The sequence below is a fragment of the Gardnerella nova genome (assembly GCF_049244055.1).
GTDB lineage: Bacteria > Actinomycetota > Actinomycetes > Actinomycetales > Bifidobacteriaceae > Bifidobacterium > Bifidobacterium vaginale_H.
Map to the genome: position 1 here is coordinate 518,564 of NZ_CP058369.1, position 57,671 is coordinate 576,234.

General features: G+C 44.0%; 38 protein-coding genes, 1 tRNA gene and 1 other RNA gene (2 of these 40 running past the window's edge). 34 read left to right on the forward strand and 6 right to left on the reverse strand.

All coding sequences use genetic code 11. From position 1 onward, the window contains the following. Window positions 1-3,490 carry the 3' portion of a UPF0182 family protein gene (locus tag HXT56_RS02220; RefSeq protein ID WP_421778333.1) on the forward strand. Its footprint begins 119 nt before the window's first position, so 3,490 of the gene's 3,609 nt are visible here — the last part of the coding sequence; its start codon lies beyond the left edge, outside the window; the stop codon is at window positions 3,488-3,490. A 135-nt stretch (window positions 3,491-3,625) separates the two neighbouring features. Here the strand turns inward: HXT56_RS02220 and HXT56_RS02225 are convergent, their stop codons facing one another. After that, a complete protein-coding gene (locus HXT56_RS02225) occupies window positions 3,626-4,417 on the reverse strand; it encodes an ABC transporter permease (RefSeq protein WP_421778334.1) in 792 nt (263 codons plus the stop codon). A gap of 433 nt (window positions 4,418-4,850) precedes the next feature. Here HXT56_RS02225 and HXT56_RS02230 point away from each other — a divergent pair, with 433 nt between their 5' ends. The 12 genes from HXT56_RS02230 (at window position 4,851) to HXT56_RS02285 (ending at window position 22,477) form a co-directional block, all read left to right on the forward strand. Next, window positions 4,851-5,852, forward strand: a complete 1,002-nt coding sequence (locus tag HXT56_RS02230) for an ABC transporter substrate-binding protein (protein WP_421778525.1) — start codon at window positions 4,851-4,853, stop codon at window positions 5,850-5,852. Between the two features lie 138 nt (window positions 5,853-5,990). Then, window positions 5,991-6,590 carry an aminoacyl-tRNA hydrolase gene (gene pth, locus HXT56_RS02235; protein WP_116711642.1) on the forward strand — a complete coding sequence of 200 codons (600 nt, stop codon included), beginning with the start codon at window positions 5,991-5,993 and terminating at the stop codon, window positions 6,588-6,590. Further along, complete coding sequence (gene mfd / locus HXT56_RS02240; protein ID WP_421778335.1) at window positions 6,580-10,197, forward strand: transcription-repair coupling factor; 3,618 nt, start codon at window positions 6,580-6,582, stop codon at window positions 10,195-10,197. Before pth ends, mfd begins: the two co-directional genes overlap by 11 nt. A gap of 179 nt (window positions 10,198-10,376) precedes the next feature. Beyond that, the gene (gene eno / locus HXT56_RS02245) at window positions 10,377-11,672 is read left to right on the forward strand and encodes a phosphopyruvate hydratase (RefSeq protein WP_004106847.1); all 1,296 of its coding nucleotides are present in this window, start codon (window positions 10,377-10,379) and stop codon (window positions 11,670-11,672) included. Between the two features lie 196 nt (window positions 11,673-11,868). Further along, a complete protein-coding gene (locus HXT56_RS02250; RefSeq protein WP_421778336.1) occupies window positions 11,869-12,783 on the forward strand; it encodes an L-lactate dehydrogenase in 915 nt (304 codons plus the stop codon). Between the two features lie 126 nt (window positions 12,784-12,909). Beyond that, window positions 12,910-13,386, forward strand: a complete 477-nt coding sequence (locus HXT56_RS02255) for an FtsB family cell division protein (protein WP_250309370.1) — start codon at window positions 12,910-12,912, stop codon at window positions 13,384-13,386. Window positions 13,387-13,463: 77 nt separating this feature from the next. Continuing rightward, on the forward strand, window positions 13,464-15,215 hold the full coding sequence (locus HXT56_RS02260; RefSeq protein ID WP_421778526.1) for a DUF501 domain-containing protein: 1,752 nt from the start codon (window positions 13,464-13,466) through the stop codon (window positions 15,213-15,215). Between the two features lie 67 nt (window positions 15,216-15,282). Beyond that, window positions 15,283-15,366, forward strand: a tRNA-Leu gene (locus tag HXT56_RS02265). 249 nt (window positions 15,367-15,615) lie between these two features. Further along, the gene (locus HXT56_RS02270) at window positions 15,616-16,203 is read left to right on the forward strand and encodes a hypothetical protein (RefSeq protein WP_250309371.1); all 588 of its coding nucleotides are present in this window, start codon (window positions 15,616-15,618) and stop codon (window positions 16,201-16,203) included. 281 nt (window positions 16,204-16,484) lie between these two features. After that, window positions 16,485-21,563 (forward strand): type ISP restriction/modification enzyme, encoded by a 5,079-nt coding sequence (locus tag HXT56_RS02275; RefSeq protein ID WP_250309372.1) that lies wholly within the window; start codon window positions 16,485-16,487, stop codon window positions 21,561-21,563. A 185-nt stretch (window positions 21,564-21,748) separates the two neighbouring features. Then, window positions 21,749-22,051, forward strand: a complete 303-nt coding sequence (locus tag HXT56_RS02280) for a hypothetical protein (RefSeq protein WP_421778337.1) — start codon at window positions 21,749-21,751, stop codon at window positions 22,049-22,051. Between the two features lie 183 nt (window positions 22,052-22,234). Next, complete coding sequence (locus tag HXT56_RS02285) at window positions 22,235-22,477, forward strand: hypothetical protein (RefSeq protein ID WP_421778338.1); 243 nt, start codon at window positions 22,235-22,237, stop codon at window positions 22,475-22,477. A gap of 320 nt (window positions 22,478-22,797) precedes the next feature. On the opposite strand, the gene HXT56_RS02290 is transcribed toward HXT56_RS02285, so the two are convergent. Then, window positions 22,798-23,724, reverse strand: coding sequence for a hypothetical protein (locus HXT56_RS02290; RefSeq protein WP_421778339.1), 927 nt, complete (start codon window positions 23,722-23,724; stop codon window positions 22,798-22,800). Window positions 23,725-24,121: 397 nt separating this feature from the next. On the opposite strand from HXT56_RS02290, the gene HXT56_RS02295 reads away from it, so the two are divergent. The 14 genes from HXT56_RS02295 to HXT56_RS02360 all read left to right on the forward strand — a co-directional run bounded on the left by HXT56_RS02295 (window position 24,122) and on the right by HXT56_RS02360 (window position 42,713). Beyond that, complete coding sequence (locus tag HXT56_RS02295; protein ID WP_421778527.1) at window positions 24,122-25,114, forward strand: cation diffusion facilitator family transporter; 993 nt, start codon at window positions 24,122-24,124, stop codon at window positions 25,112-25,114. 111 nt (window positions 25,115-25,225) lie between these two features. Continuing rightward, on the forward strand, window positions 25,226-26,128 hold the full coding sequence (locus tag HXT56_RS02300; RefSeq protein WP_421778340.1) for a TrmH family RNA methyltransferase: 903 nt from the start codon (window positions 25,226-25,228) through the stop codon (window positions 26,126-26,128). Window positions 26,129-26,204: 76 nt separating this feature from the next. Continuing rightward, a complete protein-coding gene (pheS, locus tag HXT56_RS02305) occupies window positions 26,205-27,272 on the forward strand; it encodes a phenylalanine--tRNA ligase subunit alpha (RefSeq protein ID WP_165846014.1) in 1,068 nt (355 codons plus the stop codon). Window positions 27,273-27,278: 6 nt separating this feature from the next. Then, window positions 27,279-29,903 (forward strand): phenylalanine--tRNA ligase subunit beta, encoded by a 2,625-nt coding sequence (pheT, locus tag HXT56_RS02310; protein WP_421778342.1) that lies wholly within the window; start codon window positions 27,279-27,281, stop codon window positions 29,901-29,903. Window positions 29,904-30,117: 214 nt separating this feature from the next. Continuing rightward, window positions 30,118-30,663 carry an arginine repressor gene (locus HXT56_RS02315; protein WP_116711663.1) on the forward strand — a complete coding sequence of 182 codons (546 nt, stop codon included), beginning with the start codon at window positions 30,118-30,120 and terminating at the stop codon, window positions 30,661-30,663. 390 nt (window positions 30,664-31,053) lie between these two features. Further along, on the forward strand, window positions 31,054-32,268 hold the full coding sequence (locus tag HXT56_RS02320; protein ID WP_116711664.1) for an argininosuccinate synthase: 1,215 nt from the start codon (window positions 31,054-31,056) through the stop codon (window positions 32,266-32,268). Window positions 32,269-32,286: 18 nt separating this feature from the next. After that, window positions 32,287-33,798, forward strand: a complete 1,512-nt coding sequence (gene argH / locus HXT56_RS02325) for an argininosuccinate lyase (RefSeq protein WP_116711665.1) — start codon at window positions 32,287-32,289, stop codon at window positions 33,796-33,798. A 144-nt stretch (window positions 33,799-33,942) separates the two neighbouring features. Continuing rightward, the gene (gene tyrS / locus HXT56_RS02330; RefSeq protein ID WP_116711666.1) at window positions 33,943-35,262 is read left to right on the forward strand and encodes a tyrosine--tRNA ligase; all 1,320 of its coding nucleotides are present in this window, start codon (window positions 33,943-33,945) and stop codon (window positions 35,260-35,262) included. 117 nt (window positions 35,263-35,379) lie between these two features. Beyond that, window positions 35,380-37,077 (forward strand): hypothetical protein, encoded by a 1,698-nt coding sequence (locus HXT56_RS02335; RefSeq protein ID WP_421778528.1) that lies wholly within the window; start codon window positions 35,380-35,382, stop codon window positions 37,075-37,077. Between the two features lie 132 nt (window positions 37,078-37,209). Next, window positions 37,210-38,310: an HAD-IIA family hydrolase gene (locus HXT56_RS02340; RefSeq protein WP_421778343.1), complete on the forward strand. Its 1,101-nt coding sequence runs from the start codon at window positions 37,210-37,212 to the stop codon at window positions 38,308-38,310. Continuing rightward, entirely contained in the window at window positions 38,307-39,107 is an 801-nt protein-coding gene (locus HXT56_RS02345; RefSeq protein WP_421778344.1) for a TlyA family RNA methyltransferase, read from the forward strand. Before HXT56_RS02340 ends, HXT56_RS02345 begins: the two co-directional genes overlap by 4 nt. 100 nt (window positions 39,108-39,207) lie before the next feature. After that, window positions 39,208-40,149, forward strand: coding sequence for an NAD kinase (locus tag HXT56_RS02350; RefSeq protein WP_116711670.1), 942 nt, complete (start codon window positions 39,208-39,210; stop codon window positions 40,147-40,149). A 112-nt stretch (window positions 40,150-40,261) separates the two neighbouring features. Then, a complete protein-coding gene (recN, locus tag HXT56_RS02355; RefSeq protein WP_421778345.1) occupies window positions 40,262-42,043 on the forward strand; it encodes a DNA repair protein RecN in 1,782 nt (593 codons plus the stop codon). After that, window positions 42,030-42,713 (forward strand): HAD family hydrolase, encoded by a 684-nt coding sequence (locus tag HXT56_RS02360; protein WP_116711672.1) that lies wholly within the window; start codon window positions 42,030-42,032, stop codon window positions 42,711-42,713. Before recN ends, HXT56_RS02360 begins: the two co-directional genes overlap by 14 nt. 38 nt (window positions 42,714-42,751) lie before the next feature. Here HXT56_RS02360 and rnpB read toward each other — a convergent pair. After that, window positions 42,752-43,125: RNase P RNA component class A (rnpB, locus tag HXT56_RS02365), an RNA gene on the reverse strand. Window positions 43,126-43,339: 214 nt separating this feature from the next. Between rnpB and hpf the strand changes: the two genes are divergently transcribed. Both hpf and secA read left to right on the forward strand, forming a co-directional pair. After that, window positions 43,340-44,011, forward strand: a complete 672-nt coding sequence (gene hpf, locus HXT56_RS02370) for a ribosome hibernation-promoting factor, HPF/YfiA family (RefSeq protein WP_116711673.1) — start codon at window positions 43,340-43,342, stop codon at window positions 44,009-44,011. Window positions 44,012-44,195: 184 nt separating this feature from the next. Continuing rightward, window positions 44,196-46,988, forward strand: coding sequence for a preprotein translocase subunit SecA (gene secA / locus HXT56_RS02375; RefSeq protein WP_421778346.1), 2,793 nt, complete (start codon window positions 44,196-44,198; stop codon window positions 46,986-46,988). A gap of 207 nt (window positions 46,989-47,195) precedes the next feature. Here the strand turns inward: secA and HXT56_RS02380 are convergent, their stop codons facing one another. Next, the gene (locus tag HXT56_RS02380; protein WP_421778347.1) at window positions 47,196-47,891 is read right to left on the reverse strand and encodes a hypothetical protein; all 696 of its coding nucleotides are present in this window, start codon (window positions 47,889-47,891) and stop codon (window positions 47,196-47,198) included. A gap of 84 nt (window positions 47,892-47,975) precedes the next feature. Between HXT56_RS02380 and HXT56_RS02385 the strand changes: the two genes are divergently transcribed. Further along, a complete protein-coding gene (locus HXT56_RS02385; protein WP_421778468.1) occupies window positions 47,976-48,683 on the forward strand; it encodes a lysophospholipid acyltransferase family protein in 708 nt (235 codons plus the stop codon). 97 nt (window positions 48,684-48,780) lie between these two features. Here the strand turns inward: HXT56_RS02385 and HXT56_RS02390 are convergent, their stop codons facing one another. Together HXT56_RS02390 and HXT56_RS02395 are read right to left on the reverse strand one after the other, a co-directional pair. Continuing rightward, window positions 48,781-51,153, reverse strand: a complete 2,373-nt coding sequence (locus HXT56_RS02390) for a protein kinase domain-containing protein (RefSeq protein ID WP_421778348.1) — start codon at window positions 51,151-51,153, stop codon at window positions 48,781-48,783. Window positions 51,154-51,256: 103 nt separating this feature from the next. Beyond that, on the reverse strand, window positions 51,257-52,363 hold the full coding sequence (locus tag HXT56_RS02395; RefSeq protein WP_421778349.1) for a polyprenyl synthetase family protein: 1,107 nt from the start codon (window positions 52,361-52,363) through the stop codon (window positions 51,257-51,259). A gap of 197 nt (window positions 52,364-52,560) precedes the next feature. Here HXT56_RS02395 and HXT56_RS02400 point away from each other — a divergent pair, with 197 nt between their 5' ends. The 4 genes from HXT56_RS02400 to HXT56_RS02415 all read left to right on the forward strand — a co-directional run. Next, window positions 52,561-53,448: a hypothetical protein gene (locus HXT56_RS02400; RefSeq protein WP_421778350.1), complete on the forward strand. Its 888-nt coding sequence runs from the start codon at window positions 52,561-52,563 to the stop codon at window positions 53,446-53,448. A gap of 106 nt (window positions 53,449-53,554) precedes the next feature. Further along, window positions 53,555-55,006, forward strand: coding sequence for an RNA polymerase sigma factor (locus tag HXT56_RS02405; RefSeq protein WP_250309389.1), 1,452 nt, complete (start codon window positions 53,555-53,557; stop codon window positions 55,004-55,006). Between the two features lie 124 nt (window positions 55,007-55,130). Then, window positions 55,131-57,542, forward strand: a complete 2,412-nt coding sequence (locus HXT56_RS02410) for a DNA gyrase/topoisomerase IV subunit B (RefSeq protein ID WP_421778351.1) — start codon at window positions 55,131-55,133, stop codon at window positions 57,540-57,542. 105 nt (window positions 57,543-57,647) lie between these two features. Continuing rightward, on the forward strand, window positions 57,648-57,671 hold the start of the coding sequence (locus HXT56_RS02415; RefSeq protein WP_421778352.1) for an MFS transporter. 1,161 nt of this gene lie beyond the right edge of the window; only the first 24 of its 1,185 coding nucleotides appear in the window; the start codon lies at window positions 57,648-57,650; its stop codon lies off the right edge, out of view.

Genomic DNA, 57,671 nt, shown 5'->3' on the forward strand with positions numbered 1-57,671 from the left:
AACGAAAAAGAGCAATCAAAATAATGATTTTGCCGATACTTCTGCCGATACTTCTGCGGATGATTCTATTGATCAAGATGTAGTTATAGAAAGCATTGATGAAGATAATAGCAATACAAATGTTGTTACTAAAGATGCTTCTAAAGATGAGCCTAATAGTGAAAACAAAGATAAGACTTTTTCAAAGTTCTCAAAAAAAATAAAAGATTGGGCAGACTATTATAGTGACGATGATGACCTCGGTGACCTCTTTACTGATCTATTAGAAGCTAAGAAGAAACTAGAAAACGAAGGCGATTCGCCAAAAAATAGCGATACTAGCGAAGATAGCGAAAATAGCGAAAGCAATACTAGCAATATTAGCGATAATAGTAATAGCAATAAAAACGATGATAAAGTTACCAAAAATAAGGAGCATGAGCGTTCTATGAGATTAGAGTTTAATGTAGGTAAATTTATTGGCGGTTCAAGAAAGTGGCGTTGGGTTATTGTTGCAATAGTAGCAGCAATAGCTTTTATATGCGCAATTGTTTTTGGTCTTGCAAAGTTTATAACCGATTGCATGTGGTATGCGCAGCTCGGATTCGAAAGCGTAATTTGGATTCAGCTGGCCGCAAAAGTAGGTGTTTGGGTGCTGTACGCTGTGCTGATGTCTGCTTTCGGTTATTTGTCGGCATCGTTGGCAATTAAAGCGCGACCGAGCAATGCAGACGGATCTTATATTCGCGTGCGCGGAAATATTATAGACTTAAAACACGGAATTAGTTCCAAGGTTGCTCTACACGTTGCAGGTGTTATTTCATTAATTGTCGGCGCAATTTTCGGCTCACAATTCTACAACCACTGGGTGCAAATTTTACTTATGTTTAACGCTCAGCCTTTTGGAATTAAGGATCCACAATTTGGAATTGACAATGGCTTCTACGTATTCGTACTTCCCGGATTAAGGCTATTTATCAGCGCCTTTGTGCTACTGCTAGTAATATCCCTTATTTTCTCTGTTATTACTCATGTGCTTATGGGATCTATACGCTTCACGGTTCCAATCAATGGTAAAGGAATACTAAGTATTACTAAGCGCGCTCGCAGACAGATTGCTGTCTGGTTTATGCTGGTAGTTTTGTCTTTCGCTGTTCAACAAATTGTTGACATGTTTGCTTTTGTAACGCTTGACGGTTCGCGTATTACTGGTGGTTCATATACTGATATGAATGCTAGAGTGCCTGGAAGCATAGTAATGGCAGTTGTAACAGTTTTGGTTGGTGCTGTTCTTGCGTTTTGGCTTATGCAATCTCACGCAATCTCTGGAGAAGCTCCTATTGCTGAGCGTTTCAAGACTACTGTGAAAGCTTGGAAAACTCCAACAATTGCTTTGGCTTCTTTAATTGCTTGCTCAATTGTTATATCTTTTGCTTGGCCTGTGCTGTTGCAACGTTTTAAGGTGGCACCTAATGCTCAGGAAATGGAAGCACCTTACATTCAGCATAATATTGATGCGACGAAGTTTGCGTATGGGTTAAATAATGTAAAGAAAGAATCCTATAACGCAACTTCTCAAGGTAAATCTGGCGCGTTGGCAAAGGAAGCAGAATCTACTGCACAAATTAGGCTTTTGGATCCTCAAGTTACTTCTCCAACTTTCCGTCAGCTTCAGCAATCAAAGCAATACTACACTTTTGCAGACACTCTTTCTGTTGACAAATACGATATTGACGGAGTGAGTCAAGATACTGTTATTGCTGCTCGAGAACTAGATTTGGCTGGTAATGATAATCGCAACTGGGTAAACGATCACACTGTTTACACGCACGGTTACGGAATTGTTGCAGCTTACGGAAACAAAGTTACTGCAGATGGTCAGCCTCAATTTATGGAGTATGGTATTCCTACGCAAGGTAAGCTTACGAAGTTGCAAAAGTATGAGCCTCGTATCTACTTCTCTCCAAACGCTCCTGAGTATTCTATCGTTGGTTCTCCAAAGGGTACTGCTCCTTGGGAATTTGATTACCCAACTGGTTCAAATGGTGCTTTAACAACGTTTAAGGGAAATGGTGGACCAAGCGTTGGCAACTTCTTCTCTAAGCTGCTACATGCTATTCGTTTTGAATCCGATCAAATTCTATTCTCGGATAGAGTTACCGCAAATTCCCAGATTTTGTATGATCGCGACCCTAAGACTCGCGTTTCAAAGGTTGCTCCATATTTGACATTGGATGGGCGCGTTTATCCTGCGGTTGTTGACGGTCGAGTTAAGTGGATTGTTGACGGCTATACTACTTCTGATGCCTACCCTTATTCGCAGATGACTGATTTTGGTAACATAACCCAAGATTCCACAACTACTACATCTCGCTCAATTAAAGGTTTGACTAATCAGCGTGCAAATTACATTCGCAATTCTGTAAAAGCTACGGTTGACGCTTATGATGGTTCGGTTGACTTGTACGTATGGGATACAAAGGATCCTGTGATTAAGGCTTGGAAATCAATATTCCCAGGGCATTATCATGATATTTCTAAAATTTCCGGCGATTTAATGAAGCATTTACGCTACCCAGAAAGCCTGTTTAAGGTTCAGCGTTATTTGCTTGCAAAATATCATGTGGACACTGCAAGTCAATTCTTCTCAGGAGAAGACTTCTGGCAAACTCCAGTAGATCCTACGGAATCGCAAAGTCTTCAGCGTGAAGATATTTTGCAACCTCCATATTATTTGACCTTACAAACTGGAGACGCAAAGAAGCCTGTATTCTCGCTTGTTTCCACCTACATTCCTGCTGGTAGAATTACGCGCGAAATTTTGACTGGATTCCTTTCTGTAGATTCCGACGCGGGAGATACTCCAGGAAAAATTAGTCCAAATTATGGTAAGCTTCGCTTGCAAGAATTGCCGAAAGTTTCTAATGTTCCAGGACCTGGTCAGGCTCAGAATAATTTCAACGCAAACGCAAACGTGTCTAAAGAGTTGAATTTGCTTGAATCTGGTTCTACTAAAGTTAAGCGCGGAAACTTGCTGACTTTGCCGCTTGGAGGCGGATTGGTTTATGTGGAGCCTGTTTATGTGCAATCGAGTGGTTCTACAAGCTATCCGTTGTTGAAGAAAGTGCTGGTTGCATTTGGTGATCAAGTCGGTTTTGCTGACACGTTAGATGAGGCTCTTGACCAGGTATTTGGTGGAAATTCTGGCGCTTCTGCAGGGGATGCCGTCAACAAATCTGGTGGCGAAAAGGTTGACAAATCTGCTGCAGGTGCTGATCAAAAAGATTCAAATACTCATCGTTCAACAAGTGAGCCTTCCCAAAAGCAATCAGCTTCTACGAATACTCAAGCTACGAATCCTCAAGTAAAGGCTGCTCTTAAGCGAGCTGCTCAAGCGTTAAAGGATTCTGACTCTGCAATGCGTCAAGGAAATTGGGAAGCGTATGGCAAAGCTCAAAAAGAGCTAAGCGATGCGATTAACGATGCTATGAAAGAAGAAGCAAGTAAGTAATAGAATTTTGCTACTATTCCGTTACTGTTGAGTTATTATTCCGTTACTATTTCAGTTTTCGTGCTGAGATAGTAACGGATATTTTTTTTATTGATGTGTTGATTTCTCAGTTAATTAGCTGAGTTTTAACGGCGATTAAAGCTGGTTATCAGGATCTTCGTCGTCACTTACCGGACCAAGAAGCATACGCTCACTAATATTGACTATTCCCATAAGCAATGCCGTAAAAGCAATAATTACTAAAGTTGCTGAAAAAATAAGGGGAGTGCGGAACGAATTGTAAGCAGCCTGTAACCAAATGCCTAATCCTTGACGTGCGCCAAGATATTCTGCAGTTGTAGCGGAACCAAACACATAAGCTGCGCTAATGCGAATACCGCCGAAAATTTGTCGCGCTGCAACGCGCAACTTTACATGCCATAAAGTCCAAACGCGACCAGCTCCACAGGTTAACGCAACGTCGCTATAAAAACTTGGTACAGCATCCAAGCCTCTAATCGTTTGAACTGCAATAGGGAACATGCTGAAAATAGTTACGATAACTATTTTTCCAGACATTTCGAAACCGAACCATATAAGAAATAGAGGGGCAATCGAAATAAGTGGTAACGTTTGTGCAGCACAAAGAAGGGGGAACAAAGCTGCGTGAACCAGCTTGCATACGTGAAAAAGTACGCCCAGTAAAATGCCGCTCACAATGGCAAGACTAAAACCAATAATTGTTTCTTTAATAGTTGCAAGAGTTGCAGGCCATAGTTGCGGCCACACTTCACAAGTGGCTTTTGCAATAGTTGTCGGAGTTGGAATAGAATTTTCTGGAATATTATAAAACTCGCAAGAAAGCTGCCAAACAATTAACAATGTGATAATAGAAATTACGGTTGGCAGGTAATTGTGCAGTAGTGTTTTCCAACGCGCGTGCGTCATGGAATATTGTTCCTTTCAATAAGCAAGCCATAATGCTTGGCTGAGTTGCTTGACTGCTGCCCCAATCAAACAACATAAAATTTTATAAACTTTCTTGTATGAAAATATCACATAGCTGGTATGTAGCGGCTATGCTAGCATTTTACGCATATTTACGCATATTTGTCTTTCGATAAGAGCATAATCGAGTCGTTTCGTGAGTCAATGTGTGGCAAACCGAAAGTGTTAATTTTCGGGGGCATTGAACGGCGCGGGCTAGGCCCTTGATACCGTTTTCTGCCAAGTTCGTGTCACATTCCCAGAAAACGGTTATTTCAAGAAAGTTAGGGAACTCATGACATGTCAATTATGGCGTAATATGCGAGCTTTTTGTTTGCAATTTAATAAAAATATTATGCGCGTAATAGCGGTATTTATAAGTTCGTGTTGCATTATGTCTCTGTGTGCGTGCGGTTCGAACGGCGGTCAGCAAAATAATAAGTCTAGTCTTCGCAATGTGTCGTTTATGCTGTCATGGATACCGGATACTAATCATATTGGCGTATACGTGGCAAAGCATATGGGATGGTTTAATCAAGCTGGTTTACACGTAAACATTTTGGCTGTTTCTCAAACCGGTGCTGAACATGCAGTCGATTCTGGTGCTGCCGATTTTGCTTTAAGTAACATTACCAATCTTGCAGATTTCAGCACAAAGGGTGCGAAATTAAAAGAAGTTTTGCAAGTTCAACAAAAGCCTAGTGCAATTTGGTGCGCTCTCGCTAAAAACACTAATATTCATTCCCCGAAAGATTTTGATAACAGAACTTTCGCAACCTTTGGTTCTGCGGAAGGTGACGCGGTAATTCGACGTATGATTCAGTACGATGGTGGAAAAGGCAAGTTTGACAAGGTAACAGTTGGTACTTCCACATTCCGTACGCTCGAATCCGGAAAGGCGGATTTCGGCGGTTTTTATGGCACTTGGGAAGGTGTACAAGCGGAAATGTATGGTCCAAAGTTGCATTGCTTCAAAGAAGCTGATTACGGTGTGCCAGGCCAGCAAGATACCATTGGTATTATTACTCATGCAAACACGGTTAAACGTGATCCGAAACTTGTTCGCGCTTTCGTTAAAGCAGTTAAGCGCGGTTATGAATACGCTTATAATCATCCAGATGAAGCTGCAAGCATTTTGGTAAAAGAAGCTCCGGAAGCTAATCTTGATGTGAAATTCGTTAAGCGAAGCATGAAGATGATTGTTGACGGTCAATACTGGGGCAATCGTGCAGATATTAAGAGCGGAAAGTTTGTGTTTGGCACCAGCGATGTAAAAGGTGCTCAAGCTTACTTCGATTTCTTGAGTAAAGAAGGTGCTTATACGGATGCTCACGGAAAAGTTACGTATAAGACGCCTCAGGCGAAAGAATTAACTACAGACGAATTTTTGAAGTAGTTTACTCAATGACTTGAGTCTTGCTAAAATAGACCGAGGCATATAAGGGCGTATCGAGAGCTGCATACTCATATGAGTGCGGTCGATACGCCCCTTTCGTCGTTTTATTACACATACGAATGGGAAAATGGTGGCATAATGGCGTCAGATTTTTGGCTTGTTGTTGGTTTAGGTAATCCTGGGTCAAAATATGAGGGAACTCGTCACAACATGGGCTTTATGGTTGCGGATGTGCTTGCAGAACGTTGGGCTGTGTCTCTTGCAGACCACAAAGGTTTAGCAAAGCTCGGTAAAGGTGTTATGAATCTCGACGGACGCATGGCCAAGTTTTTCCTAGCTAAGCCGTTAACTTTTATGAACGATTCCGGAGCGGCTGTTGCTTCTATAAGTTCTTATTATCAAATTGAGCCGGATCATATCGTGGTAATCCACGACGATATGGATCTAGACTTTGGCCGTATTAAAGTAAAAGCTGGCGGTTCTGCAGGCGGACACAACGGTATTAAGTCTATTGATCGCTCTCTTGGAACTCCGCAATATGCCCGCATTCGCATGGGTGTAGGTCACGCTCAGCGTGGTGCTCATGCGCACGATAATACGGTAAATTGGGTGCTTGGTGGTTTTGCCGGAGCACAAAAATCTGAACTTCCTAACTTTTTAGCTGACGGTGCTGACGCTGCAGAAAGTGTGATTTTCCAAGGGCTTGCGGCCACGCAGGAGCATTTTAATGGCCGTTAAGAGCGTAAGGAAAACAGTGTCGTCTGATACTGAAAATGAGCCCTCAGTTATTGCGCTGGACGATATTCTTAGCGATGTTTGCACTAACGACTCTCTTTTTCAAGATTTAGTTAGCAATGACTCAGATTTGTATGAGGATAGCAGTGCTAATGAAGGTGAACATGGCGATGGCAAGAATTGCGCTGAGAAAAGTTGCGGTGCGAATGACGAATTAACAGTTACAGCTCCTCTTGGAATTCGTCCAGCGCTTACTGCAGCAGTGGCAAAACATACGCCGGTTGTGGTTATCGTGCCATCAAGTCGCGATGCGGAAGATTTTACTGTATCTGTTCGCGATTGGTATCAGGGCAATCCTCGCGATATTGCGTTATTGGAATCTTGGGAAACACTTCCTCACGAGCGTCTTTCTCCGCGAGCTGACACTGTTGCGAGTAGGATGGCGGTATTTCGTCGTCTTTGTCACCCTGAGAACAACAGTGAGTTATTTGGGCCAATTCAAGTGTTAATTATGCCGGTGAGGTCGCTTATTCAGCCGGTTGTAGAAGGACTTGGGGATGTTGATCCGCTTGTTTTTGCTTGCGGTGAAGAGTTATCTCTGCAAAGTGCTACGAAACGCTTGGTTCAGAATGCTTACACTCGTGTTGATCTCGTTATGGAGCGTGGTGAGTTTGCCGTTCGTGGCGGAATCATTGACGTATTTGCGCCAACGATGACGCATCCTGTGCGCATCGAATTCTTTGGCGATGAAATTGACACTATGAAGCAGTTTCACGCTTCAGATCAACGTACTTACGGATCAAATATCGCAAGTATGTGGGCTACTCCTTGCAGAGAACTTCAACTTACTGACAAGATTTGTCAGCGCGCGCGTTCTCTTATCGGGTCTATTCCTAACGCTGATGACATGTTGCAATCACTCGCTAATTCTATACCTGTTGAGGGTATGGAATCGTTGATTCCTGCTCTTGTCGACCGTATGCAATCAGTGCAAAGTATGTTGCCAAAACATGCCGTTATTATGCTTTCTGATCCAGAAAAATGCCGCCGCGCTGCAGAAGATGTTACGGCTACTGCCAACGAATTCTTAGCAGCCAGCTGGCATGTTGCAGCTTCCGGACATGGGGCGGGAGCTCCTATTACTTTCGATCAAGCCAACTTCTTAGATTTTGACGAAACTCTTTCCGCTTTAGAATTTTCAGATCATGATGTTTGGAAATTAACTTCTTTCGGAGTCGACCAAGCTATTCACGGAAATATTGCTTTGCCGATTTGTGAGCCTCAAGAGTTTCGCGGTGATGAATCAAAAGTTTCTGGCGGAATCAGTGCACTTATTGACGATGGTTTCGACGTAACTATTACTTCGGCAGCATCCGGTACACTCGCTCGCTTAAGACGAGCAATATATTCCACAGGTGTACATAACTTCACAACGTTAAAATCAAGTATTTCAGACGGATTTATTGATAAAGCTGCAAAAATTGCGGTGCTTACCGAACGCGATTTAACCGGTAAATCTTCAACAGCAACGCAATTAAAAACGCCAAAGCGCAGGCGCAAAGCAATCGACTTAATGGAATTGAAGCCAGGCGATTTCGTTGTACACGAGCAGCATGGCATTGGTCGTTTTATTGGCATGAAACAGCGAAATATCGCGGTAACGGGCGGTACTGCAACTCGTGAATATTTAGTAATCGAATATGCACCAAGTAAACGCAACGCTCCTGCAGATAAATTATTTATTCCAACCGATCAGCTCGATTTAGTAAGCAAATATATTGGTGCAGAAATACCAAAACTTAACAAGCTTGGAGGATCGGATTGGGCCGCAACTAAAGCAAAAGCTAAAAAGCATGTTCACGAAATTGCGGAAAATCTTATTAAACTTTACTCTGCGCGACAGCAGTCTCGCGGTTTTGCATTTAGTAAAGACACCCCGTGGCAAAAAGAGTTGGAAGACGCATTTCCTTACCAAGAAACTGCTGATCAGCTTACTACAATTGACGAAGTAAAAGCAGATATGGAAAAACCAATGCCGATGGATCGCTTAATTTGTGGTGACGTTGGTTTTGGTAAAACTGAAATTGCGTTGCGTGCAGCTTTTAAGGCCGTGCAAGATTCTAAACAGGTTGTTGTATTGGTGCCAACTACGCTGTTGGTTCAACAACATTACGAAACTTTTACTACACGTTTTGAAGGCTTCCCGGTAAAAGTTGCGGCAATGAGCAGGTTCCAAACTAAGAAAGAATTAGACGATACGATTGCCGGAATTGCGGACGGTAGTGTTGATGTGGTAATTGGAACACACAAGCTGCTCAATCCCAGCATAAAATTTAAAGATTTAGGTTTAGTTATAATTGACGAAGAGCAGCGTTTTGGCGTGGAGCATAAGGAAACACTCAAAGCTCTGCGCACAAACGTCGACGTATTAAGTCTTTCGGCAACGCCAATTCCAAGAACGCTTGAGATGGCCGTAACCGGTATTCGTGAAATGTCTACTTTGGCTACGCCACCGGAAGACCGTCTTCCTGTGCTTACGTTTGTTGGTGCGTATGAAGATGCGCAGGTTACTGCTTGTATTAAACGCGAATTGTTGCGTGGTGGCCAAGTGTTCTACGTGCATAATCGCGTAGAGGATATTAGTTCCGTAGCAAACAAAATTCACGAGCTTGTGCCGGATGCGCGAGTTGCTATTGCGCACGGAAAAATGGGTGAAAAGCAGCTTGATTCTGTAATTCGTGATTTTTGGCATCGAGATATTGATGTGCTTGTGTGCACAACGATTATTGAAACAGGTCTTGATATTTCTAACGCGAACACGCTTATTGTCGATCACGCTGACCGATTTGGTTTAAGTCAATTGCATCAGTTGCGTGGCCGAGTTGGGCGCGGTCGTGAGCGAGCTTATGCTTACTTTTTGTACGATCCAACTAAACCAATGACGCAGCAATCTCACGATCGTCTTGCAACGATTGCTCAGCATACGGCTTTGGGTTCTGGCTTTGACGTTGCTATGAAAGACTTGGAATTGCGCGGAACCGGTAATTTGCTTGGCGATGAGCAAAGTGGGCATATTGAGGGCGTCGGCTTTGACTTGTATGTGCGCATGGTTTCGGAAGCTGTTGAGAAATATAAGGAGCCGGAACGCGTTGAGGCTGTGGCTGTTACTATTGATCTGCCTGTTGAAGCTTCACTTCCGGTTGATTATATTGCGTCAGACAAGTTGCGTTTGGAAGCCTATCGTAAGATTGCTTCTGCGAATAACGTTGATGATTTGCAAGAGTTGCGTGAGGAGTTGCTTGACCGTTTTGGTCAGCCTCCAGCAGCGTTTGACGCTTTGTGTGATGTTGCAAAGATTCGTTTTGACGCACGCAAGTTAGGTATTACACAAATTAGTTCTCAGGGTAAGTCGGTTCGTGTTATTGGTTTTGATCCTCGGGAATCTTCTCTTATGCGTTTGCAGCGTATTTATCGTGGCGCACAATACCGTCCGCTTACGCATATGCTCATCATTCCAGCTCCTTTTGAATCCTCACTTGGAACTAGCGCAATGGACGAACATGAAATACTTTCCTGGGTGCATCAACTTCTTGAAGATTTAGCTTGGTAGTTAATTAAAACGATTGCAGATTAATTGCATAAATTAGTTGCATAGATTAGTTGTACGATGTACAAACTCGCGATATTGTGAACGTTCACGGCATAAATGCTAGCTAACACAATATAACGTCCATAAAACGCACTAATCTTGGAAGAGTCATCACAACCCATAGGTATAAAGGAGTAGTTGTGGCAGCTATTGAAAGCGTATATGCACGCGAAATTTTGGATTCTCGTGGAAATCCTACTGTTCAGGTTTATTTGGAGACCGAAGATGGCGCTCAGGGTATTGGTTTAGTGCCTTCCGGTGCTTCTACCGGTGAAGCTGAAGCTTGGGAACGCCGCGATGGTGACAAGTCCCGCTATCAGGGCAAGGGCACGTTGGAAGCTGTTAAGGCTGTCAACGAAGTGATCGCACCTAAGGTTATTGGCATGGATGCCACTGATCAGCGCGCTCTTGATGAGACCATGATTGAGCTCGATGGCACGCCAAACAAGGGCAAGCTCGGCGCAAACGCTATTCTTGGTGTTTCTCTTGCTGCTCTCTATGCAGCTGCTGAGTCCGCTCAGCTTCCTCTGTACCGCTACATTGGCGGTACCAATGGCCACATTCTTCCAGTGCCAAACATGAACATCATGAACGGTGGTGCTCACGCTGACTTCGCAACCGATATTCAGGAATACATGATTTCTCCTTACGGTTTTGCAACCTACAGCGATGCTTTGCGCGCTGGCGTTGAGGTTTATCACACCTTGAAGAATGTTTTGAAGAAGGAAGGCTTGGCTACTGGTCTTGGCGACGAAGGCGGCTTCGCTCCAAAGATGAAGTCCAACGAGGATTCCTTGAAGTACATCATGGATGCAATTGAAGCTGCAGGCTACGAGCCAGGCAAGCAGATTGGTATTTCTCTTGACGTTGCTTCCTCTGAGTTCTACAACAAGGAAACTGGTAAGTATCGTTTCGATGGCGAAGAGCGCGAATCTGCTTACATGCTTGACTACTACGAGAAGCTCATCAACGAGTATCCAATCGTTTCCATCGAAGATCCATTCCAGGAAGAAGGCTGGGATGATTGGGCAGAGATTACCAAGCGTCTTGGCGATCGTTTGCAGTTCGTTGGCGATGACTTGCTCGTCACCAATCCAAAGCGTTTGGCTAAGGGTATTGAGCTTGGTGCAGCTAATTCCTTGCTCGTGAAGTTGAACCAGATTGGTTCCGTTACTGAAACGCTCGACGCTATTGAGCTTGCAACCAAGAATGGCTTCACTTCTATGGTTTCCCACCGTTCTGGCGAAACCCCAGATACCACCATTTCTGATCTTGCTGTTGCTAAGAACACCGGCCAGATCAAGACTGGTGCTCCTGCTCGTGGCGAGCGTATTGCTAAGTACAACCGCTTGCTTGAGATTGAGGAAGAGCTTGGTTCTACCGCTCAGTACGCTGGTTACAGCGCATTCAAGGCTTGCAAGAAGTATATGAAGTAACTTTCTAGTAAAGTAACTTTCGTAACTTACTAAGTCTTTAGTATTTAACGGTCAGTCGCGTTTGCGGCTGGCCGTTTTTTTATTAAATATTTTTGAAAAAGTCACAACACGCAAAAAATTTTCTTAAATTTACTTTCATTCTCATCAAAATAGTGCTATTTTTTATGGAAAACTAAAACGGAAGGAGATGTTTCATATGAGAAAAGTCGCTGTTATAGGCATGGGAAACGTTGGTGCCGCTGTAGCGCATCAACTTGTTGTTGGCGGTCATGCTGATGATTTGTATCTTTATGATGCAAACGAGGCAAAGGTGAATGCCGACGCATTGGATTTTGAAGATTCAATGGATAACGTGCCTTTTAACGTTAATATTACAGTTAATGATTATGAAGCATTAAAAGACGTAGAGGTAATCGTAAGTGCCTTAGGTCACATAAAGCTTTTAGATGTTCCTCATCCAGATCGTTTTGCAGAGCTTAAGTATAATCGTAAGGAAGTTGCAGAAGTTGGTGCAAAGATTAAGGCTTCTGGGTTCCACGGTGTTTTGATTGATATAACTAATCCTTGCGATGCTATTTGCCAGCTTTACAAGGAAGCTACTGGTCTTCCTTACGAAAAGATTATTGGAACTGGCACTTTGCTTGATTCTGCGCGCTTGCATCGTGCAGTAGGCAAGTTCTTTGGCGTGCATCCAAAGGCTGTTAAGGGCTATAGTTTGGGAGAGCATGGTGATTCGCAATTTGTTGCGTGGTCTACTGTTAAAGTCTTTGAGCAGCCTATAACAGAGCTTATTAAAGAAAAGAACATGGACTTGGATGCAATTGACGAGGAAACTCGCGAAGGTGGATTCACAGTATTCTATGGAAAGAAATATACCAATTATGGTATTGCTGCCGCTGCAGTTCGTCTTGTTGATGCAGTGCTTTCTGATTCAAAGGAACAGATGCCTGTTTCTAACTATCGTGAAGAATACCATTCTTATCTTTCCTACCCAGCAATCGTTGGTCGTGAAGGTATTGTTAAGCAGTGCCAGCTTGATTTGACTGAGGAAGAATTGCAAAAGTTGCAGCATTCTGCAGATACAATTTTAAGTAAGGCACAAGTAAAGTAAGTTAACTTACTTAATTTACGCTTACTAATTTCAATAGTTATTTCAAATATAATGGTCAGCTACTAGCAGGTAACTGGCCATTATTATTGCGTTTGCACGTCGAATATATCAAGTAATTTAGAGGGTATGGTTATAAGAAAGCATCGTACGAGGGCAGTAGCGGAAGAAGCAAAGCCGACTATGCGTCAACGCAAGCTACTTTCGGGACCTCTTGTTTTCATACTGATGATTTTAATAGTAACTATTGGTTCAATTGAATGTATTGCTACGGTTCGTAATTATGCTTTAAGTTTGGCGGAATTACACGCGTTACAGCGTGAAGAAAGTGCATTGCAAGAGCAAAAACGTACGCTTACCAACAATGTGGAACGTTGGAAAGATAAAGCTTATATTGCAGCGCAAGCTCGTGATCGTCTCGGTTTTGTTTTCCCAGGAGAGCAAGCCGTTCGCGTTGAACATCCAGAAGCTGTTACTGGTTCTCTACCAAACACGTTTGCTCAAGAAAATGGGGGAACTAAGAATCATTCAGTTTTGCCGTGGTACAGCGATTTATTGTATGCTCTGCATAAAGCTGACAAGCCGGACAATGTGCCGACGTTATAAAATGGACTATATAATTACGCAAACATACGCTTCACAGGAGTAAAACAATGGCGAATTGCCAAGAAAGCTCAACTACTATGCAACAAAATATTGATAATACTTATTCTCCAGAAGAAGCTGTGCGAAATATACTCAACACTCCCGCGAACGATGCTGAACGTGCGATTGTTGAAATGCAACTTGGAAGGTTCCCGCGTGGTATGGTGGCAGTTGGTGCGCGTTGTATCTGTGGCAGGCCGCTTGCTGTTATCACGAGGCCATGCTTGGAAGACGGTACGCCATTCCCAACGACCTGTTATTTAACGAGTCCTGAAGCTGTAAAAGCGGTGTCTCATGTAGAAGCGAACGGGCTTATGAGAGAATTCAACGAATTATTGCAGACGGACGAATCAGTGAAAAAGCAATATGAGCAAGCGCACAAGTATTATTTGCAATTTCGTCACGCTCTAGCTGTGACTTTGGGGGATAGCGAAGAGCATATTAGTGAAATGAGCGCAGGCGGTATGCCGGTGCGCGTGAAATGCTTGCACGCCTTGCTTGCGCAAACCTTGGTGATGGGCAAGGGTGTGAATCCTATTGGTGACATGGTGCTGGAACGTATTCGAGATGAGTTTGATCCTTGCGTGTGCCGTTGCACAACTCCATGGAGCGATGATGCTGATGCTGCAGAAATGGAAGTTGTGGTAGAAGAAAAAAGTAGCCGCAAGGATGCGGATTGCACAGATTGCGCAGAAAAGAATGCAAGTGAAAATGCGGATTGTGCGGATTCCGCAGAAAAGAATGCAGGCAAGGATGCGGATTGCGCAGATTGTGCAGAAAAGAATGCTGCAGAAAAATCTGTTACTGTAGCTGCAATTGATTGCGGTACAAATTCTATCCGTTTGAAAATTGCGCAAGTCTCAGAGCATGGCATTAAGGATATTGTGCCGCGCATGCTTCGTGTGGTGCGATTGGGGCAGGGAATTGATGAAACGCATCGTTTTGCAGACGATGCATTAGAACGTGTGCGTGCTGCGGCCCATGAATTTGCGCAAGTGTTGAAGGAACATCCTGTTGATGCGATTCGTTTCGTGGCGACTTCGGCTACTAGAGATGCCGAAAATCGCGAGATTTTTGAGCAGATGATGATTGATGAGCTTGGGGTTCGTCCGGAAGTTATTAGTGGCACGGAGGAAGCGGCTCTTAGCTTCCTTGGAGCAACTAGCGTGGTTTCTCGTGACGAGTTGCAGCCACCGTATCTTGTAGTGGACTTGGGCGGCGGCTCTACTGAGTTGGTGCTTGGTGGGGATGGAGACAGTTTGCCGGCGCATAAAGTTGCCGCAGCATATTCGATGAATGTTGGTTCGGTGCGTATGACTGAGCGGCATTTACACACGGATCCGCCTACAGAAGAAGAAATTCAGGCAGCAATTGACGACGTTGACAAGCATATTGATGAGGCGCTTAAAGTTGTGCCAGCAGGACGCACGCGCACTATAATTGGTGTTTCAGGCACTGTGACAACAATGGCTGCGTTAACGATGGGTTTGAAGCATTACGATCATACAGCTGTTGACGGTGTAAGAATTGGATTGGAGCAGGCGTATGCGGTGAATAACCGATTTTTGCGCATGGCCAGGGATCGTAGACGCACGTACGCAACAATTCACCCAGGGCGTGTGGATGTTGTTGGCGGTGGAGCAGTGGTGTGGAGCCGCGTGCTTGAACGTTTGGCAAAAGCAGCGTATGAAGATCACGGCGGAGTGCTTGATACTTTTGTGGCCAGTGAGCACGGTTTGCTTGACGGCATTACGCTTGATTTGGGGCGTAGGCTGCTTGGGGAGAAGTAAAGCGCGTGATTTCGCCACGCGCTGAGCTTGTTCTTTGCAATGATATATGGCATAATAAGTGATTGCTGCCTCTGTGGCGGAATTGGCATACGCATCAGACTTAAAATCTGACGCCCTTGCGGGCTTGTGGGTCCGAGTCCCACCGGAGGCACAAACAAAGCGCTGCACAGTTTTTGGCTGTGTGGCGCTTTTTGGTTAACACAATTTTTAGCTTAACTACAGCGAGTTTTCCTTGGTATTTCAACGAAAACCGGGTTTTAACACACTTTTTGCCGCTTGCTACCACAAAAATCTTCTATAGTGTTATTGCCAATTTTGGAATAATATATGTAAAAATTGAGTATTTATAATAGAATGCTTCATTAAGAGTAAGAAGAATGTTGTTTTTGGTGGGGGAAAAATGAGTGAAATTGTAGCTTGGGGAGATGAAAGTACAAAATCCAGCAAATCTGGTATACAGGCGTATCACATATGCGCATGCATTTGTAATTTTCCAGAGCTTGTTGTGAGGAATAAACTATTAAATGCAACAAAGAAACATGTTAATAAATTGCATTGGCGCGATATGACAATGCGTGAAAAAGAAAAATCTATACAACTTATAGAAGATTTAGATTTACAACATATTATCATTTCCATGCCACGAAATTACCTAAATTTGAAACCTGAAAGAGCAAGAAGAAAATGCATGGAAACTTTACTACAAACATTGGAATCCCAATATAAGGTAAATTTACTAATTCTTGAGTCAAGAGAAAAACACCAAAATGCGAAAGATCTTGTATTGCAAAAATATTTGATAAAAAATAAAACGATACAGAAATTACAAATTGAATTTAAGAACGGAAAAGATGACGCAAGATTATGGATACCAGATCAAATTCTTGGATTTTATGGGGAGCAATTAAATAAATGTGAAGATCCTATATCGGTAAATCTCATCCAAAAATTCAAAAATGTTCACGTAAAAAATATCTACCATGCTTAAAAGTATGTGACAATATTGTCACATACTGATACAATGAATTTATTGCCTATCTCTTCGGAGGATATGGAAGTTGGAGCCGGAATTGCCTGAGTATCTTGGGCGCCGGCTCCTGCGATATTTATGGCTATAACCCTTGCTTTAATATTCGTGGTTAATATAAAAAATTCAATAACTCAACCAGTTTGCTACTTACAGTATTTCGTAATTTTAATAAATGGAATAAAATCGTAACAGTTTTATGATTATAGTGTTTTAGTGACTATATGTAGCAGGGGAGTACCATGACTGATTATGCCAGCGCTAAGTCTTACAATCTCAATGATGAGATTAATAACGAAAATCTCACAGTAGATGATGTTATAAGTCATATTGTTAAAGTTTCAGTAGACCAGCATCAAAAGGGCACATCTTGGGAACTTGCTGTTCGATACTTCTTGCAAACAAGTCCAGAGTGGAAAAGTAGATTTACAAATGTTTGGATGTGGAACGATTCTCCAACCAATCCAGGAAGCAAAGACATTGGCATAGATCTTGTGGCTCAAGATACGGATGGAGAGTATTGGGCAATTCAAGCAAAATGCTACAAAGAAAAGCTAAGCAATGAAAATTTAAGTACGTTCTTTGCTAACGCTTTAGCAGATAAACAATACAATCACTATATTATTGCAGATACTGCTCCTGGAATTACTAGCGAACTTAGAAAATATATTAATAAAAGTGTTGCTGATGGAATTGATATAGTTCATATTGATAAGGAGACTATAAGCTGTTCAAATATTGACTGGCGTGCTTATCTCAATGGAAAACCTTCGCATGCTAGAAAAGTAAATGAGCCTCGCGATTATCAACGTGAAGCTATTGATGCTATTAGTGCAGAGTTAAAAAATCATGATCGTGCGCTTGCTGTAATGGCTTGTGGTACTGGTAAAACCTTGACTTCTTTGCGTTTTGCAGAAGAATTTTGTGGTTTTGGAACAGTGCTGTTTTTAGCACCATCTATTAGTTTGGTAAGTCAAACAATGAAGTCTTGGGTAAACCAAGTTCGTGAAAAAATCAATGTGTATGTTGTTTGCTCAGATGGCGGAGCATCGAATATCGATAGAGAAGATAATTATGGTCAAATCAGCGATATTCCGTCTCCAGCCACTACTAATGCTTATACTTTAGTTCATCGTTTTAAGCCCAAGCCTGATGCTCTTAATGTGGTGTTTAGTACGTATCAGTCGATTCAAGTTTTACATGACGCTCAAGAGCAAGGCTTACCTGATTTTGATTTAGTTATATGTGATGAAGCTCATCGTACAACTGGCTTGGTTGGTGAAGATGAAGGCTACTTCCAAAAAGTTCATGATAACGATTTTTTGCGATGCTCAAAACGATTGTATATGACTGCAACTCCTCGAATTTATGATACTAGCGCTAAACGTGCAGCTAGTCTTGAAGGTGCTGTGACTATTGCCAGCATGGATGATGAAAAAACATATGGACGCATGTGTTACCACCTTGGTTTTGGTAAGGCTGTTGAAAAAGGTATTCTTACTGATTACAAGATTGTTGTTATGCAAATAAGTCAAGATGCCTTGCCTAAGAGTATGCAGCAACATTTGGCTACAGGCCCGTCAATTGAAGTTGATGATCAGGCTAAATTTGTTGGCATTTGGAAAGCCCTTTTTGATCGTCGTCATGCAAATGAGCTGAAAAATATTGGCAAACATGCTATTCAGAGTTCCGATGATGCTAAACGCGTTTTACATCATGCTATAGCTTTTGCCTCCAGCATCAAGGCTTCGAAGCAGCTTAGTAATGAATTCCAGAGAGTTATTAGAGCTTATACTAAAGCTCTTGGCGAAGAGGATGCTGCTGAACGTGATGCTCTTTTGGATGCTTCTGGAAACACTAAATTTGAAGTGGATCATGTTGATGGAAGTATGGATTCTTCTACTCGCGAGAAAAAGCTTAAAGCTTTAGCTGCAGAAGATGGTTCTTGTCATATTCTTTCTAATGCGCGTTGCTTGGCGGAAGGAATTAATGTTCCTGCTTTAGACGCGATTATTTACTTGAGCTCACGTAAGAGCAGAGTTGAGATTATTCAAAGCGTTGGCAGAGTAATGCGTAAAGCAGATGGTAAAGAATTTGGTTATATTATTTTGCCTATTTTTGTTGCTAGTGGGGTAGACCCTAGCGAGGCTTTAGCAAGTAGTGATGCTTATAAGATTGTGTGGAGAGTTGTTAATGCTCTTCGAGGCCATGATGAGCGTTTGGAAGCCAAGATTAATGCTGCTGCATTAGGAGACACCGATGCGCTTAATCATATTGTTGAAGTCGATGTTCTTGGCGAAGAGAGTGTACGCAATAAACTTGATGCGCTAAATGTTGCTAAAGCTAATAAAAATGGTAACTCGCATCTTATTGGCTCAGATGCACAAGGTGATGATTTATGCCATGCTTGTTATGGAGATGATGGTTCTATTAACGCTACTCAAGGCGTTTTTGAAATTGATTCTTTACGTGATTTGAGTCGCTCAATTAATGCTCAAATTGTGCGCAAATGTGGAACTAAGGTGTATTGGAATGAGTGGACTCAGGATGTTGCCCAAGTTACTACTGCTCGCGCGCAAGCGATTGATGAAATGTTGGAATCTGGTGCCGCTGTTGAAGAATTTAACAGGTTCTTACAAGGTTTGCGCAATAGCCTTAATTCTAATTATTCAAGAGAGCAAGCTGTAAGTGTTTTAGCTCAGCATGAGATTACGCGCCCGATTTTTGAAAGCTTGTTTAATAATCCGAGTGTTATTGAGAATAATCCTATTGTTAAGGGTATGAATCGCGCTTTAGAAAGCCTGTATCTTGCTGGTTTGCCAAGGGATTTAGGTGATTCTAAACTGCAAGATTTGTATGCTTCTGTTAAGATGCAAGCTTCTCAAGTTGTTAAGGATTCGGCTCGTCAGAATCTTGTTAAAGAAATTTATAACGACTTTTTCTCTGTTGCGTTTAATGAGATGGCTAATGAGCTTGGCATTGTGTATACGCCTGTTGAAGTGGTTGATGCTCAGCTTCACATGGTTAATCGTGCTCTTAAGCGCGAGTTTGGCTTAAGCCTTGGAAACCGTGATGTGCACGTGTTGGATGGTTTTGCTGGTACTGGCACGTATATTTGTCGTCTTATTGAAGATGAGTCGCTTATTCCTTTAGATAATTTAACGTACAAATATGAGCATGATTTGCATTCTAATGAGATTGTTCCTTTGGCTTCTATGATTATGGATGTAAATATTGAGCAGTCGTATCACGCGCGTGTTGGTGGAGAGTATAAGTCGTTTGCTGGTGCGCTTCTTGCGGATACTTTCCAAATGTATGAACCGGATGATCCGATTGATACTACTACTTTTTCGGAGAATACTGAGCGCGTTGAACATCAATTACATTTGCCTATTCGTGTTATTGTGGGTAATCCGCCTTACCGTTCTGGGGATAAAGATAATACTGGTAATCAAAATACTAAGTATGAGCATTTAGATAAACGCATTGAAGAAACGTATGTGAAACTTAGTAATGCATCTCTAAATGGTAAGTTGTATGACCATTATATTCGTGCCTTCCGTTGGGCGAGTGATCGTATTGAAGATAATGGTGTTATATGCTTTGTTTCTAATGGTGGTTGGCTTACTAGTGCTAGTGGCGCTGGAATGCGAAAAGCTATAAGCAAAGAATTCAATTCGATTTATGTATATAACTTACGTGGTAATCAAAGAACTCAAGGTGAAGAATCTCGTAAGGAAGGCGGAAAAATCTTTGCTTCAGGTTCTAGAGCAACTATTGCTATAACAATGCTTGTTAAGAATACTAATTCTGCAGAGCATGGCGTTATTCATTATTGCGATATTGGTGATTATTTAACTAGAGAAGACAAATTTACAATTCTTAAAGATGCTGTTAAAGAAGATCCGCAGTGGCAGATTCTTAATGAAGATGAGCATGGTGATTGGCTAAATAAGCGTGATAGCAGTTTTGATGGCTTCATTCCTATGGGATTGGTTAATAAGCCTGACAAAATGCCAGATGGATTATTTAAGATGTATTCTCTTGGAGTTGCAACCAATCGCGATGCTTGGGTTTGGAATATGTCTTTATTGAAGTTGCAAGATAACGTAAGAACTTTAATTGATAATACTAATAATGCAATGAAAGAATTGCAAAATAACAGTAATCAACTTCCGCAAGATACTACAAAATATAGTTGGTCAAGAAGAGTACAGGATTATGCTAAAAAAGGTACATATATTCCGTACGTTCCAGAACATTGCGTGCAAGGAATGTATAGACCTTTTACTAAGTCTTGGTTGTATTTCGATTCGTTCATGAACGAAAGGACATGTCAGCAACCGCGCATTTTCCCGATTGTCGAAGACAATCGGGTGAAAGGACATGTCAGCAACCGCAATATATCCTCATATGCTAATAATGAAAATGCGCGCGAAATGACATGTCAGCAACACTCTTCCTCTTGTGCTGAAAATATGGTGATTTGTGTTCCAGGTAAAAGTAATAGTGGATTCAACTGTTTTATTTCAAACACAATAGTTGACTTGAATTCGTTAAGTGCTGGAGCACAATGCTTCCCACTTTATTGGTACGAAAAGGTGTGCCAAGATCAAGATCTTTTCAGCACAAATGTTGAAGAAAATAAATCTGGCTACGTGCGTCACGATGCAATTACAGACGAAGGTTTAGCAGTATTCCAAGCAGCATATTCTGGTCTAACTATTACTAAAGAAGACATTTTCTACTATGTTTACGGAGTTTTACACAGCTCGGATTATCGCAGTCGCTTTGCTAATAATTTGCAAAAAGACTTGCCTCGAATTCCATTAGCTCAAAACTTCTTAGCTTTCAAAAAAGCTGGTGAAAAACTCGCTAAATTGCACTTAAACTATGAAAAAGTTAAGCCATGGGATGATATTCGCGAAGTAGGAGACAGTGAAAATCCTGGCGAAACAATCAGAATGAAGTATCCTCGAAAAATCGTTAATCCAGAAACTGGCAAAAAAGAGGACGATTTAACGGTATTGCAAGTATCTCAAAATCTTGTGCTTGAAAATATTCCTTTGCAAGCATACAGGTATGTTGTAAACGGTAAAAGTGCAATCAAATGGCTTATTGAGCGATATCAAGTAGCTGTAGATAAGAAGACTGGGATTGTGCGAAATCCAAACGAAGCTTACGATAATCCGCGCTATATTGTTGATTTGGTTAAAAAGGTAGTTCGCGTTAGCGTAGAAACAATGAACATTATTGACGGTTTGCCAAAAATTAACGAAATCACTAATAAGCCAGATTGCTGGCCAGATGCGTGGAATTAGTTGTAGAATTATTTGGCTATAAACGCACTTGTTGAGTATGTATGATGATTATAGTGTTGGATTATTTGTATAGAAGCGAATGATCCAACACTCTTCATTAATAAGTTACAAAATTCCTACTTAAGGATTGCAAAGCTACGTTACACGTTCAAAATAAAGTTGATAAAAAACGTAAGCGCAATGTATTGATAGGCGAAAAAATTGATTCAGAAAAATGTTTAACAGGATATATGCCAGTTAAGGTTCATAGGATGCCACCTAGTGGTTGTAAGAAAACTGATGATTGGAATTCTGAACCTCATGTTCATGAGCGTTTGCTTAGCGATAATAATAAATCTGATGAATTGAATTCCAAATCTTATGGTCGCTTTGTATTATCTTTATTGCTTGCTATTTTCTGTCTTGTCTTTATGGTCAATTCGTGCAATGGTTATCATAATAAAGATTATGATTCAAACACTATATCAATTACTAGTAATATTTCGTGAGTTGTTTTTGCGTTTACACGGTTTTGTGTGCATGTAATTTTGTGATTGTGCAGAGTAATAGATATTCATTCTATTTATAATGCTCCATGAGTTTAGAATAAAGTTACGATATCATATTAATGAAGAGCGTTAATGTAATAGCTGATTTAAATATAATTTAATTTATAGGGGTAGTGGTTAGTAATGGGCTTAATGATAATGAACGGTCTTCAAATGTTTCCAAGTATTTATCCAGCGAAGAATGTGGAGCAGATGCGTCAGGAGTCAATGAAAATGTCGCAAGAGCGTTTGCAGCGTCAAATGCGAGCAAGGATTCTTCAGTCTCTGATTTATCAGAAGGAGCAGGAAAAGATTTTGAATGCAAGCCCTCATTCTAAGTCTAGTCAAGCAAATAGTAGTGACGATGAAGGTTTGTCTAATAAGTAATAATTCTTTTACGTTTGTATTATTTGATATACTTTTTGCGGAAGCTGGGGCTCCCCCTTACCCTTGACCCTTAAAAGGGTAGGTTTGGGGGAATGACCAGCTTCCTTTTTAGCTTAACGCACTTAGTTTTCCTTGGTATTTCAACAAAAACTCGTGTTTTTAAACGCACTTTTCAGTTTACCCCTGATTAGCCAAACACCGTTAATATCTCAGTTAACAAACTGAGCTAGTAACACTGATTAGCCAAACACTGTTAAAAACTCAGCTAACAAACTGAGAAAACAACAGTTTTTCGTTACTCGCGCAATACGTAGACTGCGTTATCGCCTGCGCCAGCGAGTGCGCCCTTCGCCAGTGTCGCTGCAAACCATAGGCACGCCTTTTGGTGACACGGCTTCTACTCCCGGTCCTGAGTTGCAGAAAGCGCCTGGATGAACAACCATTGCGCCGGAATTTTGTGGCGTCTGTTGTTGAGGTGCTGGAGCAGGAGCTGGAGCAGGAGCAGGAGCTGGAGCAGGAGTTTGAACCTGTTGTTGTTGCTGCTGTTGCTGCTGTTGTTGCTGCGGCTGTTGTTGTTGTGGTGCCGGTGCGGGAGCAGGTGCTTGATTTTGTTTAGGATCATTGCCTGTGTTTTTACTCGTATCGCCATTATTCCCAGTATCGCCACTATTGCCGGCATTGCGATTAGTGTTAGAACGTAATACTTTCTTTACACTATTTTTTCTTTTACGATTAACGCGTTTGCGCTTACGCGTTGTAGTTTTCTTTTTGCGTTTCCTATTTTTCCTATTTTTCCTATTTTTTTGATTTTTCCTATTTTTCTTCTTTTTGCGTGTCTGCTTTTTCTTAGACTTTTTGTTATCGGATTTTGCTTTATTGCGTTCTTCTGCCGTTAATCCGTCTTCGTCTACTACTTCGATGTGTTTCTTTGAATTCTCGTCCTTCTTTCCCTTTTCGTCACTTTTTTCATCCTTTTTCCCGTCTTTATTTTTATCTTTAAAAACCGATTTCCAAAAGTTTTTAACTCCGTCAAACCAAGAACCTGCGACAATTATTTTGGTACTATTGTCGGATTTTTGAGTTGCCGTAATGCAAGAGTTTACTTTATTTTCTCCAGCATACGCTGTCTCGGGAGCAGCAAATAGTGACGCTGACATTGCGAGAGTAATAAATATGCCTAAAATAGTATTTAAAATGGAGCGAGTTGTAGCTTTATGCTTCGTCACACGCGTAATCTTCTTGCTCATAAGTTTCCTATCTGTAGTTTCGCAAGCTAGGTTATACTACATTCTATTTGATTGTTATTACGTATGTTGCGTTAGCTGTGTTTTTATTTGCGCGTTTTATTCTGTATAAAATTTGAGCGAGTTATATTTAACAAAATTTGAGTAAGTTGCACTTATTTTCGCTTATGTTGACAGCGTGTGATTACATAGTTATAGATGTGAAATATTTAGCAATTTTGAACCCTGGCTTCGGCTGGGGTTCATTGCGTATAAGGCAAAATGCGAATGATATTGAGAAATAATATCGTTTCAATATTTTAGGGGAGGCCAAGAAGTGCATAATCATAATGGTGCTAATCAAACTACAAACGTAAATTCACAGTTACGTAGCGCGAACGCAACTACGCACAGCGCAAATATCAACAACGCCAGCGCAAACTCCAACAACGCCAGCGCAAACTCCGCAAGCTCCAACAACGCCAACGCAGCTTCTCAAGCAGCCGAAATTCACGCAAGTCACGCCCATCAGCATCGTCTCATCCTTACTCTTTCTCTTACTTCAATCGTATTTTTTGCCGAAGTAATCGGCTCTTTCCTTACCAATTCTCTGTCGCTTCTTATTGACGCCGGCCACATGCTTACGGATATTTCCGTTCTTGCGGCCTCAACGGTTACGGCAATTCTTATGCGCCGCCGCCCAAGCAGCAAGCGCACGTGGGGCTGGGCTCGTCTTGAGGTTATTACTGCCGCTGCTGGTGCGCTTATTTTGCTGCTTGTTGGCATATATGCTTTAGTTGAGGCTGGTATGCGTCTTTTTGGCAGCGGCCATCAGGGTATTCACGATGTCAATCAGCTGCTTTTCTTCGGTATCCTCGGTCTTGCTGCAAATCTCGCTTCTCTTGTAATTCTTATGTCTCAATCGCAAGACAACATGAATATGCGTGCAGCTTTCCTTGAGGTTATGAACGATGCTTTAGGCTCTGTGGCGGTTGTGATTTCGGCAATTGTGACGATGAGCACTGGTTGGGCGGGATTTGATGCTCTTGCCGGCGCAATTATTGCTATTCTTATGATTCCGCGCGCGTTAAAGTTACTTAAGAATGCTGTTAAGGTTCTTCTTGAACAAACTCCGGAAGGACTTGATTTAGATAAGGTTCGCGAGCATTTAGAGCATGTGCCTCACGTGCTTGCAGTTCACGATTTGCACGCTAGCACTGTTTCTACTGGTATGCCAATTTTTATGGCGCATGTGGTTGTGGAACCAAACATGACGATGGCTCAGTGTGCTCAGGTGCTTTCGCAACTTCAGGATTGTTTGCGTGAGCATTTCCCGGTTTCTGTCTCTCACACCACTTTCCAGTTGGAGCCTGAAGGCTACACGACTTCCAGCGCTTCGGAACATCACGAATAATGGTTTGACGCATTTAGTAGTTGCTACTTAGTTGCAATTTGCCTGCCATTTAACTGGTACTTAGTTGCTACTTAACTGTGTTGTGTTCATTTTTTGAAGTAAAGTGTAAGTATGCCCTTAAAAGAACTAATTAATAATCCTCACAGCGAGCGCGTGCGTAGGCTTGTGACTCTTGGTCGTGGAAAGTCGCGTGATTGTGAGCGTTTTCTTGTTGAAGGTCCGCAAAGTGTGCGTGAGGCTGTTCGTTATGCGTCGTATGCAATAAGCGATATTTACGTTACTCAAGAGGCTTGCGTACATAATGAAGATGAAAATAATCAATCTTCTTCGCTGCAAGAGATAGTACAGGAAGCATTATCTCGTTCTTTATATGTTCATCCTGTCGAATCTAGTATTATGCAAAAAATAAGCTCCGATTCCCAAGGAATTGCGGCTGTTTTGAATGCGCAATCTTTAGATGAGACTTACGTAGGTGAGTTTCAGAATTTGCGAGAATCTGCGCTAGTAGAAAATGCAGATAAACCGCTTTTGATTGCGGCTTGCTGGCAAGTGAGAGATCCTGGTAACGCTGGTGCGATTATTCGCGTTGCAGACGTTGCAGGCTGCGATGCCGTTGTTTTTGTTGACGATTGTGTAAGTCGTTGGAACGCTAAACTTGTGCGCTCTACTGCTGGATCGCTATTCCATCTTCCTGTAGTACAAATGAGTGTTCGAGATTGGTTTAGCTATGCTAAAAAGGCGAATGTTCATGTTATTGCGGCGGATATTTATGGAACTGATCAGCGTAAGCCGGTACCTTTCCCAAATATTCTTGCAAATACTGATCTTGCGAGCGCGTCTGTTGCTATATTATTCGGCAATGAAGCGCGTGGTCTTCCTCAAGAAATATTGCGTCAAGCCGACGATATCTCAATAATCCCAATCTATGGAAAAGCAGAATCAATGAACCTCGCGACGAGCGCAGCAGTAATGCTTATGGGCTTGGCTATGTCGAGTCGTGCGCGAAAAATATAGCTTTGGGCAGTATTTTAACAGTGTATAAAGCATACGAAACGTGCGTAATACGCGTAATACAGATAGGAAGGGTGCTGTGACCGATAATAAGCCATTCGACGTGAAGGCGGTAGCTCAAGTAGTCAAAGAAGGCATTGCTTGTGCTGCTGCGGCTCAAACCATGGACGAACTAAAAGCAGTGAAGTCTAAGTATGCTGGCGCGCAGTCGGTGATGACTGTTGCAAGCAAAGCTATTGGTTCACTGCCAGCGGATCAAAAAAAGGAAGTCGGCAAGGTAATGTCGGCGTTACGCGCTGATTTTGGCCGCGCTTTTGCTGAGGCTACAGAACGCGTAAAGTCTGCTGAAGAAGCGCGTATGCTCTCTGCTGAAACCGTTGATATGACGCTTCCTGTAAACCGCAAGCCACTTGGTGCGCGTCATCCAATTGCGCGTATTATTGAGGATTTTGAAGACTTCTTTGTTTCCATGGGCTGGCAAATTTCCGCAGGTCCGGAAGTGGAAACTGAATGGTTTGATTTTGATGCTTTGAACTTTGGTCCGGATCATCCTGCTCGTCAAATGCAGGATACTTTCTATGTGCAAGGCAATCAGGCGAAGGATGCCGCAGGTTTTGTTGGCTCAAACATGGTTTTGCGCACTCAAACTTCTTCTGATCAAGTTCGCGCGTTAATTGAGCGTGGTGTTCCTCTGTATATTGCTTCTCCTGGGCGCGTTTTCCGCACCGATGAGCTTGATGCTACGCATACGCCAGTGTTCCATCAGTGCGAAGCTTTGGCTGTAGACAAGCACTTAACTATGGCTGATTTGAAGGGTGTTCTTGATCGTTTGGCTGTTGCCATGTTTGGTCCTGAAGCTAAAAGCCGTTTGCGTCCGAGCTACTTCCCGTTTACTGAGCCGAGTGCTGAGCTTGACTTGTGGTTCCCAGATAAAAAGGGTGGTCCAGGCTGGATTGAATGGGGTGGCTGTGGTATGGTCAACCCGAATGTTTTGAAGTCTGCTGGATTGGATCCGCAAGTGTACACTGGCTTCGCGTTTGGCGTTGGCTTGGAGCGCACTTTGTTGCTTCGTCACGATATTAACGATATGCACGATTTGGTTGAAGGCGATAAGCGCTTCAGTGAACAGTTTGTAATGGGGGAGTAAAAGCTCATGCCAATGGTAGATATTGACTGGCTCAAAGATCATGTTGAAGTGCCAGAAGGTTTGACTTACGAACAGCTTGCTAAGGATTTGGTACGCGTAGGTTTGGAAGAAGAAGAGATTCATACTTCTCAAGTTACCGGCCCGATTGTAGTCGGCTATGTAGTCGATGCGACTCCTGAGCCGCAGAAGAATGGTAAAACTATTAACTGGTGTCATGTTGACGTTGGTGAACAATACAACGATGTTGACGAGAATGGTAAGAAAGTTCCTCGTGGCATTATTTGCGGCGCTCCTAATATGGCTGCCGGCGAAAAGGTTGTGGTAACGCTTCCTGGTGCTGTTCTTCCTGGTGATTTTAAGATTGAGCCTCGTAAAACTTATGGACACGTTTCTAATGGCATGTGCGCTTCTGAACGCGAGCTTGGCTTGGGAGATAGTCATAACGGCATCATTTTGCTGCGTGAATATGGTTTCTCTAAAGCTGAGTATGATGCGTTGAAGCCTGGCGACGATGCTATGGAATTGTTGCATCTGAATAAACCAATTTTGGAGATTAATATTACTCCTGACCGCGGTTACGCTTTTTCGTATCGTGGCGTTGCTCGCGAATATCACCATTCGACTGGTGCTGCTTACACCGATCCAGTGGTAGCGTTACGTGAACAAGCTGATCGTATTGCGGATACTTCCAATGAGAAAGCCTGCGATATTGAGGTGAGTGTTGAAGATACGAACCCAATTCACTCTGTGATTGGCTGTGATCGTTATTACGCTCGTGCGATTCATGGTTTTAATCCTCAAGCAACGACTCCTCACTGGATGCAGCGTCGTTTGATGCGTGCCGGTATGCGTAGTATTTCGTTAGCTGTTGACGTTACTAATTATGTCATGCTCGATTTGGGTCAGCCTTTGCACGCTTACGACTTAGATAAAATTGAGGGCCCGATTGTGGTTCGTCGTGCGCGTTCTGGCGAGCATCTTACAACATTAGATGGTAAAGATCGTGAACTTCACGTAGAGGATTTGGTTATTTCTGATTCTCCTCGTGGCAACCGTGGTTCTCGTGTGCTTGGCTTGGCTGGTGTTATGGGCGGCATGTATGGCGAGGTGACGAGTGAAACCAAGAATATTTTGCTTGAAGCGGCTCATTTTGATCCCGTTTCTATTGCTCGTACTGCACGCCGTCATAAGATTCCTTCCGAAGCCTCTCGTCGTTTTGAGCGCGGTGTTGATACGGATTTGCAGCCTGCTGCAGCTCAGATGGCGTCAAATCTTTTGGCGCAATTTGGTGATGCTCATCCGTCTTCAAGCCCTAAGGATTTGAATAATACGCAGTCTCGCAACGTTATTGTGTTTAAGGCTGATGAGGTTAAGCGTGTTGCTGGTCTCGATGTCGATTTGAACCGCATTAGCGATATTCTCACCGATATTGGCTGCTCTGTTGCTGGCGGTGGCAACGGTTCCTTCTCAGTGCTTCCTCCAACGTGGCGTCCGGATTTGAATGATCCTTGCGATTTGGTAGAAGAAATTGCTCGTTTAATTGGTTACGATGAGATTCCTGTTAAAGTTCCAGCAGTTCCTGTTACGGGTCGTACTGGTTTAACTGCTGAGCAGGCTACGCGTCGTGCAATTGCGTACGAGTTGGCTGAATCTGGTCTAGTAGAAACGTTAAGTTACCCGTTTGTTGGTGAGGAAGATATTAAAGCGTTCCGTCAAGACGTTGATGAAATTGTCAAGGTGAGTGTTCGTATTGCTAATCCTTTGGCTGGCGATCGTCCATGGCTTCGTCGTTGTGTACTTATGACGCTTGCTGGTACTGTTCGTCGTAATCTTCGTCGTGGTTTAAGTGACATTGCTTTGTATGAGCTTGGTCACGTATACTTCAGTGATCCTAATGCTCCTGCAATTCCTGCTTTGCCTGGCTCTCAGCGTCCTTCTAACGCGGAGCTTGCTGCACTCGATGCCGGCCTGCCGGATCAGCCGTTGCATGTTGCCGCTTTGCTTACTGGCCAGGCTGAAGATACTGGCTGGCTCGGTACGCATCGCGACGTGGATTGGAGTGATGCTGTAGAAGCTCTTCAACGTGTTGGCAAGCGTATAGGTGTTCATTTTGTTCTCAAACAGTTTGATGCTGACAACGCTCCTGCAGCTTGGCATCCAGGTCGCAGCGCTGAGGTTTGTGTTGCTGCTGAAGACGGCTCTTGCGTGTCTCTTGGTGTTGTTGGCGAGTTGCATCCACACGTTTGCGATGCTTTGGATTTGCCGAAACATTCTGCCGCGTTTGAACTCGATTTGACCGCCTTGTTTGCGAATATGTCGATGAAGCCGGTTCAAGCAAAGCCGATTTCCACATTCCCTCCAGTTAAGCAAGATTTTGCGTTCACTGCTCCTGTTTCCTTGACGGCTAAGACTTTGCAGGATGCCATTGTGAAGGCTGCTGGCGATTTGTTCGAATCTATTGAGCTGTTTGACGTATATGAGGGTGAGCAGCTTGGTGACGGTTTGCGTTCTCTCGCTTATTCGGTAACGTTCCGCGCTGCAGATAGAACGCTTTCTGGTGAGGAAATGGATGCTGTTCGTGCGGCAATTACTAAGTCGGCAGCGAGCTTGCACGCCACGTTGCGTGTGTAAACTAACGCGACACGATATTAGTAATGCAATAATCAACTGACATTGTGTTATGCGACTGCGCAGTTCTTGAGAAGCTCTGTGTGGTCGCATTTTTTATTGTGATATATAATTTTGTGATAAATTGCATAGAAAATTTGTATATTGCATAGATATTTATGTGCTTATGCGTATATATTAGATTGAGCGTGTTATATGAAAGGTTTTTTTAATCATTATGGTTAATCCAAAAAAGGATACAGAAAATACCGACAACCATGAGGTTTCGGTAAAACAGCAACGTCCGACTACTAAGGCGGCTCGATTAAATGCTATCGAACAGGCTTTGCTAAGTGAGGTTATTACTTCGCAATCTCAACTTTCAAGCGTGCTAGCTCGCAATGGCTTCAAAGTTACGCAGGCTACGTTAAGTCGCGATTTGGATGAGATTAACGCAGTAAAGATTCGTTTAACCGACGGTAGGATTGCGTATGTGCTAAGTGATGGTACTGGCAATCGTCATGCTATGGATACAGTGCGTGTTGATCAGCAGGTTGCGCGTACTCTGTCTGGCCTTGTTACTGAAGTCGGTCATGCGAACAATATTGTGGTTATTCACACTCCTTCGGGCGCGGCACAGTACGTTGCTAGTGTTATCGATCGTCAGCCTTTACGAGGAATTTTGGGGTCCGTTGCTGGTGACGATACGGTTATTATGGTTTGCGTTTCTAACGAGGAAGCTGAAAATCGTGCAGCTTGGATGTTGACTGTAGCTTCTCGCTGATAACTGTTGTTGAGATTTGTGAGTGGAACTTTGCGTAAGCGTTATAGTGCGTGGTGAGCAAAGTATTGTGTATGTGAAGCGCGCGGTGCGTCGGTTGTGCCGTGCGCTCTTCTTTTTTCTTTTTTCTTTTTCTTGGCCTTACCTTTTTCTAAAAGTAATTTCACTTATTCTCTCATAGTGCGAAATATTTGTGTGTGAAATAGCCTGAAATAAAGGGTTAGTTTCCGTAATATATTGTATAAGTATTTCACTATTGTTTTATGTTATTCTTTCTATATTTCTTCGTAAGAAAATAAATTTAACTATTTTTGCCATATCTGTTGATTTTATCGCCCCTGTATAATATGCTCTGTATTGTTTATTTATACACGATATGGCCAGGAGGTCAATATGAGCAGCAACAAGCGCATTGTATTAGCATATTCAGGTGGTTTAGATACTTCCGTTGCTATTCCTTACTTAAAAGAACAAACAGGACAGGACGTTGTAGCCGTATCGTTAAACGTAGGTCAAGGTGGGGAAGCATTAGAAGCAATTAAAAAGCGCGCTTTAGCTTGCGGTGCCGTCGAATCTTACGTTGTTGACGCGCGAGATGAGTTTGCAGATAACTACTGCATGCCTGCATTAAAAGCCAACGCCATGTATGAAGACGTATATCCACTAGTCTCTGCGTTGTCACGTCCTCTAATTACTCGTCATTTGGTTCACGCAGCCCACGAATTTGACGCAGATACTATTGCTCACGGTTGCACAGGCAAAGGTAACGATCAGGTTCGTTTTGAAGTGGCTATTCGCTCCCTTGATCCTTCATTAAAAGCAATAAGCCCTATTCGTGACTTGTCACTTACTCGCGACGTAGAAATCGCTTTCGCTAACGAACACAATCTTCCTATCGAACAAAGTAAGAAAAGCCCATATTCTATCGACCAAAACGTGTGGGGTCGCGCTATCGAAACAGGCTTCCTCGAGGATCCTTGGAATGCTCCTACCGAAGAATGTTATTCATATACAAAGAATCCTTTGGACGCTCACGATCCTGACGAAGTAACTATCACGTTTGAAAAAGGTGTGCCAGTTGCAATAGATGGTCATGACGTAACTCCACTGCAAGCAATCGAAGAAATGAACGCCAGAGCTGGAGCACAAGGCATTGGTCGAATTGATATTATTGAAGATCGTCTTGTCGGCATTAAGTCACGTGAATTGTACGAAGTTCCAGGTGCTCAAGCTCTGATTACTGCGCATCAAGAGTTAGAAAACTGCTGTTTGGAACGTGAACAGCACAGGCTAAAGCGTGCGCTCGATAAAAAGTGGGCGGAGTTCGTGTACGATGGCCAATGGTATTCTCCAGTAGTGCGCTCGCTCAACGCATTCATCAACGAAACGCAAGAGCACGTTTCTGGCGATATTCGCATGACTTTGTACGCAGGGAAGGCAGTTGTTACTGGTCGTCGATCTGAAGAATCGCTATACGATTTTAATTTAGCTACGTACGATTCTTCTGATACTTTCGACCAGCGCGCGTCCAACGGCTTTATCGAAATTTACGGATTGTCAAGTAAAGTTGCTGCAGCTCGTGACATGCGCGTTGCCAACAACAACTAATACGAGGTAATAACGACTATGCACGATGCAACAACTCACGCTTATCAACCTACTGATCCTCAACATACAGTAAATCAACCAATAGCATTGTGGGGAGGCAGGTTCAGTTCCGGACCTTCAGCAGCGCTTGCGGCGTTAAGTAAATCAACACAGTTTGATTGGCGTTTAGCAGATGACGATATTGCGGGGTCGCGCGCTCATGCGCACGCGTTGTATCGTGCAGGTCTTCTTAGTGAAAAAGAGTATGCTCAGTTATCGCTTGCGTTAGACGAATTGCAGAAACGCGTAGATGACGGAACTTTTGCGCCGATTGAAGAAGATGAGGACGAAGCAACAGCATTAGAACGCGGATTGCTTGAAATTGCAGGAAACGAGTTGGGCGGCAAACTTCGTGCAGGTCGTTCTAGAAATGACCAGATTGCTGCACTTATTCGCATGTTTTTACGTCGCCATGCGCGCCTTATTGCAAAATTACTGCTTTGTGTGTGCGATGCTCTGCTCAAGCAGTCACGAGATGCAAAAGATGCGGTGATGCCAGGGCGAACTCACATGCAGCATGCCCAGCCGATTCTGTTAGCGCATCAATTGATGGCACACGTGTGGCCACTATTACGCGATATTAAGCGACTGCAAGATTGGGATGTGAGAGCTGGTGAAAGTCCATACGGTGCAGGGGCATTAGCTGGCAATACGCTTGGCCTTGATCCGGATGCTGTAGCCCAAGAACTTGGTTTCACTAAAGTTTGCGCCAACTCAATTGACGCTACTGCAAGTAGAGACGTTGTTGCTGAGTTTTCGTTCATAGCGGCAATGATTGGCGTTGACATTTCTCGTCTTAGTGAAGAAATTATTATTTGGAATACCCAGGAATTTGCCTTCGTGCGCTTAGATGATGCGTATTCCACTGGATCTTCTATTATGCCGCAGAAAAAGAATCCGGATATTGCTGAGCTGGCTCGCGGTAAAGCGGGTCGACTCATAGGCGATTTAACTGGCTTAATGGCAACGTTAAAAGGTTTACCTACTGCGTACGCTCGCGATTTGCAGGAAGATAAAGAAGCCGTTTTTGATCAGATTGATACTTTAGAAGTCTTACTACCAGCTTTCGCCGGCATGGTTGAGACTATGCAATTTGATACGAAGCGTTTGCGAGAACAGGCAGCTACTGGTTTTGCGCTCGCCACCGATATTGCAGAATGGTTGGTGAAGCAGGGGGTTCCTTTCCGTAACGCGCATACTTTGTCGGGATTGTGCGTAAAACGAGCTGAGGAGATTGGCGGAGATCTTGCGGACTTAAGCGATGAAGATTTTGCGTCGATTATGGATGGTTACGTAGAGGCAAATAATATTGCCAATCTTCGATCCGTACTCTCCAGCGACGGTTCTGTGTCAGCCCGTTGCGGACGTGGCGGCACGGCACCGGTTCGAGTGCTCGAACAAATTGAAGAAGCAACCTGTATAATGGCGGAATATCAACGTTTTGCTGAGTCTGTTAGCGATGGTACTTCTTATCATTCTCCTCTCAACTAATGTACCCCACATATGCGTTTGACGAAGAAGCTTAAATTTTTTGCTCTGCTAGCTGTGCGTGTCTGCCTGTACTGCAAAAATTGAAAGGCTTGTGGACGCACATGGCGCCCGATATTTATCGGTACTTTTAATAAGGAGATACGAATGGCTCAGGTCAGGAATTACAAGGAAGCTGGATTTGCTTCTTTGTTTGAAGAGCTTAAGTGGCGTGGATTGATTTCGCAATCTACTGATGAGAAACAGCTTGCTCAAGCACTTGACGGGGAACCATTAACGTATTATTGCGGCTACGATCCTACGGCTGCATCTTTGCACATCGGCAATCTTGTACAGCTTATTAACATGCGTCATTTGCAGGCTGCAGGTCATCATCCTATTGCTTTAGTTGGTGGCGCTACCGGTTTGATTGGTGATCCTCGTCAAAGTGGTGAGCGCACGCTTAACTCTAAAGATATTGTGGCAGCGTGGGCTGAGCGTTTGCGTAGGCAGATTGGCAGAATTTTGCCGCTTGAAGGTGAAAATCCTGTTCGTTTTGTTAGCAATTATGACTGGGTTTCTAAGATGTCTGCTATCGACTTCTTGCGCGACGTCGGTAAAAACTTCCGTGTTGGCACAATGCTTGCCAAGGATATCGTGGCTCGTAGGTTGAATTCTGACGAAGGTATTTCTTTCGCAGAGTTCAGTTACCAAGTTTTGCAAGGTAACGATTTCTTATACTTGTTTGATAATTACAATGTTACTTTGCAACTTGGTGGTTCGGATCAGTGGGGTAATCTTACTTCCGGCATGGATTTGATACGTAAAGTGCGTGGCGCTTCTGTAAACGTATTTACCAGCCCTATTATTACGGATAATCAGGGTCGTAAGTTCGGCAAATCAGAAGGTAACGCAATGTGGCTTGATCCTTCCATGCTTAGTCCGTATCGCTTCTACCAGTTCTGGTTTAATCAGCCAGATGATGAAGTGGTTAAGTTGCTTAAGGTGTTCACATTCTTACCAAAGGATGAGATTGAACGTTTAGCTCAGCAGATTCAGGAGGATCCTGGAAGCCGTGAAGCTCAGCGCGTGCTCGCTTGGGAAGTTACCAGTTTCGTTCATGGCGAAGATGTTACTAACCAAGCGATTGAGGCTTCTTCTGCACTCTTTGGTCGAGGTGAACTTCAGAATATTGATGAGCAGACACTTGAGGCTGCATTGGATGGAGTTAAGGTTAAGACAGAAGATGGCAGCCTAGACTTTGCTAAGTCTTGTGCTGGTGATCGTGTGGTTGAGGCTGCAGTTGCTGCTGGCCTGTTCCGCACTGTTTCCGAGGCTCGTCGCGCTATTGAAGCTGGCGGTTTGTATTTGAACAATGAGCGCGTTGAAGGGGTAGATGCTGTGCTTGACGATAACTCGTTCCTGCATGGCCGTTTTGCTTTGCTTCGTCGCGGTAAGAAAGCTATTGGTGCTGTTGAGCGCGCATAAGACGCGTTTATGATTTTACAGAATGTGTCTGCTGCAATATTTTTCTGCAGCAGGCACATGTGAATTTTATGAAATAATAACAATGCGATTTCGCATATGAATGAGAGGTATGCCAGCATGGGCGAAGAACGCGAACACTCGCGCAGTGGTAGGAAGTCGTTTGGTGAGCGTGGCGGATTTGGTCATCGAAATGGTGGTAAAAGCGGCGAGCGCCGCGGCGGTTTCCACAAGGATGGTTTCCACAAGGGTGGTTTTAAGAAGGGTGGCTTCCATCGTCACGATGATGAGCGCGGCGATGGTTTCCGTTCTGCTGTAAATCGTGATGGTGAGCGTCGTTTCGATCGACGTGATGATCGTCGTGATAATCGTCATGACGGTTTTAAGAAGGGCGGTTTCCGTAATAATGGAAACGGTGGTTTCCGCGATGATCGCCGTGATCGTGATAACCGCTATGATAGTGAGCGTCATTTTGACCGTAATCGTCGTTTCGACGACCGTCGCGATGATCGCCGTTCACGCAATGCTGAACATAATGGTGAAGAAGGCGGTAATCCTCGTTATAAGAAGTTTGATGGTGAGCGTCGTTTCGATCGTCGCGATAATCGTCAAGACAACCGCCATAACGATCGCCGTGGTGGAGATTTTCGTAAGGACTTCCGCAACTCTTCTAAGGGCGGGTTCCGTGAGGATCGTCACGACAATCGCCGCGATGGCGAGCGCCGCTTTGACGACCGTCGCAACAATCATAACGAAAATTCTGAAAGCAATTATCGCAATAATACTAACGGAAACTTCCATTTCGACCGTGGTCCGCGTCGCAATTCCGACGGCACTGTTTCCTATCCATCTCAGAATCCTTATACCGCTCGCCGCCCAGGTGAGCCTAAGATGCCAAAGGGTTTGGAATGGGCTATGCTTTCTAAGGAGGATCGCGAACGTTTACGCGGCCTGTCTAAAGAGCATGCAGAAAACATTGGTTTGCATATTCTCGCAGCCTACGCTTTAGAAGAAGAAAATCCTGAACTCGCCTTAGAGCACGCAAAGTGGGCTGCTAAGCAGGCTTCTCGCATTGATTTTTCTCGAGAAACGTTAGCTTTTGTGTCGTATCGACAGGGTGATTACAAGCTTGCTGCAAAAGAGTTCCGCACTGCGATGCGAATGAATGGTTATCTCGATTATTTGCCGTTTATTGCTGATTGCGAACGTGGACTTGGAAACTTGGATAAGGCTTTGGAAATCTGCATGTCAGATGAAGCAAAGTCTTTGAAGGGCGAAGTTAAGGCTGAAATGTTCCTGGTTTATGCGGGTGTTTTGGCAGATACCAAACATGTTGATAAGGCTATCGATTTAGTTCATGCTATGGGACGTTCCAAGGGTCTTCCTGGTGAATATCGTATGCGTGCAGTGCAGGCTGAACAATACTTCCTGGAGGAAGCTGGGCGCAATGACGAAGCAATCGAGCTTGAAACGCTGCTTGATAGACTCGAACAGCAGTATGCCGATATTGATGATGAAGATATAGATCCTGATGATATCGTTATCGACTACGATTTGGAACATTTGAATGATGCCATGATGGATGAGATTGGCATGAGTGACGATGATGCTCAGTATGCTCCTGAAACTGATGATGCTGAAGAAGCGTCGTTTGAGGAACACGACGATAGCGACGATTCTGAAGAATCAGAGGAAGCTGATAAGTCTGAAGAATCTGAAGAATCCGATCCTTCGCAAGACAATGAAAAAGCTGCATCTGAAGACGCTGACAATACTGACACTATCGAAATGAGTGCCGTTCAGTCTCAAGAAGCATAACCCATAATTTATCATCTAAAACTTGCGCCCGGCTGCTGTAGAGTATGCCGGGCACTTGTTACTTGTGCCAGCACTTACAAAAGTGGCTGCGCAATAAATTAGTTCGTAAACAATTGTGTGAGGTCAGTAACTATGCAGTCTCATTCGAGAACGAATTTTTCATCGAGTACACGTCCCTTAAGTGATGCTTTTCGTTTAGCTTTGCTCGATTTAGATGGCGTGGTGTACCGCGGAGGTAACCCTGTCGAACATGCCGCAGATGCGATCACAAACGCGCAACAACACGGCATGGCTATTGAATACACCACCAATAATTCTTCTCGATTCCAAGCAACCGTCGCGGATCAGTTAAAAAGTTTCGGTCTTACTGTAGAGCCATGGCAGATTATCACTTCTTCAGTGGTTGCGGCGCGTATGGTAGCTCGCCATGTTGAGCGTGGATCCCGCGTATTGGTACTTGGTGCTGAACATTTGCGTGATGAAGTTCAACGAGCTGGTCTTAAACCGGTAGATTCGTGTGAAGATAATCCACAAGCCGTAATTCAAGGCTGGTATCCGCATATGACATGGCAGGAAATGGCGGAAGTTGCGTTCGCTGTAGAGCATGGCGCGCAGTATTTTGTTACCAATCGTGATTTGACGATTCCGCGAGAACTTGGCATTGCTCCTGGTTGCGGTTCTATGATTCAAGCTGTTATCAATGCAACTGGCGTGCAACCGATTGCTTCTGCAGGAAAACCAGAGTCGGCGATGTATGATGAAGCGCGATTCCTAGTTGCTGCGAATATCGAGCATAACGAAGAAGATTTTTCAGACAATACCGAACAGGACGAGTATGGTAATCCTGTTATAAGTATTTCACGCTCGCTCGCAGTGGGAGACCGTTTGGATACAGATATTGAGGCTGGCACTCGCGGAGGCTATGAGTCTTTGCTTGTGCTTACGGGCGTTACTGATCCGCGTATGCTTATGCTTGCGCCACAACATTTGCGTCCAAGTTTTGTGTCGAAAGATTTGCGAGGATTAAACGAAGCTCACGAAACTCCACAATTATGCGATACTGATACGTTTACGTGCGGTAAGGCAACAGCGCGTTGTTGTGATAATAAAACTATTGAAGTGAACGATACCAGCGATATCAATGCTTTGCGAGCAGCATGTGCGTTGGCGTGGAATCTTCAAGACCGTGGTGAAACACTGGAATCATACATGCTGCCGGAGTTTTCTCTATGAATATTCGCGAAGATTTAGTTGCGACTAATGCTGCCGATTTAACTCAACGGTTAGATTGTGCTCTCGTAAGTCGCGGTTTGACTGGAAGCAGAACCACCGCTCAGCGCTTAATACGTGCAGGAGCAGTAAGTGTTAACAACAGTAAAATTACTAAATCTTCGCTACTAGTAAAAAACTCAGATACAATAAGCGTCTCGCAATCACCAATCTCAGATTCATGTCTTCGCTACGTTTCTCGCGGAGCACTTAAGCTGGAAGGTGCCTTTGAAGCGTTTGCTGCCGACGGTTTAACGACTTGTGAAACGACTCAAGCACTCGATATTGGTGCTTCAACCGGCGGTTTTTGCGATGTACTGTTACAACGAGGTGTGCAATCAGTTATTGCTTTAGATGTTGGCCATGGTCAACTGCACCCGAGTATTGCAAAAAATCCTCGCGTTATTGAAATGAGCGGAGTTAATATTCGAGACGTTTATAAAGAAGATTTGCCTTATCAACCAAACCTTATTGTTTCGGACGTTTCTTTTATCTCTCTCACTTTAGTTATTCCTGTAATCGCGCGAATTGCGCAACCTAAAGCAGATGTTGTGCTACTTGTAAAGCCGCAGTTTGAAGTGGGCAAAGGTAATCTCGGCAAAGGTGGTATAGTAACCGACAAAAATCTGAGATTGCAAGCTTTATCAACTGTAAAAGATTGCGCTCAGCATAATGGTTTGTGCGTTGTTTCCACATGCCAATCTCCTATAGAAGGCACACACGGCAATGTTGAATACTTGCTGTACGCGCGTGTTTTGTAATTGACATAAGCTTGTAGATCCTCGCAGCACGCGTGAGCAATATGTCACGAAGCAATTACAATAGTGTGTGTTATGTTGTGACAGTACGAAGGGTCTGTTAATGCCGGAACGTTTAGTAAGTTGTGCTGCTCCTGGGAGTCGCCGCGCACTAGTAGTGACACATGCGAGACTTGATAGTCGCAGTACGGTAGTGAATCAGGTCACTACTCAGCTGCGTGATGCTGGTTTTCAAGTCGATGTGTTCCATAGTGCTGCGGTGTCTGATTTTGCGCAACATACTGCTCAGCTCGTTGACGAGCATACTGAAATTGTTGTGGTACTTGGCGGGGACGGTACCATGCTTCAAGCTGCTGAACTGGTTCATTGTGCACCTGTGCCAATTATTGGCATAAATCTTGGTCACGTCGGATTTTTAGCAGAGTTTGAAAGTTTCCAAATTGATGAGGCTATTCGCAGGATTGCGCAGAAGGACTATTTTTTGGAGCATAGAATGGAGGCTCACGTTGACGTGTGGCTTCCGGGGGAAAGTGAACCGTTAAGTGATTGGGCGCTTAATGATATTACGCTTGATCGAGCTGATCGCGGCCGCATGGTGGAGCTTTCTATCCGCGTTGACGACGTGGAAATGTCCTCGTTTGGTTGCGATGGAGTTATTGTTTCGACACCTACTGGTTCCACGGCTTACGCATTTTCTGCTGGAGGCTCTATTATGTGGCCGAACGTGGAGGCATTGCAATTAGTGCCGTTAGCTGCGCATGCCCTGTTTGCTAGGCCGCTGATTATCGGTTCTGGCTCTACTTTTACGATTGATATCCTTGAAGATTCTTCTTCGGGAGGTTGGATTTGTTGCGATGGGCGTAGACAGCGCGCGCTGCCACAAGGTTCACGCATACAAGTTCGACAATCTAAAGACGAATTGTTATTAGCGCGACTTTCCGGAGCACCTTTTACTAGACGTTTAGTTACCAAATTTGACTTACCGGTTGTAAGCTGGCGTGAACATAACAGCACTGTGGCAACGGACGAAAATAATCAAAAATAAACGAAATAATCAAAAATAAAATAAAAATAAAATAAAAAATACGTATAAATAAGCAAGTAGGAAACAAGTAAAAGTAACGGCAACAAACGGGCAGTAACAAAAGAGGTGTAACGTGCTGGAAGAATTAGAAATACGCAATCTCGGTCCAATTTCTCACGCACTTATTACGCCATGCGCAGCAATGACTGCAATTACTGGCGAAACAGGCGCGGGTAAATCCATGCTCTTAAGCGCAATTAAACTTATTTCTGGCGCAAAAGCAGAAGTCGCGCGAGTGTCGCCAAAAGCGCAAGAAGCGTGGGTTCAAGGCGTATTTAGTGTGGAAAAATCGTGTGAAGTTGCGAATATCATACGCGAAGCCGGAATTGAGCTAGAAACTTCAGAAAATGACGACAGTAAGCAAGATATGTACGTTGCTAGAACAGTTCCGCAGTCAGGGCGTTCTAGAGCTACGCTTTCTGGTTACGGAGCTCCAAAAACTTTGTTGGAAACAGTATGCTCGCATATTATAACTATTCACGGCCAAAGCGACCAGTTACGTATAGCAACATCTGCAAAGCAGCGCGAACTGCTCGATACTGTGGCGCGCAATAGCAACCTACGTTACGAATACGATCAGGCTTATAAAAATTGGAAGGATGCTCAACATACTCTCGATCGTCTTGAAAATCAGGCTGCGTCTTCCCGCCAACGTGCGGATTATCTTCGAGAATCAATAACTCGCATCCGCGCAGTAAATCCGCAGCCTAACGAAGACGAGACGCTGAAAACGAAACGAAATCGTATAGAAAATGCGGCACATATTATTCGCGCAGTGAGTACGGCACTTGCCGCTCTTGACGCCAGCCAAATTGACTACGAGTCCTCAGTTGAATCTGCTGATGCTTGCATGCTTATAGACAAGGCCGCACAAGCGCTACGGACACTACATGTTGATGACGACTGTGATACTCTGGCTCATCAGCTCGACGATTTGCACGCTCAGCTTAGCGATATTGTTATGCAGCTTGCTCGCATGTTAGACGTTGACGGCAGTGATGAGGATTTAGACGCGTTAAATTCGCGTATTCATGATCTTACTGAACTCACTCGCCGCTGGGGGCCTACACTTGACGACGTTTTAGACTGGGCTGAAAAAGCGCAGTTTGAACTTGAGGATTTGGACGATTCTCCAGAAGCTATAGAGCGTGCTCGCGCCGCTTGCAACAAGCACTATCGTGAGGCTCTCACCCTTGCTAAGGAATTATCTAAAACGCGCGTGCAAGCAGCTGAAAAGCTTAGCAGTGAAGTTACGGCGGAGTTAAAATCCTTGGCTATGTCTGGAGCGCAGCTCAACGTACGCGTAAATCCTCGAAATGAAGATGCGCAGGATTCGGATGTGCTTGATTCTCACGGAATCGATGATGTTGAGTTTTTGTTCCGACCTTTTCCCGCATCCGACGATTTGCCAATAGGGAAGAGCGCTTCCGGAGGCGAATTGAGCCGACTTATGCTTGCCATGGAGCTTGTTGTTGCTCAACTCAGTGATAATGACGAATCGATGATGACGTTTATTTTTGATGAAGTTGATGCTGGTGTCGGCGGTGTAGCTGCTGTAGAACTTGGCAAACGTTTGGCTCAACTTGCTCAACACGCTCAAGTTATTGTAGTAACACATTTGGCTCAGGTTGCTTCTTTTGCTAATGCTCAGTTTGCTGTGCAAAAAACTGTAACGGCATCTTCTGACGATGCTCAGTCGCAATATGCTGACACTACGGTTACAAAACTTGAAGGTGTGGCGCGTGAGCAGGAGATTGCTCGTATGCTTGCTGGTAGTGAATCGCAAACTTCACTGGAGCATGCTCGCGAATTGTTGGCAACAAGCAGGAAAATGGTCGATAATGTTGAAAAATAGTTCTATGATTCGTGCAGCAATTTTTGATTTTGACGGAACTCTTATTGATTCGCTTGGAGTTTGGGATGATATTGACAAGCGTAGTTTTGCTAAGCGGGGTATGAACGTCCCAGATATTTTCGCCGATACTACAGCGATGATGAATCCTCGCCAAATTGCGGATTATGTTATTAAAAATTATTGTTTTACGGATTCTCCGGAAGATTTGATGCAAGAATGGTCAGATATGGCGTTTGACGAGTATGCTAATCATCTTCCTCTTCTAAAGGGAGCGTACGATTACGTTCAATACTTGCGTTCTAAAAAAATAACGTTGCTTCTGATTACTACTCTTTCTAAACGTTTATGTGTGCCTGCTTTAGAAAGATTTGGTTTATTAGATTGCTTTGATTTTCTTCAATTTGGGGAAGATTTATCCGAAGCTGGAAAGAATAGTCCTAAAACTTATCTCGACATCGCAAATAATCTTAAAATTAATCCTGAAGATTGCGCAGTATTTGAGGATTCGCCTACCGCTTTACGTTCAGCTCAGTTAGCGGGAATGCAAACGTATGGAGTGGTGGATGATATTCACGCTGAAATCGCTGCGGATTCTCCGTTTAGTAAATGCGTTGCGGTGTTTTCAGATTTCGCAGACGCGCCAAAGATTGCTACTTCGACAGCGAAGTAATGTATTGGCTGCTTATTATTTGTTCTTGAGAGGTTGAGTTGATGAGGTTTCACATACCCCGGGTTTTGTCGTGCGCACAAGTGCACACGGATGGCCATCCATCTCGATTTGACGTTGCCGCCAAACTCTAGCAGTCTACCCGAAGACTTGGGCGAGCAGCCCTTAAACGTCTTCTGCTTGACCTTGCTCCCAATGAGGCTTGCCATGCGGCTTACTGTTACCAGAAGCCCGGTGGTCTCTTACACCGCCGTTTCACCCTTACCTAAACGAAACATTTAGGCGGTCTGTTCTCTGCTGCGCTATCTCTCAGGTCGCCCTGGGCGGACGTTATCCGCCATTGTGCTCTGTGGAGCCCGGAAGTTCCTCAGTCACTCCGAATGAACATTGTGACCGCGGCCATCGTGAAACCTCAACCTTCCTGATTATAGCAGATACTTTTCGTTACGTAAAAAAGTTAGTTATTTTGCGGAAAATATTACAAAATTTCCGAATTTTTTCTCTAAATTTTGCAACTTGCCTAGGTTCTTATTGATTAAACGGATATAATAGAAGAACCGACGGCATCGTGGCAGTCGGTGTGTATACAAATCGAACTTAAGGTTCGAATCTATTCGGGGAGGTTTCGCATGGAAATCGTCATTACTGGTCGTCATACGCAAATTAATCAAAGGTTCCGTGACGTTGTAGAAAGTAAGATGAATCGTGTGACCGCCATTGCGCCTGATGCGCAGCGTGTACAGATTGTGCTTAATTCTGAAGGTAATCCGCGGCAGGCTGACACTGCAAAGCGAGTTGAAATTACTGTTGTTGCAGGCAGCACAGTGATTCGTGCTGAAGCTTCGAGCACTGATCAATTTAGCGCTTTAGATATGGCGCTCGATAAGTTGACGCTTCGTTTGCGTCGTACCCGTGACCGTCGTAAGGATCACCGTCGTGGCTACACGGATATGGTTCCTGTGGATATGGGTGTTGCAGTGCCTGAAGTTGAAACTACTGTTGAGGAGCCTCAAGAAGACGAATTGAATAGTGCTGATGCTGCTGTTGCTTCTGATTTAGGCCCTGGTGAGTCTGTAGAAGTGAGCGTTGGAAGCACTCCTATTGTGATTCGTCGTAAGCTTCATATTGCGGAGCCTATGAGCATTGACGAGGCTTTGTACGAAATGGAACTTATTGGTCACGATTTCTTCCTGTTCGTTAACAAGGAGACTATGCGACCATCGGTTGTCTATCGTAGGCACGGCTGGAGCTACGGCGTATTTGAGATTGATACGCCTGAGAATGTTGCTCGACAAAAGTAAATAAAGCCTAGATAAATCGCTTGTGCGAGTGGATATGCCCGTCTGACACAGTGTTGGACGGGCATTTTTTACGGGTTTTCAGACTCGCTAGCTTACAAAAATCGCAGCCGTCGCGTAATATAGGCACAGTTTACGTCTATGTTGGCTAGGCCGTCTTCATAGACATGACCTAAGGGAGCAAAACGTGGTAGATATCGTCGATAAAGCCTTGCGTATGGGTGAAGGCCGTCAATTGAAGCGCCTTGAGAACGTAGCCAAGGCTGTGAATGCGTTAGAAGATGAAATTTCTGCGCTTTCCGATGAAGAGCTGAAAGGCCAAACAGCTAAGTTCAAGCAGAAGTTAGACAATGGTGCGAAACTTGATGATTTAATGCCTGAAGCCTTTGCTACAGTTCGTGAAGTTTCAAAGCGTACGCTTGGCCAACGCCACTTCGACGTGCAGCTTATGGGTGGCGCGGCATTGCATTGGGGCAATATCGCAGAAATGAAAACTGGTGAAGGTAAGACACTTGTCGCAACATTGCCAAGCTACTTGAATGCTTTGGAAGGTAAGGGCGTGCACGTTGTTACTGTGAACGATTACCTTGCAAGTTACCAGAGTGAATTGATGGGACGTATTTACCGATTCCTCGGCATGAGCGTTGGCTGCATTATTACTGATCAACAGCCTCCGGAGCGTCGTAAGCAGTACAATGCGGACATCACGTACGGTACTAATAACGAATTTGGCTTCGACTATTTGCGCGATAATATGGCTTGGGAAAAGGCTGATCTTGTTCAGCGCGGACACCATTACGCTATTGTCGATGAGGTTGATTCCATTCTCATCGATGAGGCTCGTACGCCGCTTATTATTTCTGGTCCAGCTGAGGGAGACGTCACTCGTTGGTATCGTGAGTTTGCCAAGCTCGTATTGAAACTTACTCGTGACGTTGATTACGAGATTGACGAAAAGAAGAAAACTGCTGGTATTCTCGACGCTGGTATCGCTAAGATTGAAGATTACTTGGGCATCGATAATCTCTATGAGCCTACGAATACGGCACTTATTGGTTATTTGAACAATGCTTTGAAAGCTAAGGAACTCTTCCTTCTTGATCGTGACTATGTTGTTACTAACGGCGAGGTGTTAATCGTTGACGAGCACACTGGTCGTGTGCTTCCAGGACGTCGTTACAGCGAAGGTTTGCATCAGGCAATAGAAGCTAAAGAGAATGTGGAAGTTAAGGCAGAAAATCAGACTTTCGCAACGATTACTCTTCAGAATTACTTCCGTATGTACGACAAGCTTGCTGGCATGACTGGTACTGCTGAAACTGAAGCTGCAGAGTTCATGGGCACCTACAAGTTAGGCGTGCTTCCAATTCCTTCAAACCGTCCTGTTATTCGTATGGATAAGGATGATTTGATCTTCCGCACGAAGAAAGAAAAGCTTACTGCTATTGTGCGCGATGTTGCTGCACGCCATGCTAAGGGTCAGCCAGTATTGCTTGGTACGGCTTCTGTCGAATCTTCGGAGATTCTTTCCTCTCTGCTCGACGTCGCTCGTATTCCTCACCAGGTGTTGAATGCTAAGCAGAATGCTAAGGAAGCTGCCGTTGTTGCTGTTGCAGGCCGTAAGGGTGCTGTCACTGTTGCTACTAACATGGCAGGCCGTGGTACTGATATTATGCTCGGCGGTAATGTTGAGTTCCTTGCAGATGCTAAGTTGAAGGCTGATGGCTATTCTCCAGACGATACTCCTGACGAGTACGAGAAGCGCTGGCCAGGCACCTTAGCTGAGGTTAAGGAGCAGGTTAAGGACGAGCATGAAGAAGTTAAGAAGCTTGGTGGCTTGTATGTGCTCGGTACTGAACGTCACGAATCTCGCCGTATTGATAATCAGTTGCGTGGTCGTTCTGGCCGTCAGGGTGATCCTGGCGAGTCGCGCTTCTACTTGAGCTTGGAAGATGATTTGATGCGTCTGTTTAACACGCAGCTTGTTGCGCGTGTTATGGCGAAGGGCTTGCCGGAAGGCGAGCCAATCGAATCTAAGTATGTTTCTAATGGCGTGCGTACTGCTCAGAAAACTGTTGAAGCTCGTAACTTTGAGATGCGTAAGAACGTTTTGAAGTATGACGATGTTATGAATAAGCAGCGTACTGTTATTTATGCTGAACGTCAGATGGTGCTTAAGGGTGAAGATATTCACGATGATATTTTGAAGTTCATTAGAGACACTGCAGAAAGTTACGTGCGTGGCGCTATGAACGGCTCTGATAAGCCAAAGAATTGGGATTTGCAGGGATTGTCTAAGGCTCTTGATGCTGTTATGCCTGTAATTCTTGATTGGGATGAAGTTCATGAGACGATTGACAAGCTCAAGGGAGACAAAGCCGTTGTTGCTTTGCGTGATTTGATTGTCGAAAGTGCCACTGTTTTCTATGTTCTCTTTGAGTCTCGTATCGGTAGTGATGCGTTGCGTCAGCTCGAGCGTCGTGTCGTCTTGGCTGTGCTCGATCGCAAGTGGCGTGAACATCTCTACGAGATGGATTACTTGAAGGATGGTATTGGTCTGCGCGGTATGGGTCAGCGTGATCCTTTGGTTGAGTATCAGCGCGAAGGCTACCAGATGTACAATTCCATGATTGAGGCGATCAAGGAAGAAAGCATCCAGCTGCTGTTCCATATTGATATTGATCAGGTTGCTTCTACGGATGATAATTCTGACGCTGAGGTTGACGCTGATATTGCTCAGGTTTCTGCCGAGGTTGATACAGAAGATCAGCCAAGCGGAATCGTTGGTCCAGCTCCTTTGAGCCATGCTGAGGGTGAAGTTCCATTGAGCATGCGTCCAAAGGCCGAAGAGTGGAAGACTCCGTGGGCTGACGGCCGTACGTTCCCAGGCACCAACAAGAATGATGAGTGCCCATGCGGTTCTGGTCGCAAGTACAAGCTTTGCCACGGTCAGAATGAAGCTGGCAACGAAGCTGAGTAAAAGTAAAAACAGTAAATAAGATTTTGCGTGGTCCTTCTCTTCTCCAGGATCACGCAATTTTTTATATAGTAAAGGGCTGGTATGTTTTGCGCATATCAGCCCTTTTGTTAAATAGTTGCTAAATAATTACTAAATAGTTATCAAATTATTTACGCTTGTTACCTGCATTACCAATTATTTCTGTGAAATATTAGCGAAAAGCAACTTCTATACTCTTGCGCCTTCACCGTAATCATTATAATCCTCTTTGGAAGGAGAATGTTTTTTGTGAGTAAGCAGCAATCCTGCGCCTCCGACAAGAACGAAAATAGCACTAGCGATACCTATAGTGCTTGCAAATCCAGGTAAGAAAGCCAAAGAAAGGATGCCTGCAATACCAGCAATTAATAACACCCACAAAACAACTGTTACCCACGAAATGTTCTCAAATTGTGGATTTGGCGGTACGAAATCGTCGCCATAATCTTCCATTGTTTTGTCCAAATCAAGCCAACTGCTACGCGTATTGTCGCGAGGCCCGCCAGGATTAGTAAAACGCACGTGCGGATCCTGCATTCTTTGAGGAATAATATAAGATTTTTTACTACTTAAGTTGCTAAGAGAAAACTTATTTGTTTTATTTGTCTTATTCGTATCTGTTTTATCTGCAGAAGATTTTGCAATCTCGTTCAAGCGAATACTATGCTCTAACTTTTTTGCTTTTCGCTGCGCATGCTTCTCAAAGCTTTGCGCACTTTTTGAACGTGCAACTTCATTCAAATCGTCTGCGTGCTCTTCTACAAAAGACGACCAATCTTTGTATATATTAGCGGAACTGTTGTCAGCAGGAATATTGTCGTCAGCAGAATTGTTGCGCTCAGTATCCTCACGGCGAGGGTCATTGGTATTCTTAGAAGATGTCATGATTTATACTGTATCAAGTCAGCCTGATTCCCACGCGTTTTGCGCAGTGCAGCAGTACGGATGCAGATGAAGAAAGGATACGATATGTTGTACTGGTTCTTCGTGAAAGGGCTTGGGGGTATAGCCCGTATGAGGATTCATCCGTCAGCTCAAGGTGTTGAGAATATTCCGAAGAATGGTGGTGCAATTATTGCTGCAAATCATCTTGCTGTTATCGATGATGCTTTGCTGCCTTTAACTTGTCCTCGCATGATTCATTTCATGGGCAAAGCCGAATATTTTGAAGGCAAAGGATTAAAGGGACGTTTCAAAAAGTGGTGGTTTACTTCCGTTGGAGTATTTCCTGTTGACCGTTCTGGTGGTTCTAAGTCCTTGGGAGCGTTGAATCACGCAAAAGAAATTTTGGAAAAAGGGCAACTTTTTGGTATTCATATCGAAGGCACGAGAAGCCCTGACGGTCGTTTGTATCGTGGTCACACCGGTGCAGCTCGTCTTGCGTTAGAAACAGGATGCCCGATTGTGCCTGTTGCTATTATTGGCACGCGTGAACTGCAACCTCAAGGTACGATTGTCCCAATGAAGGGAAAAACAAAGGCAATATATGGTAAGCCAATTGCTGTAGAGCGCGTCAATAATTCCGACGAGATTACGCATGAACGGTTACGTGAAATCACTGACCAAGTAACTCAAGCTATTGCTCGCATGAGCGGACAAGAATACGTTGATGAGTATGCGCAAACAGTGAAGCAACGCATGCGAGAATTGCGGGCAGCGCAAGAAAGCGCCAAGTAGCGTATTCCGTACAAGTAGTGTATTTGTAGTAGCTGCCGAGCCCGTTCGTTACCGTGAGGCTGCGCTTATCGTTTAGGCCGCTTGCTAATGTGCTAAATCAAATTACAGTGAGTGTAATTACTGTTGGGCGGCCTTGCGCATCCTTAAGTGGGACTTCATTACCCGCTCCAGGTGACTGGAATCGCACAACGTGCATGTAGTCGCCAAGAGGAGCGGAAACTTTTACTTGTAGTCCTAACGCTTCGATAACGCTACGGGCTTCAGTAGTATTCTTGCCACAAACATTAGGCAAAATAACGGTTTTAGGCCCTCGTGAAACCGTAACTTTAATGCTGTCGCCCCAGTGCATTGCTGATCCAGTTTCAACAGAAGCGCTTATAATTTTACCTTTTGGTACGGTGTCACTATTTTCTTCTTCGTAGGTGACGTTTAATTTAGCATCGTTTAACGCCGCGTCTGCTTCATCCTTAGTGTGATTAATAATATCTGGCATTTTTACCGGCATAGGGCCTTTAGAAAGCAGCACACTTACTTCGCTGTTATAATTCATGCGCGTGCCAGGTTTAGGACTAATATCGATAACACTGCCGGCTGGTACGTCAATAGAATACACGTCCAAAGATGAGCGGTGAATAATATGATTAAATCCTGCCTTACGCAGCGCCTGCAACGGCTTCTTTCCGTGAGCACTGTGTGGGTTAGTAATATCCTCAGGAATAGTAGCTTTACGAATGCCAAGCGAAAGTATAACTCGGAGTCGCCCGTTATTATGCTTGCTAATATGACCGCCTACTACGTCAGGTTCGGTAGCTAACACTTTTCCTGCAGTAACGGTATCGCTATAATCCTTGCTTACAGTGTATGGAATACCGGCCACTTTCAGCGTGCTTTCATAACGCTGCCAGTCAACATCGGTTACTTTGCACGACTGATTTATGCAGTGAAGATCTTCCGGCTTAGGAAGTGACCAGTAGCTTCCCGGACCAAAGAAATACCAATAGCCGCCAATGCCAATTACCGCAAGGGCTGCAACAGTAATACTTCCAGTAATAATAAATAATTTATTGCGAGCACCTTTGCGAGACGACGATTCACGAGTATGAGGTGATGCTTCTGGAGAAATCGTAGCCGGAGCAGTTTTCTTATTGTGGTTAAGATTGCGAGCATCCAACGCAACGGTGGGAAGATTGCTGTCATCAAAAGCTTCTAAAGGATCGTTGTGAGGATTATATGCTTCGTTGCTCGGATCATCCCAAGCCATCAGTTTAGTAGAGTATGAATCCGCATCTTGCGGGGAAAGAGCTGTGATTTTGGTATCAGTAGCGATGGTAGGAGTGCTGGCGAATGGTTGCGCAATTTCTGGAGTGTCAGCAGCATAAGCACCATCCTGATTGCGTGCAGCGTGAGTATCCGGCATAGCGATTGCGCGAGTAGCGTCTAAGTCGTCAGTTGCTGTTTCTTGCTGCGCTGTTTTTTGCAACAAGCCGTCATCCTCATTGAGGGGAGAAAGATTATCTGCTGGAGTTGTATACAGTTTGTTAAGTGGGGAGTCTGATTCAACAAAATCTGCATCTTCAGGCCCCTGAGGCTCCACATACTTATATTGCCAATCTTCAGCGCTTAATTGAGTGGAAAGACTACGCAACTGTGCTAGAGCTTCACTAGCATCTTTTGGACGTTCGTTCGTATCTCGTGCCGTTAGTTTTGCAATAAAATGTGCAACTTTTTCGCTGATACCGGAACATACTGTACTAATAGAAGGCGTATTTTCGTGAACATGCTTAAACACGAGTGTAACTGGGTTATCAGCAGTGAATGGCACGCGTCCAGCTAGCATTTCCCAAGCCATCATTCCTGCAGAATATAAGTCGCCTTGTGGAGTTGCAAGATTGTGCTCAATAAGTTCAGGAGCAAGATAAGCAGCTGTTCCAAGGAGTAGACCGGTAGAAGACAGTGTTGCTTGCGAGATAGCACGAGCTAAACCAAAATCAGTGATTTGCACATGCCCGCGGCTGTTAATTAAAATATTTTCAGGCTTAATATCGCGGTGCACAACCCCTGCTTGGTGCGCTGAAGCAAGACCGTCTAAGGTTTCAGCGAGTAGACGAAGCGTGTCTTTTACGCTGAAAGTACCTTGCATATTCATTTCGTAGCGCAAATTTACGCCGTGTACGTACTCCATAACGAGGTAGTCGAGACCGTCATATTCGCCGGTGTCGTACACTTGCACAATATGTGGGTTTGCGATTGCTGCTGCAGAAGTTGCTTCCCTGCGGAATCTTGCAATGAACTGTTGCCGATGCACTCCTTGAGCAAGCTGAGTGTGCATTATTTTGATTGCTACTGGTCGACTTAAACGCTCATCTTGCGCTTGGTAGACGGTAGCCATACCACCTTCAGCGATTTTACGCACAATGCGATAGCGATTTTCAATGCACATGCCAGGTTGTACCTGCGTTGCTTCAGTCATTGTCACAATCCTTACACGCGTAAAAACCTCATATTACTGCTTATTATTTACGATTGTACCGTCAGCATGGTAACGAAGGTTCCTTTACAGTGTTACTCTAGCACTATTGTACATTGCGCCATGCTTCTGGTATGAAACGTTCGCTTATAGTATGCAATATAGTTTTTGCGTTATCGCTAAGTTTGCTTGTTTCAATAGCCTGCTGCGATTGGTTCCAAAGCTCCATTATTCTTTGTTTTGAGCGGTCAATTGCGCCTGAAGTATAGTAAATTTGGATGATTTGTTTTACGTCATCGTCGCTTCTGGAAGCGCCTGTATAGGCTTTGCGTAGCACACTTTGTTCAGTTGCACTTCCGTATTGCAGTGCGTCGGCGAGAAGTACTGCGCGTTTACCTTCGCGAATATCTCCGCCGATAGGTTTCCCTGTGTGCTTACTGTCAGAAACAATATCGATTAAATCGTCGGCAATTTGGAATGCTATTCCTAATGGATCGCCTATGCGTTGCGCGAGTTCGTATGCTTCTTGAGGGGGGATATGACCAGCGAGAAAACCAAGAGTAAGAGGGGCGACAGTAGTGTAGCTTGCTGTTTTCCAACGAAATACGTTAAGTGACGATTCAGCAAGTTGCTTAGGATTATCTAATTGCATCATTTCAATAGACAAATCCAATACTTGGCCGACACCAACGTTTTTTTGCATATCTGCAAAAGCTTCTAAAATTTCTTTGCTATAAACAAAGTGTTGCGAAGCTGCGTTTGTAATAACAAAACTTGCTGTAGCAAGTAAATCGCCAAGCATAAGCCCGAGTCCTGTGCCGATATGCTGATCGTTGTATGCACTGCTTAGTGCACAATACGCGCTCGGCTTGCCGCGTCGCAATGCGGATTCGTCAATAATGTCGTCGTGAATAAGGGCAGCAGTTTGGAAAACTTCTAAAGCGCAAGCAACGTCAAATATTGCTTGCTGTTGAATCTCGTTTGTGTCAGTGTCACCGCTTACTGCTTGGAATGTTGAAAGAAGAAGCAAAGCTCGAAGTCGTTTGCCGCCTTCGCTTGACATAATTGCTTGCTCAACTACTTTCTGTAATGTCGTTGCACACGTTGAGGAAAGATTGCTTGCTGCTGTTGTAGAAAATTGTTGCAAAATCAGCGTACGAATACGCGATTCAATATCGTTAAGCGTGCAATGATAATCCGTTAATGTGCTCATACTATGAAAGTTATCCACAGGGCTGAACATTATAAAACACAATATTTTCTAGGGGTGAGATAACTTTGCACTCCAAAGGTCGCTATTCGTTGAGGATTAGTCGTGCACTTGAGAGACTTGGATTATCAAGTTCCGCTTTGTGAATCTTGACACATTATATGCCGTACATTTATTGCACACATTAAGGAGAGGTAGATATGGCAACGGTTGATATTGAACTAGATAAAAAGGCTGTTCATAGCTGCATTGACGACTTTGATATTCACAGTCTTACAGAAATTTATGGTCCAAGTGCCACTACTGCTGGCGATTTCGACAGTATCGTAGGGATTGAAGATGTTGAATCCTTGGCTGGAAGAGAAATTGCGGATATTAACGGGAAAATATATCCGTCAAAAGAATGTTGCTATTTTATGTCTATTCCAACTAACTATGTTGTGAAACATTGTAAGGATGAGTCTGCTTGGATTCAAGGTTTGCAGTATTGGGTCAGTATTGCTGCCAAGGGATTTATTGAAGGAGTGGCACAATACGGTAAACAGTACACTGTGCAACGCTTTACCTATCGTGCAGTGAACCGTTGGTTTAGTATGGCTTCTAACGACACGGACTTAGCAGGTTCTGATTTCATCATGATTCCTCTAGCTATGTTCCACAACATTAACGTTCGCGATGCAATACTGGTTGCTATTTTGGACGAAAATGATGAGTGGTACGGAGGTGAAATGCTCTCTGATCTCGCTTGGTTGCCGCATGTGCCAGAAATGTCGTTGAACTTGCGCCATTTTTTGGAAGCTAAATTTGCTCAGAATGAAACGCCTAAAATTAGTAGGGCTGTTAAAGCACGAAAATTATTGGAAGCAATGGCAATTATTGTGCAAGAGATTCCTGAATTGACAGTGCAAGTATATGCACTAATTGCGTATATCAGTTGGTGGTTTAGACTTGGCGACGTAGCTCACTACGCTAATCGCGCTTTACAGATTGATCCTGACTGTTCTATGGCGAAAATTGTAAATTCAGCTATCGAACACGGTATTGAACCAGCATGGCTTGATAGTCACGCCACGCCGCAAGAAGAGTGAGGGGAATAATCGTCTTGCTAAGATGGTTTACTACTTATGGTAAAACTTGCCCTTGCTTGAACTATGCCCAGAAAGCACTGCGAGGGAATACTACAGGAGGAACAGTTTGGCGAGCGAAGTTGAATCAACAGCTGATGAGTATGAAGCGCAAGAAAATAGTAAACCTGCAACAACGCGTAAGGCTAGTGCTACGCGCAAAAGTAGTGCACGCACTTCGTCATCTGCTAGCAAATCTCGCTCTTCTCGCACAAAGCGTGCGGAAGAAAATCAGACTGATACTCAAGATGCGTTGCAAGACGAGCTTATAGAGAGTGACGAATTAGAAGATTCACATTCTTCCTTCGATGACGAGCTAGATGACGAACCGCATCTTGACGATGAAGATCAAATTAATCTTGATGATTTAGATGACATTCAGCCTGAAGATATCGATGGCGTTGATGATCTTACTGACGTAGACGTGTCTGATGACGATCTCGACGAAGAACCAGATGATATTGATGATGCTGAGGATCACGATGAGCACAAGCTTGATGTTCCGCAAGTACCACAAGCTAAAGGTGCCTTCATTGTTCGAGATGATGATGACGACGATAATCTCACGCCTTCTGGCAATCCAAAGCGACGCGTTATTGCAACCGGCGCTACGGCGGATCCTGTGAAGGATTATTTGAAGCAGATTGGTCGTGTGAGCCTTCTTAACGCCGAACAAGAAGTGGATTTGTCGGAGCGAATTGAGGCTGGCTTATATGCTCAGCATTTGTTAGATACTCAGATTGATCAAATGGAGTTTAAGCGTAAGCGCGAGCTTAAGTGGGCTGCGGCTGACGGCAAAAAAGCTAAAGATCATCTGTTGGAAGCAAACTTGCGACTTGTGGTTTCGCTTGCTAAGCGCTACACAGGTCGAGGCATGCTTTTCCTTGATTTAATTCAGGAAGGTAACCTTGGTCTGATTCGAGCAGTAGAAAAGTTCGATTGGAAGAAGGGCTTTAAGTTCTCCACTTACGCAACATGGTGGATTCGCCAAGCTATTACGCGCGCAATGGCTGACCAGGCTCGTACGATTCGAGTGCCAGTGCACATGGTGGAAGTTATTAACAAGCTTTCCAGAGTTCAGCGTCAAATGCTGCAAGATCTTGGGCGCGAACCTACGCCGGATGAGCTTGCACGCGAGCTTGATATGCCTGTAGAAAAGGTTCAGGAAGTGCAAAAGTATGGTCGTGAGCCGATTTCTTTGCACACGCCTTTGGGTGAGGATGGCGACTCTGAATTCGGTGATTTGATTGAAGACACTGATGCAATTGCACCGTCTGATGCAGTGGCCTTCTCACTTTTGCAAGAGCAGTTTAGGCAAGTGCTGGAAACGTTAGCACCTCGTGAAGCTGGTGTTATTAAGATGCGCTACGGCTTGGAAGATGGTCAGCCTAAGACATTGGACGATATTGGTCGCGTGTACGGCGTGACTCGTGAGCGTATTCGTCAGATTGAGTCGAAGACTATGTCTAAGCTGCGCCATCCTTCCAGATCACAGACTTTGCGTGACTTCTTAGATCAGTGATTGTAAAGCATGTCATATAGCAAGTGTCGTATTATTGCTGCAAGTAAGGGTGATAATACGACACTTGTTGCTTAGTATTAGTATGTTGAGATTGTAAGTTCGTGCAATGGGTAGAGGGGTAGAAGTGGTCTCTCGTAAAGAGCAAGAGCAGTATGATGCCGATAGTTTGACGGTGTTGGAAGGCTTAGATGCGGTGCGTAAGCGTCCTGGCATGTACATTGGTACCACCGACAGCCAAGGTTTGATGCACTGTCTCTGGGAGATTATTGATAACGCTGTTGACGAGGCTTTAGCGGGTGCTTGCGATCACATTACTGTTACTCTTCACGACGATGGATCCATTGAAGTTGCGGATAATGGTCGCGGTATTCCAGTAGACGTGGAACCTAAAACAAAGCTCACTGGCGTTGAAGTTGTGCTTACTAAGCTTCACGCTGGAGCAAAGTTTGGTAACGCTTCTTATAATGCTGCCGGCGGTTTGCATGGTGTTGGTTCCTCAGTAGTTAATGCGTTAAGTTTGCGTTTGGATGTCGAAGTTGACCGCGATGGTAAAACGCATCATATGGCTTTCCGCCAAGGACATCCTGGCGTGTACACTGACGCAGATCCGTCACATCCTTCTCCTGCATCACCTTTTAAGCGAACTCGTAAAAATAAGCCGACTGAGCTGGAAATTATTGGCACTGTTTCGCCAAAAACTACGGGAACTCGCGTACGATATTGGGCGGATCCGGAAATTTTCAACTCAACTGCGCATTTTAGTTATGAGCAACTTATCGATAGAGTAAGGCAGACCAGTTTTTTGGTTCCTGGCTTACGCATTACGGTTATTGATGAGCATGTGCCAGAAGGAGAAACGGCAGATATTGAGGAGATTGATGCCTCAGAAGACGTTGTTGCGGAAGTTAATACTAACGAAGCTGACGTTGCTGAAATTAGTGCTGAAGAATCTGGAAAATCTTACGAGATTGCTGAAATTGACGAAACTAGTGAAACTAATGAAACTAGTGAAATAGAAAAAACTACTGAAGAATCTGAAGAAACTAGCGAAACTGAAGAATCTGAAGAAACTGAAGAAGATTTTGACTCTTCAGCAGCGCAATCTATTGCAAACGCTGAAACTGCCAAAACAATGCAAAACAACCATCATCCTCGCGTAGCTGAATTTTTGCATAACGGTGGCGTTAAAGATTTCGTTGATTTTCTGTCTAAAGGCCAAGCAGTTTCTGATATTTGGCGGATTTCCGGAGAAGATACGTACGTTGAAGAAACGCAAGCAGTAGACGCTTCAGGAGAATTACACGCTCAGCAGGTAACGCGCCAATGCGGAGTGGACATTGCTTTGCGCTGGGTAAACGGATACGACTCCAAGGTAATAAGTTTTGTAAACGTAGTGGAAACTCCAGGCGGAGGCATGCACGTCGACGGCTTTTTGCAAGGAATTACTAAGCAGATTCGCAAAGCTGTAGAAGATAATGCGCGCAAACTTAAAGTGAATCTTAAGGATGCTAATAACAAAATCGAGCGCGACGACATTCTTGCAGGACTTGTAGCCGTGGTAACAGTACGCATTGCCGAACCACAATTCCAAGGACAAACAAAAGACGTACTTGGAACCGCGCAAGTAAAGCCTATTGTTATGAAAATGACCGATACTCAGTTCAGTGAGATGATTACCGGATCAAAGCGAGGCTTTAAAGAACAATCCGCACGCGTACTAGAAAAAATCGTTTCCGAAATGCACGCTCGTATTCAGGCGCGTAAAACTAAGGAAGTTACGCGCAGAAAGAATGCTCTAGAGTCCGCTTCAATGCCACCAAAGCTTTCTGACTGTCAGCCTGGGAATGATGATATTGCTGAACTGTTTATCGTTGAGGGCGATTCCGCACTTGGTACCGCAAAAGCGGCTCGTAATTCTGCTTTCCAAGCGCTTCTACCTATTCGCGGCAAGATTTTGAACGTGCAAAAAGCAAGCCTTGCGCAAATGCTGTCAAATAAGGAATGTGCCGCAATTATTCAAGTTGTGGGAGCAGGATCAGGAGCAAGTTTTGATATTTCGCAGGCTCGCTACAACAAAATCGTTATGATGACCGATGCTGATGTTGACGGCGCGCACATTCGTATCCTGCTACTTACGCTGTTCTACCGTTATATGCGTCCGCTTATTGAGCACGGGCACGTTTATGCTGCAGTGCCGCCGCTTCACAGGATTGCTTTAGCTGGAAGGCGCAAAGGCGAGTATATTTACACGTATTCCGACGACGAATTGGCTGGAAAACTTGATGATTTGCAAGCTAAAGGCATTGATTTTAACAGCGATATTCAGCGTTACAAGGGCTTGGGTGAGATGGACGCGGATCAGCTTGCGGACACCACCATGGATCCTCGCACGCGCATGCTTCGTAGGATTCGCATGGAGGATGCTCAGCAGGCGAGCGAAGTGTTCGATTTGCTAATGGGCGATGACGTCCCTCCGCGCAAGCAGTTCATTGTTGACAACGCGGACGATTTCGATCGTTCCAAAATCGACACCTGATACTGCTATATATTCATATATATTCATATATATTTATATATATAAATATGTTGCTTTGAAGGGGCGTTTGCATTACAAATATGAAGAACTAGGTTGGGGAATTTTATGATTAACCTTCTTTTGGCAGTT

Excerpts from the sequence above, each read along its gene's own strand:
- HXT56_RS02225 (WP_421778334.1), bottom strand. The coding sequence starts at position 4,417 with ATGACGCACGCGCGTTGGAAAACACTACTGCACAATTACCTGCCAACC.
- HXT56_RS02230 (WP_421778525.1), top strand. The coding sequence starts at position 4,851 with ATGTCTCTGTGTGCGTGCGGTTCGAACGGCGGTCAGCAAAATAATAAG.
- pth (WP_116711642.1), top strand. The coding sequence starts at position 5,991 with ATGGCGTCAGATTTTTGGCTTGTTGTTGGTTTAGGTAATCCTGGGTCA.
- mfd (WP_421778335.1), top strand. The coding sequence starts at position 6,580 with ATGGCCGTTAAGAGCGTAAGGAAAACAGTGTCGTCTGATACTGAAAAT.
- HXT56_RS02250 (WP_421778336.1), top strand. The coding sequence starts at position 11,869 with ATGAGAAAAGTCGCTGTTATAGGCATGGGAAACGTTGGTGCCGCTGTA.
- HXT56_RS02255 (WP_250309370.1), top strand. The coding sequence starts at position 12,910 with ATGGTTATAAGAAAGCATCGTACGAGGGCAGTAGCGGAAGAAGCAAAG.
- HXT56_RS02260 (WP_421778526.1), top strand. The coding sequence starts at position 13,464 with ATGCAACAAAATATTGATAATACTTATTCTCCAGAAGAAGCTGTGCGA.
- HXT56_RS02270 (WP_250309371.1), top strand. The coding sequence starts at position 15,616 with ATGAGTGAAATTGTAGCTTGGGGAGATGAAAGTACAAAATCCAGCAAA.
- HXT56_RS02275 (WP_250309372.1), top strand. The coding sequence starts at position 16,485 with ATGACTGATTATGCCAGCGCTAAGTCTTACAATCTCAATGATGAGATT.
- HXT56_RS02285 (WP_421778338.1), top strand. The coding sequence starts at position 22,235 with ATGGGCTTAATGATAATGAACGGTCTTCAAATGTTTCCAAGTATTTAT.
- HXT56_RS02290 (WP_421778339.1), bottom strand. The coding sequence starts at position 23,724 with ATGAGCAAGAAGATTACGCGTGTGACGAAGCATAAAGCTACAACTCGC.
- HXT56_RS02300 (WP_421778340.1), top strand. The coding sequence starts at position 25,226 with ATGCCCTTAAAAGAACTAATTAATAATCCTCACAGCGAGCGCGTGCGT.
- pheT (WP_421778342.1), top strand. The coding sequence starts at position 27,279 with ATGCCAATGGTAGATATTGACTGGCTCAAAGATCATGTTGAAGTGCCA.
- HXT56_RS02315 (WP_116711663.1), top strand. The coding sequence starts at position 30,118 with ATGGTTAATCCAAAAAAGGATACAGAAAATACCGACAACCATGAGGTT.
- HXT56_RS02320 (WP_116711664.1), top strand. The coding sequence starts at position 31,054 with ATGAGCAGCAACAAGCGCATTGTATTAGCATATTCAGGTGGTTTAGAT.
- argH (WP_116711665.1), top strand. The coding sequence starts at position 32,287 with ATGCACGATGCAACAACTCACGCTTATCAACCTACTGATCCTCAACAT.
- tyrS (WP_116711666.1), top strand. The coding sequence starts at position 33,943 with ATGGCTCAGGTCAGGAATTACAAGGAAGCTGGATTTGCTTCTTTGTTT.
- HXT56_RS02335 (WP_421778528.1), top strand. The coding sequence starts at position 35,380 with ATGGGCGAAGAACGCGAACACTCGCGCAGTGGTAGGAAGTCGTTTGGT.
- HXT56_RS02340 (WP_421778343.1), top strand. The coding sequence starts at position 37,210 with ATGCAGTCTCATTCGAGAACGAATTTTTCATCGAGTACACGTCCCTTA.
- HXT56_RS02345 (WP_421778344.1), top strand. The coding sequence starts at position 38,307 with ATGAATATTCGCGAAGATTTAGTTGCGACTAATGCTGCCGATTTAACT.
- HXT56_RS02350 (WP_116711670.1), top strand. The coding sequence starts at position 39,208 with ATGCCGGAACGTTTAGTAAGTTGTGCTGCTCCTGGGAGTCGCCGCGCA.
- HXT56_RS02360 (WP_116711672.1), top strand. The coding sequence starts at position 42,030 with ATGTTGAAAAATAGTTCTATGATTCGTGCAGCAATTTTTGATTTTGAC.
- hpf (WP_116711673.1), top strand. The coding sequence starts at position 43,340 with ATGGAAATCGTCATTACTGGTCGTCATACGCAAATTAATCAAAGGTTC.
- HXT56_RS02380 (WP_421778347.1), bottom strand. The coding sequence starts at position 47,891 with ATGACATCTTCTAAGAATACCAATGACCCTCGCCGTGAGGATACTGAG.
- HXT56_RS02385 (WP_421778468.1), top strand. The coding sequence starts at position 47,976 with ATGTTGTACTGGTTCTTCGTGAAAGGGCTTGGGGGTATAGCCCGTATG.
- HXT56_RS02390 (WP_421778348.1), bottom strand. The coding sequence starts at position 51,153 with ATGACTGAAGCAACGCAGGTACAACCTGGCATGTGCATTGAAAATCGC.
- HXT56_RS02395 (WP_421778349.1), bottom strand. The coding sequence starts at position 52,363 with ATGAGCACATTAACGGATTATCATTGCACGCTTAACGATATTGAATCG.
- HXT56_RS02400 (WP_421778350.1), top strand. The coding sequence starts at position 52,561 with ATGGCAACGGTTGATATTGAACTAGATAAAAAGGCTGTTCATAGCTGC.